This is a genomic window from Methyloversatilis sp. XJ19-49 (assembly GCF_024580145.1).
GTDB lineage: Bacteria > Pseudomonadota > Gammaproteobacteria > Burkholderiales > Rhodocyclaceae > Methyloversatilis.
In genome coordinates this window covers 105,725-159,817 of sequence record NZ_JANINI010000006.1, presented here as the reverse complement: position 1 = coordinate 159,817, position 54,093 = coordinate 105,725, and the positions used below count along the sequence as shown (strand labels likewise).

The 54,093-nt window shown below is 67.0% G+C and carries 60 protein-coding genes (2 of these 60 only partly in view); 34 read left to right on the top strand and 26 right to left on the bottom strand.

From position 1 onward, the window contains the following. Positions 1-599: the 3' end of an FAD-dependent oxidoreductase gene (locus NMQ16_RS09260; RefSeq protein ID WP_257080281.1), read on the top strand. It extends 754 nt beyond the left edge of the window; the window shows 599 of its 1,353 coding nt (coding positions 755-1,353); its start codon lies beyond the left edge, outside the window; it ends in the stop codon at positions 597-599. Positions 600-852: 253 nt separating this feature from the next. Here the strand turns inward: NMQ16_RS09260 and NMQ16_RS09255 are convergent, their stop codons facing one another. The 4 genes from NMQ16_RS09255 to NMQ16_RS09240 form a co-directional block, all read right to left on the bottom strand. Continuing rightward, positions 853-1,638 carry an SDR family oxidoreductase gene (locus tag NMQ16_RS09255; RefSeq protein ID WP_257080280.1) on the bottom strand — a complete coding sequence of 262 codons (786 nt, stop codon included), beginning with the start codon at positions 1,636-1,638 and terminating at the stop codon, positions 853-855. 1 nt (position 1,639) lies between these two features. Further along, entirely contained in the window at positions 1,640-4,738 is a 3,099-nt protein-coding gene (locus tag NMQ16_RS09250; protein ID WP_257080279.1) for an efflux RND transporter permease subunit, read from the bottom strand. Further along, positions 4,735-5,868 (bottom strand): efflux RND transporter periplasmic adaptor subunit, encoded by a 1,134-nt coding sequence (locus NMQ16_RS09245; protein WP_257080278.1) that lies wholly within the window; start codon positions 5,866-5,868, stop codon positions 4,735-4,737. Before NMQ16_RS09245 ends, NMQ16_RS09250 begins: the two co-directional genes overlap by 4 nt. Positions 5,869-5,948: 80 nt before the next feature. Next, a complete protein-coding gene (locus NMQ16_RS09240) occupies positions 5,949-6,581 on the bottom strand; it encodes a TetR/AcrR family transcriptional regulator (protein ID WP_257080277.1) in 633 nt (210 codons plus the stop codon). A gap of 81 nt (positions 6,582-6,662) precedes the next feature. On the opposite strand from NMQ16_RS09240, the gene NMQ16_RS09235 reads away from it, so the two are divergent. Together NMQ16_RS09235 and NMQ16_RS09230 are read left to right on the top strand one after the other, a co-directional pair. Beyond that, the gene (locus tag NMQ16_RS09235) at positions 6,663-8,168 is read left to right on the top strand and encodes an efflux transporter outer membrane subunit (RefSeq protein WP_257080276.1); all 1,506 of its coding nucleotides are present in this window, start codon (positions 6,663-6,665) and stop codon (positions 8,166-8,168) included. 54 nt (positions 8,169-8,222) lie between these two features. Next, positions 8,223-10,301 (top strand): sigma-54-dependent Fis family transcriptional regulator, encoded by a 2,079-nt coding sequence (locus tag NMQ16_RS09230; RefSeq protein ID WP_257080275.1) that lies wholly within the window; start codon positions 8,223-8,225, stop codon positions 10,299-10,301. A gap of 309 nt (positions 10,302-10,610) precedes the next feature. On the opposite strand, the gene NMQ16_RS09225 is transcribed toward NMQ16_RS09230, so the two are convergent. The 11 genes from NMQ16_RS09225 to rsxA all read right to left on the bottom strand — a co-directional run bounded on the left by NMQ16_RS09225 (position 10,611) and on the right by rsxA (position 21,023). After that, positions 10,611-11,864: an Hsp70 family protein gene (locus NMQ16_RS09225; protein WP_257080274.1), complete on the bottom strand. Its 1,254-nt coding sequence runs from the start codon at positions 11,862-11,864 to the stop codon at positions 10,611-10,613. Positions 11,865-12,105: 241 nt separating this feature from the next. Beyond that, a complete protein-coding gene (locus NMQ16_RS09220; RefSeq protein ID WP_257080273.1) occupies positions 12,106-13,047 on the bottom strand; it encodes a VTT domain-containing protein in 942 nt (313 codons plus the stop codon). 135 nt (positions 13,048-13,182) lie between these two features. Further along, positions 13,183-14,004 (bottom strand): ankyrin repeat domain-containing protein, encoded by an 822-nt coding sequence (locus NMQ16_RS09215; RefSeq protein ID WP_257080272.1) that lies wholly within the window; start codon positions 14,002-14,004, stop codon positions 13,183-13,185. Then, on the bottom strand, positions 14,001-15,695 hold the full coding sequence (locus tag NMQ16_RS09210) for a SagB family peptide dehydrogenase (protein ID WP_257080271.1): 1,695 nt from the start codon (positions 15,693-15,695) through the stop codon (positions 14,001-14,003). The genes NMQ16_RS09215 and NMQ16_RS09210 overlap by 4 nt, the downstream gene beginning before the upstream one ends. Next, on the bottom strand, positions 15,682-15,966 hold the full coding sequence (locus NMQ16_RS09205) for an RnfH family protein (RefSeq protein ID WP_257080270.1): 285 nt from the start codon (positions 15,964-15,966) through the stop codon (positions 15,682-15,684). Before NMQ16_RS09205 ends, NMQ16_RS09210 begins: the two co-directional genes overlap by 14 nt. Before the next feature lie 12 nt (positions 15,967-15,978). Further along, the gene (locus NMQ16_RS09200) at positions 15,979-16,662 is read right to left on the bottom strand and encodes an electron transport complex subunit E (RefSeq protein ID WP_257080269.1); all 684 of its coding nucleotides are present in this window, start codon (positions 16,660-16,662) and stop codon (positions 15,979-15,981) included. After that, a complete protein-coding gene (gene rsxG / locus NMQ16_RS09195; RefSeq protein WP_257080268.1) occupies positions 16,659-17,309 on the bottom strand; it encodes an electron transport complex subunit RsxG in 651 nt (216 codons plus the stop codon). The genes NMQ16_RS09200 and rsxG overlap by 4 nt, the downstream gene beginning before the upstream one ends. Next, positions 17,306-18,379 (bottom strand): RnfABCDGE type electron transport complex subunit D, encoded by a 1,074-nt coding sequence (locus NMQ16_RS09190; protein ID WP_257080267.1) that lies wholly within the window; start codon positions 18,377-18,379, stop codon positions 17,306-17,308. The genes rsxG and NMQ16_RS09190 overlap by 4 nt, the downstream gene beginning before the upstream one ends. Continuing rightward, complete coding sequence (gene rsxC / locus NMQ16_RS09185) at positions 18,376-19,890, bottom strand: electron transport complex subunit RsxC (protein ID WP_257080266.1); 1,515 nt, start codon at positions 19,888-19,890, stop codon at positions 18,376-18,378. Before rsxC ends, NMQ16_RS09190 begins: the two co-directional genes overlap by 4 nt. 4 nt (positions 19,891-19,894) lie before the next feature. After that, positions 19,895-20,431, bottom strand: a complete 537-nt coding sequence (locus NMQ16_RS09180; protein WP_257080265.1) for an RnfABCDGE type electron transport complex subunit B — start codon at positions 20,429-20,431, stop codon at positions 19,895-19,897. Between the two features lies 1 nt (position 20,432). Next, positions 20,433-21,023, bottom strand: a complete 591-nt coding sequence (gene rsxA, locus NMQ16_RS09175; protein WP_257080264.1) for an electron transport complex subunit RsxA — start codon at positions 21,021-21,023, stop codon at positions 20,433-20,435. A 332-nt stretch (positions 21,024-21,355) separates the two neighbouring features. Between rsxA and NMQ16_RS09170 the strand changes: the two genes are divergently transcribed. Genes NMQ16_RS09170 through fdx form a run of 6 tightly spaced genes read left to right on the top strand, consistent with a single transcriptional unit; the run spans position 21,356 to position 26,006 of the window. After that, positions 21,356-22,564 (top strand): IscS subfamily cysteine desulfurase, encoded by a 1,209-nt coding sequence (locus NMQ16_RS09170; protein ID WP_257080263.1) that lies wholly within the window; start codon positions 21,356-21,358, stop codon positions 22,562-22,564. Between the two features lie 60 nt (positions 22,565-22,624). After that, positions 22,625-23,032, top strand: coding sequence for a Fe-S cluster assembly scaffold IscU (gene iscU, locus NMQ16_RS09165; protein WP_257080262.1), 408 nt, complete (start codon positions 22,625-22,627; stop codon positions 23,030-23,032). Positions 23,033-23,043: 11 nt separating this feature from the next. Next, complete coding sequence (gene erpA / locus NMQ16_RS09160; protein WP_257080261.1) at positions 23,044-23,421, top strand: iron-sulfur cluster insertion protein ErpA; 378 nt, start codon at positions 23,044-23,046, stop codon at positions 23,419-23,421. A gap of 13 nt (positions 23,422-23,434) precedes the next feature. Continuing rightward, on the top strand, positions 23,435-23,758 hold the full coding sequence (gene iscA / locus NMQ16_RS09155; protein ID WP_257080260.1) for an iron-sulfur cluster assembly protein IscA: 324 nt from the start codon (positions 23,435-23,437) through the stop codon (positions 23,756-23,758). Between the two features lie 44 nt (positions 23,759-23,802). Further along, positions 23,803-25,677, top strand: a complete 1,875-nt coding sequence (gene hscA, locus NMQ16_RS09150; RefSeq protein WP_257080259.1) for a Fe-S protein assembly chaperone HscA — start codon at positions 23,803-23,805, stop codon at positions 25,675-25,677. Continuing rightward, complete coding sequence (fdx, locus tag NMQ16_RS09145) at positions 25,674-26,006, top strand: ISC system 2Fe-2S type ferredoxin (RefSeq protein ID WP_257080258.1); 333 nt, start codon at positions 25,674-25,676, stop codon at positions 26,004-26,006. Before hscA ends, fdx begins: the two co-directional genes overlap by 4 nt. A gap of 94 nt (positions 26,007-26,100) precedes the next feature. Here the strand turns inward: fdx and NMQ16_RS09140 are convergent, their stop codons facing one another. From NMQ16_RS09140 to NMQ16_RS09130, 3 genes are read right to left on the bottom strand one after another with little or no spacing between them, the layout of a single operon-like run. Next, a complete protein-coding gene (locus NMQ16_RS09140) occupies positions 26,101-26,343 on the bottom strand; it encodes a hypothetical protein (RefSeq protein ID WP_257080257.1) in 243 nt (80 codons plus the stop codon). A gap of 16 nt (positions 26,344-26,359) precedes the next feature. Further along, complete coding sequence (locus tag NMQ16_RS09135; RefSeq protein ID WP_257080256.1) at positions 26,360-26,794, bottom strand: Ohr family peroxiredoxin; 435 nt, start codon at positions 26,792-26,794, stop codon at positions 26,360-26,362. A 31-nt stretch (positions 26,795-26,825) separates the two neighbouring features. Further along, the gene (locus NMQ16_RS09130; RefSeq protein ID WP_257080255.1) at positions 26,826-28,337 is read right to left on the bottom strand and encodes a YdiU family protein; all 1,512 of its coding nucleotides are present in this window, start codon (positions 28,335-28,337) and stop codon (positions 26,826-26,828) included. A gap of 219 nt (positions 28,338-28,556) precedes the next feature. Between NMQ16_RS09130 and NMQ16_RS09125 the strand changes: the two genes are divergently transcribed. The 17 genes from NMQ16_RS09125 to NMQ16_RS09045 all read left to right on the top strand — a co-directional run bounded on the left by NMQ16_RS09125 (position 28,557) and on the right by NMQ16_RS09045 (position 39,634). Further along, positions 28,557-30,134, top strand: coding sequence for an FAD-dependent oxidoreductase (locus tag NMQ16_RS09125; RefSeq protein ID WP_257080254.1), 1,578 nt, complete (start codon positions 28,557-28,559; stop codon positions 30,132-30,134). 203 nt (positions 30,135-30,337) lie between these two features. Continuing rightward, entirely contained in the window at positions 30,338-31,912 is a 1,575-nt protein-coding gene (nifB, locus tag NMQ16_RS09120; protein WP_257080253.1) for a nitrogenase cofactor biosynthesis protein NifB, read from the top strand. A gap of 4 nt (positions 31,913-31,916) precedes the next feature. Beyond that, complete coding sequence (locus tag NMQ16_RS09115; protein WP_306441759.1) at positions 31,917-32,171, top strand: 4Fe-4S binding protein; 255 nt, start codon at positions 31,917-31,919, stop codon at positions 32,169-32,171. Between the two features lie 10 nt (positions 32,172-32,181). Then, entirely contained in the window at positions 32,182-32,604 is a 423-nt protein-coding gene (locus NMQ16_RS09110; RefSeq protein ID WP_257080252.1) for an iron-sulfur cluster assembly accessory protein, read from the top strand. Positions 32,605-32,614: 10 nt separating this feature from the next. Beyond that, positions 32,615-33,175 (top strand): M48 family metallopeptidase, encoded by a 561-nt coding sequence (locus tag NMQ16_RS09105; RefSeq protein ID WP_257080251.1) that lies wholly within the window; start codon positions 32,615-32,617, stop codon positions 33,173-33,175. Continuing rightward, positions 33,175-33,972, top strand: a complete 798-nt coding sequence (locus tag NMQ16_RS09100) for a 4Fe4S-binding leucine-rich repeat protein (RefSeq protein WP_257080250.1) — start codon at positions 33,175-33,177, stop codon at positions 33,970-33,972. Before NMQ16_RS09105 ends, NMQ16_RS09100 begins: the two co-directional genes overlap by 1 nt. Next, positions 33,965-34,318 (top strand): nitrogen fixation protein NifZ, encoded by a 354-nt coding sequence (locus tag NMQ16_RS09095; RefSeq protein WP_257080249.1) that lies wholly within the window; start codon positions 33,965-33,967, stop codon positions 34,316-34,318. The genes NMQ16_RS09100 and NMQ16_RS09095 overlap by 8 nt, the downstream gene beginning before the upstream one ends. Continuing rightward, positions 34,311-34,580, top strand: coding sequence for a nitrogen fixation protein NifZ (locus tag NMQ16_RS09090; protein WP_257080248.1), 270 nt, complete (start codon positions 34,311-34,313; stop codon positions 34,578-34,580). The genes NMQ16_RS09095 and NMQ16_RS09090 overlap by 8 nt, the downstream gene beginning before the upstream one ends. A gap of 18 nt (positions 34,581-34,598) precedes the next feature. Beyond that, complete coding sequence (locus NMQ16_RS09085) at positions 34,599-34,967, top strand: hypothetical protein (protein WP_257080247.1); 369 nt, start codon at positions 34,599-34,601, stop codon at positions 34,965-34,967. Next, positions 34,964-36,115, top strand: a complete 1,152-nt coding sequence (locus NMQ16_RS09080) for a cysteine desulfurase family protein (RefSeq protein WP_257080246.1) — start codon at positions 34,964-34,966, stop codon at positions 36,113-36,115. Before NMQ16_RS09085 ends, NMQ16_RS09080 begins: the two co-directional genes overlap by 4 nt. A 32-nt stretch (positions 36,116-36,147) precedes the next feature. After that, entirely contained in the window at positions 36,148-36,363 is a 216-nt protein-coding gene (gene nifT / locus NMQ16_RS09075) for a putative nitrogen fixation protein NifT (protein WP_069038332.1), read from the top strand. A 1-nt stretch (position 36,364) separates the two neighbouring features. Next, positions 36,365-36,628 (top strand): hypothetical protein, encoded by a 264-nt coding sequence (locus tag NMQ16_RS09070; protein ID WP_257080245.1) that lies wholly within the window; start codon positions 36,365-36,367, stop codon positions 36,626-36,628. A gap of 14 nt (positions 36,629-36,642) precedes the next feature. Further along, on the top strand, positions 36,643-37,791 hold the full coding sequence (locus tag NMQ16_RS09065) for a DegT/DnrJ/EryC1/StrS aminotransferase family protein (protein WP_257080244.1): 1,149 nt from the start codon (positions 36,643-36,645) through the stop codon (positions 37,789-37,791). A gap of 27 nt (positions 37,792-37,818) precedes the next feature. Next, positions 37,819-38,661: an SIR2 family protein gene (locus NMQ16_RS09060; protein ID WP_257080243.1), complete on the top strand. Its 843-nt coding sequence runs from the start codon at positions 37,819-37,821 to the stop codon at positions 38,659-38,661. A 35-nt stretch (positions 38,662-38,696) separates the two neighbouring features. Beyond that, the gene (locus tag NMQ16_RS09055; protein WP_257080242.1) at positions 38,697-38,993 is read left to right on the top strand and encodes a (2Fe-2S)-binding protein; all 297 of its coding nucleotides are present in this window, start codon (positions 38,697-38,699) and stop codon (positions 38,991-38,993) included. 32 nt (positions 38,994-39,025) lie between these two features. Next, positions 39,026-39,259, top strand: coding sequence for a hypothetical protein (locus tag NMQ16_RS09050; RefSeq protein ID WP_257080241.1), 234 nt, complete (start codon positions 39,026-39,028; stop codon positions 39,257-39,259). Positions 39,260-39,262: 3 nt separating this feature from the next. Then, a complete protein-coding gene (locus NMQ16_RS09045; RefSeq protein ID WP_257080240.1) occupies positions 39,263-39,634 on the top strand; it encodes a hypothetical protein in 372 nt (123 codons plus the stop codon). Positions 39,635-39,826: 192 nt separating this feature from the next. Here the strand turns inward: NMQ16_RS09045 and NMQ16_RS09040 are convergent, their stop codons facing one another. Next, positions 39,827-40,102, bottom strand: coding sequence for a DUF6156 family protein (locus tag NMQ16_RS09040; protein ID WP_257080239.1), 276 nt, complete (start codon positions 40,100-40,102; stop codon positions 39,827-39,829). A gap of 43 nt (positions 40,103-40,145) precedes the next feature. Between NMQ16_RS09040 and NMQ16_RS09035 the strand changes: the two genes are divergently transcribed. Next, positions 40,146-40,313, top strand: a complete 168-nt coding sequence (locus NMQ16_RS09035; protein ID WP_257080238.1) for a hypothetical protein — start codon at positions 40,146-40,148, stop codon at positions 40,311-40,313. Positions 40,314-40,467: 154 nt separating this feature from the next. On the opposite strand, the gene NMQ16_RS09030 is transcribed toward NMQ16_RS09035, so the two are convergent. From NMQ16_RS09030 to NMQ16_RS09020, 3 genes are read right to left on the bottom strand one after another with little or no spacing between them, the layout of a single operon-like run. Continuing rightward, the gene (locus NMQ16_RS09030) at positions 40,468-40,899 is read right to left on the bottom strand and encodes an ArsC/Spx/MgsR family protein (protein WP_257080237.1); all 432 of its coding nucleotides are present in this window, start codon (positions 40,897-40,899) and stop codon (positions 40,468-40,470) included. A 55-nt stretch (positions 40,900-40,954) separates the two neighbouring features. After that, the gene (locus NMQ16_RS09025; RefSeq protein WP_257080236.1) at positions 40,955-41,548 is read right to left on the bottom strand and encodes a hypothetical protein; all 594 of its coding nucleotides are present in this window, start codon (positions 41,546-41,548) and stop codon (positions 40,955-40,957) included. Next, a complete protein-coding gene (locus NMQ16_RS09020; protein ID WP_257080235.1) occupies positions 41,529-41,996 on the bottom strand; it encodes a group II truncated hemoglobin in 468 nt (155 codons plus the stop codon). The genes NMQ16_RS09025 and NMQ16_RS09020 overlap by 20 nt, the downstream gene beginning before the upstream one ends. A gap of 410 nt (positions 41,997-42,406) precedes the next feature. Between NMQ16_RS09020 and nifH the strand changes: the two genes are divergently transcribed. The 3 genes from nifH (at position 42,407) to nifK (ending at position 46,540) form a co-directional block, all read left to right on the top strand. Further along, complete coding sequence (nifH, locus tag NMQ16_RS09015; protein ID WP_069038340.1) at positions 42,407-43,285, top strand: nitrogenase iron protein; 879 nt, start codon at positions 42,407-42,409, stop codon at positions 43,283-43,285. Between the two features lie 116 nt (positions 43,286-43,401). Further along, positions 43,402-44,859 (top strand): nitrogenase molybdenum-iron protein alpha chain, encoded by a 1,458-nt coding sequence (gene nifD / locus NMQ16_RS09010; RefSeq protein ID WP_257080234.1) that lies wholly within the window; start codon positions 43,402-43,404, stop codon positions 44,857-44,859. A 121-nt stretch (positions 44,860-44,980) separates the two neighbouring features. Further along, entirely contained in the window at positions 44,981-46,540 is a 1,560-nt protein-coding gene (gene nifK, locus NMQ16_RS09005; protein WP_257080233.1) for a nitrogenase molybdenum-iron protein subunit beta, read from the top strand. Between the two features lie 306 nt (positions 46,541-46,846). Here the strand turns inward: nifK and NMQ16_RS09000 are convergent, their stop codons facing one another. The 4 genes from NMQ16_RS09000 to NMQ16_RS08985 all read right to left on the bottom strand — a co-directional run bounded on the left by NMQ16_RS09000 (position 46,847) and on the right by NMQ16_RS08985 (position 50,386). Beyond that, complete coding sequence (locus NMQ16_RS09000) at positions 46,847-47,425, bottom strand: transposase (protein WP_257080232.1); 579 nt, start codon at positions 47,423-47,425, stop codon at positions 46,847-46,849. Positions 47,426-47,671: 246 nt separating this feature from the next. Further along, on the bottom strand, positions 47,672-48,214 hold the full coding sequence (locus tag NMQ16_RS08995; RefSeq protein WP_257080231.1) for a flavodoxin: 543 nt from the start codon (positions 48,212-48,214) through the stop codon (positions 47,672-47,674). Positions 48,215-48,240: 26 nt separating this feature from the next. Beyond that, positions 48,241-49,950, bottom strand: a complete 1,710-nt coding sequence (locus tag NMQ16_RS08990; protein WP_257080230.1) for an ATP-binding protein — start codon at positions 49,948-49,950, stop codon at positions 48,241-48,243. A 10-nt stretch (positions 49,951-49,960) separates the two neighbouring features. Further along, entirely contained in the window at positions 49,961-50,386 is a 426-nt protein-coding gene (locus NMQ16_RS08985; RefSeq protein WP_257080229.1) for a response regulator, read from the bottom strand. A gap of 118 nt (positions 50,387-50,504) precedes the next feature. Between NMQ16_RS08985 and NMQ16_RS08980 the strand changes: the two genes are divergently transcribed. The 4 genes from NMQ16_RS08980 to nifX form a co-directional block, all read left to right on the top strand. Next, positions 50,505-50,819, top strand: a complete 315-nt coding sequence (locus tag NMQ16_RS08980; RefSeq protein WP_257080228.1) for a hypothetical protein — start codon at positions 50,505-50,507, stop codon at positions 50,817-50,819. Between the two features lie 201 nt (positions 50,820-51,020). Continuing rightward, positions 51,021-52,421, top strand: coding sequence for a nitrogenase iron-molybdenum cofactor biosynthesis protein NifE (gene nifE / locus NMQ16_RS08975; RefSeq protein ID WP_257080227.1), 1,401 nt, complete (start codon positions 51,021-51,023; stop codon positions 52,419-52,421). Between the two features lie 17 nt (positions 52,422-52,438). Beyond that, positions 52,439-53,884, top strand: a complete 1,446-nt coding sequence (gene nifN, locus NMQ16_RS08970; RefSeq protein ID WP_257080226.1) for a nitrogenase iron-molybdenum cofactor biosynthesis protein NifN — start codon at positions 52,439-52,441, stop codon at positions 53,882-53,884. Positions 53,885-53,919: 35 nt separating this feature from the next. After that, positions 53,920-54,093, top strand: partial view of a nitrogen fixation protein NifX gene (gene nifX, locus NMQ16_RS08965; RefSeq protein WP_257080225.1) — the 5' end (the start) only. The gene runs 240 nt beyond the window's last position; the window shows 174 of its 414 coding nt (coding positions 1-174); its start codon is at positions 53,920-53,922; its stop codon lies off the right edge, out of view.

The following is a 54,093-nucleotide window of genomic DNA, read 5'->3' as shown; positions in this document are numbered from 1 at the left end:
CCCGGCCGATGGAGGCCGGGCGGCGCATCCACCTGCACTTCCTGCGCGCGCCGGCGGCCCTGCACGGTGACGAACGCGTGCGCAGGATCGCGCTGGCCGGGCAGCAACTGTCCGGCGAGCCGGGTGCGCAGTCCGCCGTGACCACGGGCGAGCAATTCGAGCTGGACGCAGGGCTGGTGTTCCGCAGCGTGGGCTATCGCGGCACCGCACTGCCTGGACTGCCGTTCGATGCCCGCGCGGGCGTGATTCCGAACGCCGGCGGCCGCATCGTCGATGCAGCCGGCCAGCCGCTGCCGGGCTGGTACGTCACCGGCTGGATCAAGCGCGGCCCGACCGGCGTCATCGGCACCAACCGTGCCGACAGCCTGGACACGGTGGCCGGACTGCTGCAGGACGTGTCGGGCTTTGCCTCACCCCGACCTGGTAGGCAGGCGTTGATGGCGCTGCTTGAGGGCCGGTCGCACCGGGTCATCGATTTCGCCGCCTGGCAGGCCATCGAACGTGTCGAACAGGCGCGCGGCCAGGCGCGTGACAAGCCGGCGGAAAAGTTCGTGCGCGTCGACGACATGCTTGCAGCCGCCCACGGCGCGCCGCCGTAGCGCGCTTGGTTGGGGCGGTAATCGACCTGGGCGCGCGGGATGACGGGGTGATGTTGGGCATCGCTGCGCTCACCCCAACCTACGAGTGGTGCAGAGCGGACGTTGCGGCGAGATCTCCTGGTGGGTGACCTTGGGGTGTTGGGCATCGCTGCGCTCACCCCAACCTACGGGTCGTCACGCCGCCGTCGGATGCTTTTGTAGGTTGGGGTGAGCGCAGCGAAGCCCAACAGCGATCGACGCCCAGCGGCGCACTTCAGGCGAGCAGCGCCTGCATGATGCGGCGCTGCACGCTGCGCGGCGCGAGGCGTGCGGACCAGGCGGACAGCTTGTTCGCCAGCCCCGGCACCACGCCGGCGCGGCCCTGCATCAGCGCGCGGATGCCCGCTTCGGCGACCGGGCGCGGCGACATCATCATCAGGTTCAACGTGGCTGACACATGGTGGCCTGAGCCTTTGAAAAACGCCGTCTTCGTGACGCCGGGCGACAGTACGGTGACCGTCACGCCGGCCGGCGCCAGTTCGTCGTGCAGCGCCTCGCCCAGCGCCAGCACATAGTGCTTGGTGCCCGCGTATGCGGCGTAGAGCGGTGCCGGCATGAAGCCGAGCAGGCTGGCCACCAGCAGGATGCGGCCGCGACCGCGGCGCGCCATGTCCTGCCCGTACTGCTGCGTCAGTTCGGTCAGCGTGACCATGTTGAGCTGCAGCATCTGCGCCAGCCGCACCGGATCGGCGTCGAGCAGCGGACCGTGCAGACCGAAGCCGGCGTTGTTGATCAGCGTGTCGATCCGCAGCCCGCGCGCAGCGGTGCGCCGCTTGAGCTCGGCGCCGGCGCCGGGCGCCGACAGGTCGATGCCTTCCACGACCACTTCGAGGCCGTGCGCGCTGCGCAGCGCCTCGGCCAGCCCTTCCATGTCGGCGACGCCGCGCGCGGCGAGCACGAGGTTCATTCGCCGGGCGGCGAGGATGTGGGCGAACTCAACGCCCAGACCGCTGGATGCGCCGGTGATGAGTGCCCAGTTGCCGCTGTTCGATGTCTGCATTTCAGTGCTCCGTCTGCAAGCGAGGGGGACGCGAAGGGGCGTGTCCGGCGGCCGGTGCGCCGATGCGGAACCACAGCGCGAACAGCGCCGGCAGGAACAGCAGCGTCAGCACGGTGCCGACCGCGGTCCCCCCGATCAAGGTATAGGCCAGCGCGCCCCAGAAGGTCGAGGTGGTCAGCGGGATGAACGCCAGCACCGCCGCCACTGCAGTCAGCAGCACCGGCCGGGCACGCTGCACCGTGGCCTCGACGACGGCGTCGTAGCGATCCAGGCCGGCGGCACTGTTGGCTTCGATCTGGCCGACCAGGATGAGCGTGTTGCGCATCAGGATGCCGGCCAGCCCGATCAGGCCGAGGATGGCGTTGAAGCCGAACGGCTGGTCGAACAGCAGCAGCGCGGGCGCCGCACCGATCAGCCCGAGCGGCGCCGTCAGGAACACCATGGTCATCGCGGAAAAGGAACGCACCTGGATCATGATCACCGTCAGCATCAGCAGCAGCATGACCGGGAACACCGCCGCCAGCGCGAGATTGGCCTTGTTGCTTTCCTCGATCGAGCCGCCGGTGTCGATGCGGTAGCCGTCCGGCAGCGCGGCGCGCAGGTCGGTCAGCGCACGGTCGATGCCGGCCGACACGTCCGGCGGCTGCACATGCTCTGCGATGTCGCCGCGCACCACGATGGTCGGGTGGCGGTCGCGCCGGTGCAGCACCGGCTCTTCCTGCTGCACCTCGGTGCGGCCGATCTGGGCCAGCGGAATGCGCCGGCCGTCGGCGGCGATCAGCGACAGGGCGTCGAGCGTGGCCGGATCGCTTCGATCGCGACCGCCGACGCGCGCCACCACCGCCACCGAACGGATGTCTTCGCGCAGCTCCGTCACCGTCACACCGTCGAGCAGGAACTGCAGCTGCTGTGCCGCCTCGGCCGGCGACAGGCCGATCTGACGCAGCCGCGACTGATCGAGCACGAAGCGCAGCGTGGCGGCCGGCCCTGTATTGTCGCGGTGCACCTCGCGCATGTCCGGGTGGGCGCGCATCACCGCCTCGACGTCGCTGGCGATGGCGCGCAGCCGGTCGAGGTCCGGGCCGCTGACGCGGTAGGACACCGGGAACGGCACCGGCGGGCCGAACAGCAGTTGCGTGGCACGCACGCGCGCCTCCGGCGCGAGGCCCTCGGCGACGCGTTCGCGCAGTCGCTGCCTGAGACGGTCGCGTTCCGCGGCGCCGGCGGTCAGCACGATGATCTTGGCGAATGCCGGATCGGGCAGTTCCTGCGACAGCGAAAAGAAGAAGCGCGGCGCGCCCTGCCCGATGTACGCGGTGACGACGCGCGACTCCGGTTGCTGCCTGAGCCAGCCCTCGACCGTTTCGGTCGTGCGCTGCGTGGCGGCGATGTCGCTGCCGGACGGCAGCGTCACCTCGACGATCAGTTCCGGCCGCTCGGACACCGGGAAGAACTGCTTCTTCACGACGACCATCGCCGCCACCGATGCACCGAACATCAGCAGCACGACCAGCGCCACCGTGCCCTTGCGCCGCACGCACCACGCGACCAGCGCGCGCAGCTGCCGGTAGCGCGGCGTATCGTAGATGGCGCGGGCGCCGCCGGGCACGGCGGCCACGGCCGGCAGCAGTTTGACGCCCAGATAGGGCGTGAACACCACGGCGACCAGCCAGGACATCAGCAGCGAAAAGGCGACGATCCAGAAAATGTTGCCCGCGTACTCACCCGCGCTCGACGCGGCGAAGCCGACCGGCATCAGGCCGATCACCGTCACCGCGGTGCCGGACAGCATGGGCGCGGCGGTCACCGTCCACGCGTGTGCGGCCGCTTCGACGCGCGCCATGCCTTCCTGCATCTTCACCACCATCATCTCGATGGCGATGATGGCGTCGTCCACCAGCAGGCCGAGTGACAGGATGAGCGCACCCAGCGTGATGCGGTCGAATTCGCGCCCGGTCATCAGCATGACGATGAAGACGGCCGCCAGCGTCAGCGGCACCGCCGCGGCGACGATCACGCCCTCGCGCCAGCCGAGCGACAGGAAGCTCACGCCGGTCACCACCGCCAGCGCGACGAAGAACTTCAGCATGAATTCGTCCACCGCCTGGGTGATGTTCACCGCCTGGTCGGAAATCTTCGTGAAGCTGAGGCCGAGCGGCAGTTCGGCGGCGAGGGCCGCTTCTTCGGCGGCGAGTGCGCGGTCAAGCTCCAGGCCGTTCCAGCCGGGCCGCATCACCACGCCGACGATCATCGACGGCTCACCGTCGTGGCGGATCAGGAAGGTGGCCGGATCCTCGAAGCCGCGCCGGATGTCGGCGATGTCGCCCAGCCGGAAGGTGCGGTCGCCGGCGCGCACCGGGGTGTCGCGCAGCGTGTCGACACCGGCGTAGGCGCCGTCGAGCCGCAGGAACACGCGCGGGCCGTCGGTGCCGACCGAGCCGGCCGGCGTCACCGCGTTCTGTCGCGCCAGCGCGTCGAAAATGTCGCGCGCATCGATGCCCAGCGTGGTCAGCCGCTCGTACGACAGCTCGACGAACACCCGCTCCGGCCGCTCGCCGATGATGTTCACCTTGTTCACACCGGGCACGCGCAGCAGCCGCTCGCGCAGCCGCTCCGCCTCGCGCACCAGATCGCGTTGCGGCAGGTCGCGCGCCTTGAGCGCATACAGCGCGAAATTCACGTCGGAATATTCGTCATTGATGAACGGCCCGTAGACGCCGGGCGGCAGGCGCCGCGCCTCGTCACCCAACTTCTTGCGCGCCTGGTAGAACTGCTCCGGCACGTCGGCCGGGCGGGTCGAATCCTTCAGCGTCAGCGTGGCGAACACCAGGCCGGGCCGGGTGAAGGTTTCCACCCGGTCGTAGCCGGCCAGTTCCTGCATACGCTTTTCCAGCGGCTCGGCCACCAGATCCTGCATCTGCTGTGCGGTGGCACCGGGCCAGGCGGCGCTGAAGGTCATCACCTTGATGCTGAACACCGGGTCTTCGGCCCGGCCCAGCTTGAAGAAGGCAAACACGCCGGACACCGCCACCGCGATGATCAGGAACAACGTGACCGCGCGTTCGCGCACGGCGAGCGCCGACAGGTTGAGGCGGCTCATGGCGCACGCCCCGCAGCGGCGAGCGTCGTGTCGAGGCCGCGCACGGCGCTGCCTTCGCGCAGCAGGTGGGCGCCGAGCGCGACGATGCGTTCGCCGGCACTCAGGCCGGCGGAAATCGACGCGCTGTCGTGACCCAGACCGGCCAGCGTGACCGGGCGGAAGGTGACTCGGCTGGTGTCGCCGGCCTGTTCGATCACCCACACGCCCGGGCCCTGGCCGGCGTCGTGCAGCGCGGCGATCGGCACCCGCACCCGCTCGCCCGCTGCTTCGCCCGACATGCGGTCGAGCGCAAGGGTCACCGTGCTGCCGATCGGTGCCTGCGCCGCGGCGCCGTCGAGCAGGTAGCGCGCTTCGAAGGTGCGGCTGCGCGGGTCGGCCGCGTCGGACAACTGGCGCAGGCGGGCCGTGAAGGTGGTGTCCGGCAGGCTGTGCAAGGTGGCGGTGGCGCCCGAGCCGACGGCCGGGCGCACCGATTCGGGCAGGTTGACCAGCGCCTCGCGCGCCCCCGAGCGCGCCAGCCGCACGACCGGCTCGCCGGCGCGCACCACCTGGCCCGGCTCGACGAGGGTGTCCACCACCACGCCATCGCTGTCAGCCACCAGCAGCGCGTAGCCGGCCGCATTGCGCGCCACCTGCTGCTGCGCCAGCGCCGCGTCGAGGAGGGCCTGCGCGCTGTCGGCGCCGGCGACCGCCTGGTCGCGCACCTGGGCCGACACGGCGCCCTGCTCCACCATTCCGCGCAGCCGCTGCTCGTCGGCGCGCGCCTGTATCGCGCGCGCCCGCGCCGCCTCGACCGCCGCGGCCTGCGCCGCGAGCGCCAGATCGAGGTCGGCGGCATCGAGGCGCATCAGCGGCTGGCCGCGCCGTACCGTCTGACCGGTATCGACCAGACGCTCGACCACCTTGCCGGCGACCCGGAAACCCAGATCACCGACCACGCGCGACGTCACCACGCCGGTGTAGGACTGCGACGCCGCACGATCCGGCTGCACGACGGCGACGGCCACGCGCGGCACACCGGTGCGCGGATCGGGTTGTGCCGGCTGGGTGCATGCGGCGAGGGCAAGAACGAGAGGGATTGCGAATACGACGCCGATGACGGCGGGGCGGCGAAGCGGGCGGGCATCCATGACCGGGCACTTTCGGAAAGAGAGCGCCCAGTTTCGTAACAAGTTACGAATAAGTCAACTAGTAACCTGAAAACTGTCGCTCAAGGCGAAAGGCTGCGCAGCACCAGGCTGGACACCGCCGCCGCATTCACGGCGATCTCCTCGCGCGGCGTCTGCTCGAGCATCACCGGATGGCAGAACGGCGACGTGGTGACGAAGATGGCGCGGCACACCTCGTCGAGCGGCGTCTTGCGCTCGAATTCGCCTCGCTCGCGGCCATCGGCGACGATGCGGCACAGCGCCTGCAGGATGGCGTCCTTGTGCTGCGCCACCGAGCCCCAGCCCTCTTCGACCGCCGCAACCACGATGTCGTGCAGCCGGCGCTCGTTGAAAAACAGTTCGAAGCCTTCTTCGAAAAGCGCGCGGTAGAAGCGTCTCAGCCGATCGGATGCCGACGTGTCCTCGCTCGCGATGGCCATCAGCCGTTCGTCCAGCGGCTGCAGCGTCATCCTGCAGACCGCTTCGCCGATCGCCTGCTTGGACTCGAAGAAGCGATAGACGTAGGCGCTCGACACGCCGATGGCGCGCGCCAGGTCGGCCACCGTGGTCTTCTGGTAACCGTAGTGACGGAAGTGTTCGTCGGCGGCGGCGATGATCTGCTCGCGCCGTTCGTGTTCGACCGGGCCGCGCTGACCGGTCGCCAAAGGGGTGTCGTGGGCTGCGATGTCATCCATGAAGCAAGGTTACAAGGTCGACCCTGCATTGACAACGAGTAACGAGTATATAAACTTGTAACTCTTTATCAGGAGCGCGCCATGCCGTCATCCCTCCGCCGCCTGCCGACTGCCGCTGTCTGGATGCTGACCGGCCTCACCCTGGGCGGCTGCGCGGTCGGCCCCGACTTCCGCCGCCCCGAGCCAACGACCGGCACGCATTTCGTGTCGGCCAACGCCGTCGACGCGCGCAGCGCACCGGCCGGTGCCGAAGATCCTGCGCGTTGGTGGACCGGCTTCGACGACCCGCTGCTCGACCGCATCGTCGCGCGCGTGCTGGCCGGCAACCTCGATCTGGCGATCGCGGCGGCACGGCTCGAACAGGCGCGCGCCGGACTGGCGGTGCGCACGGCCATCCAGCGACCGTCCGGCCAGTTGGGCGCCGAGGCGGCCACCGGCCGGCTGTCGATGCAGACGCCGCTGGGTCGCCTGCTCGACGCGCGCCCCGGCTTTGACCGCACGGCCGACGAATACGCACTCAATGCGGGGTCCAGCTGGGAACTGGACCTGTTCGGCGGCCTGCAGCGCGGCGAGGACGCCGCCCGCGCCGACTATCTGGCGGCCGGTGCCGGCGAGGCTGGCGCGCGACTGGCCGTCGTCGCGCAGGCGGCCGACACCTATATATATGTGCGGGCGCTGCAGTCGCGGCTGCAGGTGCTGCACGAACAGATCGATACGCAGCGCCGTCTGGTCGGGCTGATTGCGCTGCAGGTGTCGCGCGGTCTGGCCGCCGAACTGCAGCACGATCAGGCACAGGGTGCGCTGGCGGAAGTCGAGGCCGCGCTGCCCGCACTCGAAGCCGGGCGCGATGCCGCGATGTTCGCGCTCGACGTGCTGACCGGCGAAGCCCCCGGCCACTGGCGCGCCGAACTGGAACTGCCCGCTGCGCTGCCGCGTGCGCCGGCGGTCGCCACTGCGGGCGGCCCCGCCAGCCTGATCCGGCGCCGGCCCGACCTGATGGCGGCCGAATACCGGCTGGCAGCCTCGAATGCGCGCATCGGCGAAGCCATCGCCGCGTACTACCCGCGCATGGCGCTGACCGGCCTGCTGGGTTTTGCCACGGCGGGCGGTGGCAGCCTGATCGCGTCGGGCGCCGCGCAGGCGCGTCTGGCCGCCGGCCTGCGCTGGCGCCTGTTCGACTTCGGGCGTGTCGATGCCGAAGTGGCCGCCGCCCGCGGCGGCGAAGCCGAGGCGCTGGCGCTCTACCGGCAGGCCGTGCTGCGTGCCACCGAAGAGGTCGAGAATGCGTTCACCGCGCTGGTCAAGCGCGAGGCGCAGGCCGCGACGCTGAGCACCGGCGAGGCGGCGCTGACCCGGGCACGCACGCGCGCCTTCGCGGCCTGGCAGGGCGGCGTGGTCAGTCTGGTCGAGGTGCTCGACGCCGACAGCCGGCTGCTGCGCGCGCGCGACGCGCGCATCCAGGCCGAAGCCGACGCCGCGCGGGCCGCAGTGGCATCGTTCCGCGCGCTGGGCGGCGGCTGGCAGCCGGCCGTGACCGATGACACACGGCCACGACCGGTCGCGGGCACGCCGGGCACCGAAGGGTAAGGTTGGCGCTGTCGCGCCGGTCTGATCGAGGGTCCAGCGACCCCGTGATGACCGATGCCCGCGATGCCCCTGCCGCCGCCCCCGCACTTTGCTCTTCCCCTTCCACGGCCCGGAAGCGAAGCCGGCCCGGCCGACGCCAGCGTACTGGTGAAACCGCCCGCGCGCGGCCTGGTCATCGCCTTCATCGTTGCGACCGTAATCAGCGTGGTGCTGGCCAGCGCGGTGTATCTGCAGACGCGGGCGCTCGAACGGGCGTCGGAACGGCTGTTCACTATGCGCCTGCCCGCGCTGGAGGCGATCTCGAGCCTGCGCGGACCGATCGCGGCACAGCAGGCCATCCTGTATCGCTATTACGCCAGCCGCGACGTGAATGAATTCCGGCAGCTGTACCGCAGCAATCACGCCATGCTGGTGACGCATCTGGACAAGCTGGAGCACGCGCTCGACGACCAGGACGCGACGATCTGCCGCATCGGTCTGGGCGAAGTGCAGAGCTTGGCGGAACAGCTCGAAAGCACGCTGTCCAGCCCGCGACCGGATGATGGCGCGGCCATGGCGCTGCTGTCGCAGGTGGGCATGCATGCCGACCAGATGGGGGGTGAGCTGGCCAGCATCGTCGACGACATCCGCAGCGAGTTCAGCGCCAGTGTCGAGGAAACCCACGCCGCGACGCGTTTCATCGCCTTCATCGTCTATGGCTATTCGGCCGTCCTGCTGCTGCTTGGCACGCTGGTGGCATTCAACCTGAAGCGATACTTCGAGGCCAGCGGCCACCAGCGCACGATTGCGCTGTTTCCCGAGCGCAACCCGTCGGCCGTGCTGCGGCTGGACAGCAGGGGTGCGATCACCTACGCCAACCCGGGGGCGCGCGACCTGCTGGCGGTGATCGGGCACGCCGGTGGCGAACCGTTGCGGCTGCTGCCCGATGACCTCGCCGAGCGGCTGCAAGCGCTGCGCGAGGCCGCGCCACCGTCGGCCGACTGGGAATACGCGGTCGGCAATCGCATCCTGCACTGCAAGGCGCACTACATCGAACAGGACGACGTGTTTCACGCCTACCCGGTGGACGTGACCGCGCAGCGCGAAGCGGAGCGCGCACTCAATGACGCACTCGGTCAGGTGAGCGAACTGGGCAAGCGGCTGGCCGACGAGAACGTCTATCTGAAGGCGGAAATGCTGACGGCGACACCGTCGTCGGACATCGTCGGCCAGAGCCCGAGGTTGAACGAGGTGCTGGCGCGCATCGACCAGGTCGCCGGCACATCGGCCACCGTGCTCATCCTCGGCGAGAGCGGCGTCGGCAAGGAATCGCTGGCACGCGCGCTGCACGACCGCAGCGACCGCAGGGACAAGCCCTTCATCAAGCTGAATTGCGCGGCCATCCCGTCGAATCTGGTCGAAAGCGAACTGTTCGGCCACGAAAAAGGCGCCTTCACCGGTGCCGCGACACGCCGGCTCGGCCGCTTCGAACTGGCTGACGGCGGCACGCTGTTCCTCGACGAGATCGGCGAGCTGCCGCCGGACACCCAGGCCAAGCTGCTGCGCGTGCTGCAGGAGCACGAGTTCGAGCGCGTCGGCGGGCAGACCACGGTCAAGGTCGACGTGCGCATCGTCGTCGCCACGCACCGCGACCTCAAGGCCATGGTGAAGGACGGCAGCTTCCGCGCCGATCTGTACTACCGCATCAATGTGTTCCCGGTCGAGCTGCCGCCGCTGCGCCAGCGACGCGAAGACATTCCGGCGCTGGTTGCGCACTTCCTGAAGAAATTCTCGACCGACCATGGCAAGGCGATCGACGGCGTATCGGCACGCGCACTGGAGCGGCTGCAGGCCTACGACTGGCCGGGCAACATCCGCGAACTGCAGAACGTGATCGAGCGCGCCACCATCGTTTGCCGCGGCAGCGTGCTCGACGTGCCCCCGCTGGGCGACAACACGGGTCCGCCAGCCGCGACCCCGGCCACCGCGCTCGACCTCGAATCGGTCGAGCGCCGCCACATCACCCAGGTGCTGGGCGACCGCAACTGGGTCATCGAAGGCAAATCCGGCGCCGCCGCCACGCTGGGCCTGGCTGCCGGCACCCTGCGCTCACGCATGAAAAAGCTCGGTATCGAACGGCCACGGGGTGGGTGAGCCGAGGGCTGGCTGCGGGAGCTTGCTGTGGGAGCTTGCTGTGGGAGCTTGCTGTGGGAGCTTGCTGTGGGAGCTTGCTGTGGGAGCTTGCTGTGGGAGCTTGCTGTGGGAGCGGCGGCCTCGCCGCGATCGATACCGCGATGATCGCTGATCAACGCGCCGATCGCGGCGAGGCCGCCGCTCCCACAGGCCGCCGCTCCCACAGGTCGTCGCTCAAACAGGGGGCCACTTGCACAGGGGACCTCGCCCACAGTGCCACCATCGCGTCAAGGATGGCTCCCACAGCCTCTGCGGCCGCGCAACGGCGGATCAACCGTAGCGCTGCCTCGCCACGACGGCCAGGCCGCAGCCGACGCTGCCGTACAGGTCGCCCTCCACCGGGCGGGCTTTCGGGAAGCGCCGCGACAGCGCGTCACGCAGCACCGGCACGGCACTCGATCCGCCGGTGAAGAACAGCGTGTCGAGCGTATCCGCCCGCACACCGGCGTGATCCAGGCAGCGCTGCGCGGCGGCGCACACACGTTCTATCTCGGCTGAGATGGCAGCTTCGAACTGTGGGCGCGTCAGGGTCACCGCCAGGCCGGCTTCGGCCACATCGAGATCGAGCTCGCAGGCGAGTGCCTGCGACAGTTCGATCTTCGCCGCTTCCGAGCGCATGGCGATGCGGTGGCCGCTGCGCTCGCGCACCACGCGCAGCAGGCGGTCGAAGCGCTTCGTGTCGACCACGTCGAGTCGCATGTCCTGCAGGCTGGCGAGCACGGCGCGCGGATAGGCGAGATGGATGGTGTGCCAGGTAGCCAGCTGGAAATAGGTGGTGTTGGGCAGGATGGCGCCGCTGGCCAGCAGACCGCCCATGCCCAGCTCCGGCATGACGCAGGCGAGCGAGAGCCGCTTGTCGAAATCGGTGCCACCGATATGCACGCCGCTGGTGCCCAGCAGATCGGCGCTGCGGTCGGTCGCATTGCGCCGCTCGGGCGACAGGCGGACCAGGGAAAAGTCGGACGTGCCGCCGCCGATGTCGACCACCAGCACCAGCGATTCCCGCTCGACCGTCTGTTCGAACGCATGCGCCGCGGCGATCGGTTCGAACTGGAAACTGACGTCGCGGAAGCCCAGTCCGCGCACGATCTGCGCCAGCGTGTCTTCGGCCAGCTGATCGGCTTCGGGGTCATCGTCGACGAAATACACCGGCCGGCCGATGACCACCTGGTCGAAGCCGCAGCGCGCCGCGGTTTCGGCGCGCTTGCGGATTTCGGCAAGAAAGCCGCCGATGAGGTCGCGGAACGCGAGGTGACGGCCGCCCACATCGGTGCCGGTGTCCATCAGGCCGCTGCCGAGCAGGCTTTTCATCGAGCGCATCAGCCGCCCCTCGTAACCTTCGAGGTATTCGTTGAGCGCGGCGCGACCGAACGACATCGTGTCTTCGTCGAGATTGAAGAACACGGCCGACGGCAGCGTCAGCCGACCCGCTTCCAGCGGCAACAGACGGGCGACCGCACCGTCGTGCACCGCGGCGGTGGAGTTGGAGGTACCGAAATCGATGCCGCAGGCGGTCAGGCTCATGATGCGTTCAACCTGAAAACCTCATTTGATCGACGCCTTGGGCAGGGTTGGCGGTGTACGGCAAGGCGCGATGACGCAGCAGGATGGCTCCCTGCACGGACGAGCAACGCAGCCGGGCGAAAGCAGGAAAGTTGCAAGGGCAATGTCTTCCATCGATGTTTCAAGCGATCAACTGATGAGGTCTTCAGGTTCAGTACATGGACAACAAGGGCGCGCAGCCTACGGCGCTGCGCAAGCCGGGTCAAACGCCGGCGGCCGGCGCGATCGCTTCCAGCCGGTAGCCGGCCGCCTTCCAGCCGTCGATGCCGCCGAGCAGCGGACGCGCGTCGGCGATGCCGGCCGCGCGCAGCTTCAAGGTGGCACGCACCGCCGACACGTCGTTCGGGCACGCGCAATACACGATGACCGGACGGTCGCGCGGCAGCCGGTGCGCCTCGGCATCGATCCGTTCGAGCGCGATCTGCAGCGCACCGGGAATGCGCACCGGTTCGGCGTCGGTGATCAGCCCCGAGCGCACGTCAATCACCGTCACGTCGACGCCGCTGTCGAGCATGTCAAGCAGGTCGGCGGGCGCCAGCCGGACCGCGCGCAGCGCCTTCATCGCGCGCTGGCGGTCGAACCAGCGATACCCGATGTACAACGCGAGCAGCGTGCCGACCACCGCGGCCGCCACCGAACCCAGGCCGGCCAGATAGTCGAGCACGGCGCCGATCTGTTCGTGGAACACCAGCCCGATGGCCAGCGCTGCACCGGCCCACAGCACGGCACCGGCAGTATTGAACAGCATGAAGGCGCTCGGCCGCATGCCCAGCGCACCGGCCAGCGGCGGCGCCAGCGTGGACAGGCCGGGCACGAACTTGGCGATCACCAGCGTCGCCAGACCGTAGCGCGTGAAGGTGGACTCACTGGTGCGCACGCAGGTGTCGGGCGACAGCGAAATGCGGCACAGGAGTTTCAGCACGCGATGGCCGTGCCGGCGCCCGGCGACGTACCAGGCCAGATCACCCAGCGTCGACGCCAGCACCGCCACCAGCAGGGCGATCACCCCGTAGATCGGGTCGTCGGCCACGCGCGCGCCTGCAAGCATGACCAGCGGCATGGCCGGAATCGGCACCCCGAGCTGCTCCGCCAGCACCACTGCAAACAACAGCCACAGGCCGTATTCGGCCGTCAATCCAGTCACCTTTTTCCCCTGCAGGCTCGCGCATCGGTCGACGATGACACATCGTCGCAACGCCATGCGCTCCGTCAGCTGCAGATGGGGGTAAAAACCTGAATTGCGACCCGCATGTCAGACGGTCAACCGCGGTTTCCAGGTTCACTGCACCGTGTGTCGCAGCAGGCGCAGGCATTCCACGGTGGCGGCCAGATCGGCGGCGAGGTAATCGTCGTCGGTGCGGATCATCGGATCCGCACCGCATTCGAGCAGCAGTGCCAGCATGTCGTGCTTGCCGCTGGACGCCGTGTACATCAGTGCGGTGGCGCCGGTGTCGTTGCGGTTGTCGACATGGATGCCTGCCGCGACCAGCGCGCGAACGATGCCGGCCTGACCGGACACGCAGGCCAGCCACAGCGCGTTGTTGCCGTCGCCGTTGCGCCGGTTGACAGCCACCCCGAGCGCCAGCAGCTCATCGACAAGTTCGGCCCGGCCGGACAGTGCCGCGCGCATCAACGGCGTCAGGCCGTGTTCGCGGGAAACATCGAGATCGGCGGCGTCGAAGCCGTGTTCGGCCACGAAGGCCTGCAGCGCGGCCGAACCGCTGCCCGACGAGGGCTGCCCGGCGCCTGCTGCCGCACGCCGGGCCAGCGCCGCGGCGAGCGCATCGTGGCCGCCGTCGACGCTGTAGACCTCGGCGTAGCGGAAGTCGGCGAACATGCCCGCCCAGGTCTTGCTGGCGTTGCCGTGGTAACAGTAGATGAGCACCGGCGTCGCCCGGCCGACCGCCTGCATGGCGTCGCCGAAGCCGGCTTCGGTCAGGTGCTGCGCGCCGTCGATGTGCGCGCGCTCGAAACTGGCGCGGTCGCGCGTGTCGAACAGTGCCAGCGACGCGACGCCGCCGCTGCGATGGCGCAGCAGCAGGTCGGCCGCCTGATCGGCGGGAATGCAGCGATGGCGGGACGCGGTTGCGGTGTCGTTCATGGCGTGGGTTCCGGTTCGGCCGGGGTGCGCTGCGCATAGGCCGGCGATGATTCGATGCGCGCATCGTCGATCGCGCGCCCGAGGGTGAAGTGGTACAGCGTCTGGTGCGCCGTGCCTTCGAGGCCGATCAGTTCGTGCACGGCGTCGTCGAAAAAGCAGCCGATGCCGGTGCCGCGCAGGCCCATCGCCTCCGCTTCGGCATAGAGCACCTGACCAATGAGTCCGGCCTGCCGGTGCAAATCGCGATAGTTGGCGGCGGATGCCGCCAGCGCGGCTTCGAACTCGCACAGCATGCCGAGCGCGAGGCAGGCGTTGGCGGCGATGTCCTGATGGCAGTGTAGGCTGCGGGCAAGACGCGCGAGCGCCATCGGTTCCATCGCCGCCAGCCGGTAGAGCGGCACGGCGACACCGTCCACGGGCACCAGATCGTGCTGGCGGGCCAGCCGCGCCGGCACGCCCTGTTCGACGCGACCGCGCGACAGCAGATAGACCCCGGGTGACAAGCCTTCGACGCGATGCACGAACAGCAGCAGGTCGATGCGCCAGCCGCCGGGCAGCGCGTCCCACGGCATGGCTCCGGACGGCTGCAGCCGTTCCAGCAGACGTTCAAACGCGTCACCCGCCATCACCTCCCGCGCATCGAAACGCTGCGCGCTGCGCCGCCCCAGCAAGACCTCGCCGACCGATCGTCCGCGCTGTGCGAGCACGGCAGCCCCGCGTGTTGCGCGCGCGCCCGTCCGATACTCGTCGGCAACAGTTACTGCGCCCTGCACGGCACCGCGGGTGGCGGCCGCCGCCTCGCCCACCACCGCCCAGCGATACATCGGATGGCGGTCCACCGTGCTCGCCGTGCCGAACCACTGTACGCGTCCGAGTTCGGGCAGTGGCGGACCGTCGCCGCCATCGCAGCCGATGGCGAGAAGCAGTTCGGCCTCCTCGATCTCGGTGTCGATGGCGCGGCGTGCCGGAAAGTCCTGCAGGCGATCGGTGCCGGCGAGCGCCGCCAACGACGCACCGTCGATGTCCGGCTGCGCCTGCAGCGTCCAACCGAGCACGGCCGCCGCATAACGCAACGCGCCGACTGCGTGACCGGTGTCCAGCTGGCAGTAGCGGAAGGCGCGTTCGCCGTATTTCCATGCCTCGCGCCACATGACTGACGTCAGCACGACGTGCACGCCGGCATCCCCGGCGGAACCGGCACCATGGCGGGCGCGGCATTCCAGCTCGTGCGTCTCCGGCAGGTAGTGGTACAGCCCGTCAGCGAGCGTATCGAGCCCGCGTATCACCAGATACGCCTCCACCGGGTGCAGGTTGCCGCTGGACGGATTGGCGCGCACCGCCCAGCGGTCCGGGCCGCTCGATTTCCACGCCGTCAGCCCGAGCGACAGGTGCAGCAGCGCGCCCAGCGTGTGCAGCGACAGCGGCAACGGCGGCAACGGCGCATCGAGTGCGGCGAAATCCTGATCAAGGCGCGGTCGGGCCGGATTGGCGTCGTCGGTCGCCAGCGGCAGCGTGCTGCGCGGCGCACCTTCGAAGTGCCGGAATGGCGAAGGCTGCGCGTCCCAGTCCAGCGTTTCCGGGCCGGCGGCATACGCGACGTAGCGGTGGCGGGTCCGCAGATGATAGGCACGCACGACGTCGGCAGCCGACGCGGTGGCGTCCGCCGCCGGCCACATTTCAGTCGTCGTCATCGTCGTCCGAAACACCGTTCTTGCGCGGCACCGTTTCCGGGTCGCAGATGATCGGCCGATAGATTTCGATGCGGTCGCCCGGGCGCAGCGGTGCGTCCTTCTTCACCACCTTGCCGAACACGCCGACCTTCTGCCGGCTGAGGTCGATGTCCGGACACAGCTTCAGGATGCCCGACAGCTCGATGCCTTCGGCCACCGTGCAGGTGTCCGGCACGTCGATCTTCAGCCAGTGGTTGGCGATACTTCCAGCGTAGGCAACGGCGATCCGCATGGCGCGCCTCCTTCAGTGAGCCGCCTGCGCGCCGGCCAGCGCCGCGGCACGCCGATCGGCGCGTCGCTGCAACCAGCGGCGCCCGGCGATCAGCAGGCCGAGCGCCAGGAATCCGCCCGGCGGCAGGATCATGAACAGTGCGCCGGAATCCGCCGGCAGCACCTTCGTTTCGAGAAACGCGAAATGCGGCCCGAGCAGCAGATGTGCATTCGCGAACAGCGTGCCGGCACCGGTGATTTCGCGCAGCGCTCCCATCACGGTCAGCGCCAGCGTGAAGCCGAGGCCGGTGGCCAGACCGTCGAACGCCGATAGCGCCGCGGACTGGCGCGACGCGAAGGCTTCGGCGCGGCCGAGCACCGCGCAATTGACGACAATCAGCGCGATGAAGATGCCAAGCACCTTGTACAGGTCGTGGAACCAGGCGTTCAGGCACATATCGACCAGCGTCACCATGCCGGCGATCAGCACGATGAAGACCGGGATGCGCACTTCGTCGCTGACCCAGTGACGCAGCGACGAGATGAGCGCATTCGACATGACCAGCACGACCATGGTCGCCAGACCCATGCCCAGACCGTTGGTCGCGCTGCTGGTCACCGCCATGGCCGGGCACAGCCCGAGCATCTGGCCGAGCACCGCGTTGTTGTCCCACAGGCCGTCGCGTGCGACCGCCCTGGCTGTCGGGCTGTCACTCATGGTTTCTCTCCGTTGACCGGCACCGCCTCGCCACCCGCCTCAGCCGTCAGTTCAGCGCGGTGCGCGGCGAGAAATTCGAGGCCTTTCTTCACTGTCGCAACGACCGCGCGCGGCGTGATGGTTGCGCCGGCGAACTGGTCGAAGTCGCCGCCGTCCTTCTTCACCGCCCAGCGCGCCGGTGCCGGCTGCTGCTGCGACTTGCCGTCGAAAGACCGTATCCAGTCGTGCCGAGCGACCTCGATCTTGTCACCCAGGCCCGGTGTTTCGTTGTGCTTCGTCACCCGAACGCCGACGATGCGGCCGTCGACATCGACCGCCATCAGCAGCACGATGCGCCCGCCGTAGCCGTAGCCCGACATTTCGAACAGCAGCGCGCGCAACGCGCCCTGCTTGCGCGCGCGATGCACGGTCAGCGGCGCACCATCCGGCCCGGCCAGCTGCAGCGTGTCGGTCAGCAGGTTGTTGTCGGCATAGCCGGCCGGCAGTATCTGTTCAAGCTGCTGCCGCGTGTCATCGGATTGCGCTTGCGCAATCCGGTCGCGGGTCGCGAACTGACCGAAGGCGAGGAAAGCGGTGGTCACCAGCATCACCACGCCCAGCGAGGCGCCCGGAAACCACAGTGCGTCGGGTGCGCGCGAACCGCTCATCGCGTGACCTCCTGTGCCCGGCGCGCGTCCAGCGGCTTGCCGCCGATGCGCCGGCCGAAGATGCGCGGCCGGGCCCACAGGTCGAGCAGCGGTGTGGCGGCATTCATCAGCAGGATGGCGAAACCGACACCTTCCGGATAGCCACCCCAGGTACGGATCAACCAGGTCAGCAGGCCGGCGCCGAGTGCGAATATCCACTGCCCGAACGGCGCACTGGGCGACGTGACGTAGTCGGTGGCGATGAAGAAGGCGCACAGCAACGCACCACCCGACAGCAGATGGGCGGTCGCCGGCAGGAAGGCCTGCGGCGCGGCGGCGTGCGCGATGGCGGCCGGAATGCACAGTCCGGCGAGAAAGCCGATCGGAATGCGCAGGCCGATGACGCGCTTGAACACCAGGAACAGCCCGCCGGCGCCGATCAGCAGCGCCGACGTTTCGCCCAGACTGCCGGCGCGCAGGCCCAGCATCGACTGTTCCGGCTGAAAGCCTTGCAGCGCATCGACCAGCGTCAGGCCGCGCCCGAGTTCGGTCTTTGCGTGGCCGAGCAGCGAGGCACTGGTCAGCGCATCGGGGATGCCGCCATTCAGGCCGATGGCAATCGCCTGCGCAAGGTCGGTTCCCTGGGCCAGCACCTGCGGGCTGACCCACTGCGTCATGTGAACCGGAAACGACACCAGCAGCACCGTGCGTCCGACCATGGCCGGATTGAACACATTGCAGCCCAGACCGCCGAACACCTGCTTGGCGATGACGATGGAAATGAAGCCGCCGAGCACACCCAGCCACCAGGGAGCCCATGGGGGCAGCGACATGGCGAGCAGCCAGCCGGTCAGCGCGGCCGAGCCGTCGGACAGCACCGGCACGACGCGCCGGCCGGCCCCCTGCAGGCACAGTGCTTCGGCCAGCACGCAGGACAGCACGGTGATCGCCCACAGGCAGAAGGCCGGCCAGCCGAACTGCCAGAAGCCGGCCAGGGTCGCCGGCACCAGAGCCGCCATGACGAGCGCCATGATATGGCCGCTGGTGCGCCGCGACAGCGCGTGCGGCGACGCCTGGACTGGCGAGTTCACGCCGATTCCTCCTGCGTGGCGGACACCTTCGCCGCTGCCTCGGCCGCCTGCGCGGCGGCACGCTCGGCCTTGCGGCGGGCGTGCATCTCGGCCTTTTCACGCGCCTCGCGTTCGTGGCGCGCGGTGCGCGCCTCGGTCAGTTCGCGCACCTCGTCGAGCCGCTTGCGTTCGCGTTCGCGCGCCATCAGTTCGCCGCGGGCGTGCGCGAAGTACTGCACCAGCGGTATGCGCGACGGACACACATAGCCGCAGGCGCCGCAGGTGAGGCAGTCGCGCAGGCCGATGTCCTCGGCCTGCCCCAGTTCGCCGGCATTGATGCGGTTGGCCATCTCCAGCGGCATCAGGCCGACCGGACAGGCGACGACACAGCTGCCGCAGCGGATGCAGGCGCTCGGCTCGCGTTCGCCGACTTCGGCCACGGTCAGCGCGAGCACGCCGCTGGCGCCTTTGCCGACCGGTACATCGAGGTCGGGCACCGCCACGCCCATCATCGGCCCGCCGACCACCAACCGGGCCGGCTCGCGCGTCAGTCCGCCGGCGCGCTCGACCAGCCATGACAGCGGCGTGCCGACACGCACGCGCATGTTGCGCGGCGCCGCAACGGCACCGCCGGCCACCGTGATCACCCGCTCGGTCAGCGCTTCGCCGTGGCGCAGTGCACGCCACACCGCCGCCGCCGTGCCCACGTTGTGCACCACCACGCCGACGTCGGCCGCCCGTCCGCCGGCCGGCGGCTCGACACCGAGAAGCGTGTGGATGAGCTGACGCTCGGCACCCATCGGATACCGGCTCGGAATGCGCACCACCGACACTTCAGGGTAGGGATGTGCCGCCAGCTTCATGGCGTCGATGGCATCCGGCTTGTTGTCCTCGATGCCCACCAGCAGGTGCTGCGCCCCGGTGGCGCGCAGCAGCAGGCGCGCGCCCTCGATGATGTCGCCGGCGCGCTCCTGCATCAGCCGGTCGTCGCACGACAGATAGGGCTCGCATTCGCTGCCGTTGAGGATGACGGTGTGGATGCTGCTGCGCTGGCCCAGTGCGAGCTTGACCGCTGCCGGAAACGCGGCGCCGCCCATGCCGACGATGCCGGCCGCCGCGACGCGACGGGCAATCTCTTCCGGCGCCAGATTGATCGGATACGGTTCGACATCGCGCTGCACCCAGCGGTCGAGACCATCCGGGCGCAGCGTGATGCCCTGCCCGGGCAACCCCGACGGATGCGGCATCGGCGCGTCGCCGATCGCCATCACCGTGCCCGACGTCGACGCGTGCACGTGCGCCGAAACGTGCCCCACCGCTTCGGCCACCAGCTGACCGCGCAGCACGTGGTCGCCAACCTTCACCACCGGCCGCGCCGGTGCGCCGGCCTGCTGCGACAGCGGCAGCACCAGCAGCGGCGGCAGCCCGGCATCGGCGATGTCCAGCCCGGCCGCCGGAAACTTGTGGCTGTCCGGATGGATGCCCCAGCGCGTGAGCAGGCGCCGGATCGGCGGAATGACGACGTGAGCCATGACGTCAGGCCGCCATCACGGGCTTCGGCATCACCCAGGTGCCCGCCGTGGCCGGCAGTGGCTGCATCGTGATGGCGCCGGTCGGACATTTGTCGGCGCACTGGTTGCAGCCGGTGCAGGCTTCGGCGAACACGCCGTGCAGCTGCTTCATCGCGCCGACGATGGCATCGGACGGACACAGGCGGTAGCACTTGGTGCAGCCGATGCAGATCGCATCCTCGATGACCGCGATCTTCGGCGCCTCTTCCATGTCGTCGTCGCCCAGCGTGATGCCGAGATGCCCGGCGATCGCCAGCGCGACCACCTTGCCGCCGGGCGGGCAGCAGGTCGGCGATGCCTCGCCCTCGACGATGGCCTGCGCCGCACCTTCGCATCCGGGGAAGCCGCACTGACCGCAATTGGCGGCCGGCAGCATGGCCACGATCTCTTCGACGCGGCTGTCGCCTTCCACGGCGAACTTGCGCGCCGCCACGCCGAGCACGACGCCCAGACCGGAGCCGATCGCTGCCAGGCTCATCACTGCGGTGATCATCTGTTCCATTTCAGCCTCCTCCCGCCGGTACGAGCCCGGTGAAACCCATGAAAGCCAGCGCCAGCAGGCTGGCCGTGACGAACGCGATCGGCGCGCCCTCGAAAATGTCGGGCACGCGCGCCAGCTGAAGCCGCTCGCGCAGCCCGGCGAACAGCACCATCACCAATGTGAAACCGACACCGGATGCGAAACCGGTCAGCACGCTCATGCCGACGCCGAGTGCCGACTGCGCATTGAGCAGCGGGATGCCGAGCACGGCGCAGTTGGTGGTGATGAGCGGCAGATAGATGCCGAGCACGCGGTGCAGGTCGGGTGTGGATTTGCGCATCGCCATTTCGACGAACTGCACGACCGCGGCGATGACTACGATGTACGACAGGATGCGCAGATAGCCCAGATCGAAGGGCCGCAGCAGCATGTGCTCGAGCACCCAGGCGGCCAGCGCCGACAGTGTCATGACGAAGGTGGTCGCCAGCCCCATGCCGAAGGCGCTGTCGATCTTCTTCGACACGCCCATGAAGGGGCACAGGCCGAGGAAGCGGACCAGCACCACGTTGTTGACCAGCGCTATGCCGATTACTGCAAGCAAGACATCACGCATTGCGACCTCCTTGTTGCAGGCCTCAATGCATGCGGCGTGCCATGCCCGCGCCAACCCGCGTCCGCGCTGTCGGCACAGCAGCGCGAATCCGCCGCAACGGCCGTACCGGCGCGAATTCCGGCTGCCGGCAGCGCAATCCAGAAGTCGAACGAGCGACTCGCCGCCTGTCGTGCTGCAGCGCGTCGGCAACCCTACAAATTCGACATGACTTGTCTGACGGTCGCGGTACGCACGACGAACAAAAAAGCAAGTCTTTGATCCATAGCAAGTTTTCAAACTGGCCCGCAAGTTGCGTATTCCCTGCCAAACCCTTCCATGCAGGAGAGTCCGACATGAACCGCCCGATCTATCTGGACTACGCCGCCACCACACCCGTCGATCCGCGAGTGGTCGGAAAGATGATGCCCTGGCTGTTCGACAACTTCGGCAATCCAGCCAGCCGCTCGCATGCCTACGGCTGGGCCGCGGAAGAAGCGGTGGAACTGGCCCGCGAACAGGTGGCCGCGCTGGTCGGCGCCGATCCGCGCTCCATCGTATGGACCTCCGGCGCCACGGAATCGAACAACCTGGCCATCAAGGGCGCGATGCAGTTCCACGCCGGTCGCGGCAAGCATGTCGTGACCGTGAAGACCGAACACAAGTCGGTGCTCGACACGGTGCGCGAACTGGAACGCGCCGGCTGTGACGTGACGGTGCTCGACGTGCAGGACAACGGCCTGCTCGACCTCGACGTGTTCCGCGCCGCGCTGCGGCCGGACACGGTGATCGCTTCGGTCATGTTCGTGAACAACGAGACCGGCGTCATCCAGGACATCGCCGCACTGGGCGCCATCTGCCGCGAGAAGGGCGTGCTGTTCCACGTCGATGGCGCGCAGGCCACCGGCAAGGTGCCGTTCAGTCTGGACGAGCTGCCGGTCGACCTGATGTCGCTGTCGGCCCACAAGACCTACGGCCCGAAAGGCATCGGCGCGCTCTATGTCAGCCGCAAGCCACGCGTGCGCATCGACGCCATCATCCACGGCGGCGGCCACGAGCGCGGCATGCGTTCCGGCACGCTGGCGACGCACCAGATCGTCGGCATGGGCGAAGCCTACTGGCTGGCGCGCGAAAACATGGGCAGCGAGAACGAACGCATCCGCTCGCTGCGCGATCGCCTGATGAACGGGCTGATGGCGCTCGATCAGGTGTTCGTCAACGGCGACCTCGAACAGCGCGTGCCGCACAACCTCAACCTCAGCTTCAATTTCGTCGAAGGCGAATCGCTGCTGATGGGCATGAAGGACGTCGCCGTATCGTCCGGCTCGGCCTGTACCTCGGCCAGTCTGGAACCGTCCTACGTACTGCGCGCCATGGGCCGCAGCGACGAACTTGCGCACAGCTCGATCCGCTTCTCGATCGGCCGCTTCACGACGCAGCAGGAAGTCGATGCGGTGATCGAGAAGGTCAGCACCGCGGTGAACAAGCTGCGCGAACTGTCGCCACTTTGGGACATGCACAACGAAGGCATCGATCTGGCGACGGTTCAGTGGGCCAGTCACTGAGCGGCGCAGGCAACACCCCCCTCACTTACCCCCACTCACCCCTTTAAGCGGAGAAACACCATGGCATACAGCGACAAGGTGCTTGACCACTACGACAACCCGCGCAACGTGGGCGGCTACTCGAACCAGGACGAAGACGTCGGTACCGGAATGGTCGGCGCACCGGCCTGCGGCGACGTCATGAAGCTGCAGATCAAGGTCGGTGCCGACGGCATCATCGAAGACGCGAAGTTCAAGACCTACGGCTGCGGCTCGGCCATCGCCTCGTCGTCGCTGGTCACCGAATGGGTCAAGGGCAAGACGCTGGACGAGGCCCTGGCGATCAAGAACACCGAAATCGCCGAAGAGCTCGCGCTGCCGCCGGTGAAGATCCACTGCTCCATCCTGGCCGAAGACGCGATCAAGGCCGCCGTCGCCGATTACCGCACCAAGCAGACCGCCGCCAACACGGCCGTCGAAGCCGCCTGAAAGGACCCGTCATGAACACGCTTTCCGATACCCCCGTTGCCCTGGCGAGCTCGCCTGCCCTGTCGCCGATCACCTTCTGCGAAGCGGCTGCCAGCAAGGTGGCCGAAATGATTGCCGAAGAGGGCAATCCGGCGCTGAAGCTGCGCGTCTATGTGACCGGCGGCGGCTGTTCCGGCTTCCAGTACGGCTTCGCCTTCGAAGAGACGGTGAACGAGGACGACACGCACATCGTGCAGTCCGGCGTCACGCTGCTCGCCGACTCGATGAGCCTGCAGTACCTGATGGGCGCCGAGATCGATTTCGAGGACGGCCTCGAAGGATCGCGCTTCATCATCCGCAACCCGAACGCGACTTCGTCGTGCGGCTGCGGCAGTTCGTTCTCGATGTGATCGGAGGCCGGCCATGACCATCACCATCAGTGAAGCCGCGGCGCGGCATGTGCAGAAAAGTCTGGCCAGACGCGGCCAGGGCGTCGGCCTGCGGCTGGCAGTGAAGACCAGCGGCTGTTCCGGGCTGGCATACGCGCTTGAGTTCGCGGACGCCGCCGAAGCGGAGGACGTCAGCTTCGAAAGCCATGGCGTCACCGTGCTGGTCGACCCCAAGAGCCTGCCCTTTCTCGACGGCACCGAACTCGACTTCGTGCGTGAAGGCCTGAACGAAGGCTTCAAGTTCAACAATCCGAACGTCAAGGCAGCCTGCGGCTGCGGCGAAAGCTTCGGCGTCTGAAGCCTGCTGCGCCGGCGTCACCACCGAAACGGGAGTAGCCCATCATGGCCTTGCTGCAGATTGCCGAACCGGGCCTCAGCGCCGCACCGCACCAGCACCGGCTGGCGGTCGGCATCGATCTGGGCACCACCAACTCGCTGGTCGCCACGGTGGCCAGCGGACTGTCGCGCGTGCTGCCCGACGCCGAAGGGCGCCGTCTGCTGCCGTCGGTGGTGCGCTACGCCGAGAGCGACATCGTGGTCGGCCACGCCGCGCAGGCCGCGCAGGTCGACGACCCGGGCAACACCATCGTGTCGGTGAAACGTTTCATGGGACGCACGCTGTCCGATCTCGACGCGTCGGTGCACACGCCCTACACGCTGGTGGATACGCCGGGCATGCTCAGTCTGGCCACCCGCAGCGGCGTGCGCTCGCCGGTCGAAGTGTCGGCCGACATCCTGCGTTCGCTGCGCCAGCGCGCCGAAGAGGGCCTGGGGGGCGATCTGGTCGGCGCCGTCATCACGGTGCCGGCCTATTTCGACGATGCGCAGCGTCAGGCCACCAAGGATGCGGCGCGCCTCGCCGGCCTCAATGTGCTGCGCCTGCTCAACGAACCCACGGCTGCCGCCATCGCCTACGGGCTGGATAACGCAGCGCAGGGCGTGTTCGCCATCTACGACCTGGGCGGCGGCACCTTCGACATTTCGATCCTGAAGCTTTCGCAGGGCATGTTCGAAGTGCTGTCCACCGCCGGCGATGCCGCACTCGGCGGCGACGATTTCGACCATCGCATCGCCGACTGGCTGCGGCAGAACCTGGCACTCGCAGCGACCTCCGCCGGCGAAACGCGCATGATGCTGGCGCGGGCGCGGAGCGCCAAGGAGGCGCTGTCGAGTGCACCGATTACATCGATCGCCGGCCAGCTGGACGATGGACGCAACTTCAGTTTCGAACTGACGCGCGACCAGTTCGAAAGCCTGACCGCCGATCTGGTGGCACGCAGCATGGCGCCGGTACGGCGCGCGCTGCGCGACGCGGGCATCGCCGCCGACGAGGTCGACGGTGTGGTGCTGGTCGGCGGCTCGACCCGCATGCCACAGGTCCGCGACGCGGTCGGGAAGCTGTTCGGCCGCGAGCCGTTGAGCGACCTCGATCCGGACGAAGTGGTGGCGCTGGGCGCTGCCATGCAGGCCAACGTGCTCGCCGGCAACAACCCCGGCGGCGATGGCGACTGGCTGCTGCTCGATGTCTGCCCGCTGTCGCTCGGTCTGGAAACGATGGGCGGTCTGGTCGAGAAGGTCATCCCGCGCAACACCACGCTGCCGGCCGCACGCGCACAGGAATTCACCACCTACAAGGACGGCCAGACCGCGATGGCGATCCACGTCGTGCAGGGCGAACGCGAACTGGTGAGCGACTGCCGTTCGCTGGCGCGCTTCGAACTGCGCGGCATTCCGGCGATGGTGGCCGGCGCGCCACGCATCCGCGTCACCTTCCAGATCGACGCCGACGGCATGCTGTCGGTGTCGGCCCGGGAGCAGACCAGCGGCACCGAGGCGCACATCGAAATCAAGCCGTCCTACGGCCTGAGCGACACGCAGATCGCCGACATGCTGACCGACGCCTGGGGCAAGGCCGACGTCGACATGGCGGCGCGCATGCTGCGCGAGGCGCAGGTCGATGCCCGACGTCTGGTCGATGCGACCGAAGCCGCGCTGGCGGAAGACGGCCATGCGCTGCTGACACACGATGAATTCGTGGCTGTGCAATCGGCGATGTTCGCGCTGGCCGACGAACTGGAAAGCGGCACCGACCTGCCGCGCCTCAAACGCGCCAGCGAGGCGCTCAATGCCGCCACCACCCACTTTGCCGGGCTGCGCATGGATGCCGGCATCCGTCGCGCGCTGTCCGGCACGCGGATATCCGCGCTGCAGTCATGAGCCGGATCACCGTACTGCCTCATCCGCAGCTGTGCCCGACCGGCACCAGCTTCGAAGCAACGGCCGGCACGACCGTGTGCGACGCGCTTCTGGCGCACGACATTGCGATCGAGCACGCGTGCGAAAAGGTCGCTGCCTGCGCCACCTGCCACATCTACGTACGTCAGGGCGCGTCGTCGGTCAATGTCCCGGACGACGACGAAGAGGATCAGCTCGATGATGCCTGGGGCCTGGAAGCCGCATCGCGACTCGCCTGCTGCGTGCGCCTCGGCCAGGCGGACCTGACGATAGAACTGCCGATGCACACGCGCAATCTTGCGCGCGAGTGATGCGCCCGAACATTCGGGCACGGTGAAACGGGGCATGTTCGTTGCGCGGCGGAAGCGCCTTCCGGGCGCTCTCGCCGCGCACCCTTTTTTCGGACTACCACTCCTTCTGCAGGCCCCACGGATGCGAACCGGGCACCAGCTCGACCTTGAGCCCCTTGGTCGCGATGTCTTCCAGCGTCCGGTAGAAGGTTGCCTCGTGCATCAGCGTGCCCTTGGTCGTGTACAGCGCGACGTACTTCGACGGCAGGTCGACCTCGATGACGAAATCGCCGCCCGGGTCCTGCACGCTGCGCGCCTTGCCGTTCCAGTCGATGAAATAGCCGTTTTCACTGGTCATCGCAGGTCTCCCGGTTTCAAGCCGTCGCCGGTGCTTCGAGCACCGCGACCGCACTGACCGTGACGTTGTTCTTCGTCGCATCGGTATACGGACACACCTTCAGCGCGCGCTCGACCAGCGAGTCGGCGGTCGGCTGGTCGATGCCGTGCAGCACCGTGGTGAAGCGGATCGCCATCCGGTAGGCCTCTTCGAAGTTCTTGAACAGCGATATTTCCGCTTCGACCATGCAGCCCTTCACCGGCAGCCGGTCGGCGCGCACGATGTGCCGCACCGAGTTCTCGAAACAGGCGGCCCAGGCGGCCGCGAACAGCTGCTCCGGATTGCTGCCGGGTTTCTTGCCGCCCATTTCGGCGGGCGCGGCGAGGTCGAGCTTCAATGTGCCGTCTTCGCTCTGCACGCGGCCGTTGCGGCCGCCCTGGCTGAAGACGCGGGTTTTGTAGATGAGGTCCATGGCCGTTCCCGGTGAGTGATGAAGAAAGGTGTCAGCTCGAACAGCTGACCGACATGCCGGCCGCCCAGTCCGGCGGTGGTGCGGCGTAGCGGGCACAGTCCGGCTGGTCGTCGAAAGGCCGGCGCAGGCAGTCGAACACGGCGCGCACTTCGCCGAAATCGCCCTCGCGCGCGCGGCGGAGCGCCGCCTCGGCCATCCAGTTGCGCAGCACGTAGCGCGGATTGACCGCGCGCATCGCCGGCTTGCGCACCGCATCGCGACTGCCTTCGCGAGCGAGTCGCGCGCGCCAGCCGAGCAGCCAGGCATCGCACGCCTCGCGGTCGGCGAACAGGTCACGCAGCGGCGCGTCAATGACGGCGCGCGCGTCGCGCAGAACCGCTCCGGGCAGGCCTGAGAGCGCGCGGAAGAACAGCGTGTAGTCGATGCGCTGCAGTTGCAGCAGGCCGAGGGTGGCGCCGATGAAGTCGGCATCGCCGGGCTGCGCCGTCGCCAGGCCGAGGCGGGCCCGCATCCGTTGCGCGAAGTACGCGTCGAAGGCCGGCGTGTAGTGATCGTCGACCAGCGTACGCGTGACGTCGGGATGGCCGATCAGCGGCCCCAGCGCGTCGGCCAGCACATACAGGTTCCACAGGCCGATGCGCGGCTGCGCACGGAAGGCGTAGCGCCCGTACGTGTCGGAGTGATTGCAGATATGCCCGGCGTCGAAGGCTTCCATGAAGCCGAACGGACCGTAGTCCAGCGTCAGCCCGAGGATGGACATGTTGTCGGTGTTCATCACGCCATGCATGAAGCCGATCGCCTGCCAGTGCGCGATCAGCTCGCCGGTGCGGCGCGCGACGTCGGCCAGCAGCGCTTCGAACGGCTTCGGCGCATCGCGCAGATGCGGCAGGAAATCGTCGATCACGTGATCGGCCAGCGTGCGCAGGCTGGCGACATCGTCCTTGTCGGCGAAGTACTCGAAACTGCCGAAGCGCACGAAGGTCGGCGCGATGCGCGTCACCACCGCAGCCGTTTCCATCGTTTCACGCTGCACCGGCAGCGACGAGCCGATGACGCACAGCGCGCGCGTGGTCGGTATGCCGAGCGCGGCCATCGCCTCGGAACAGAGGAATTCGCGGATCGACGAACGCAGCACCGCACGCCCGTCGGCGAAGCGCGAATACGGTGTCGGTCCCGCCCCCTTGAGTTGCAGCTCAAGGGGACCCGACGGCGTGCGCACGCCACCGAGCAGGTGGGCGCGACCATCGCCCAGGCGCCCCGACCAGCTGCCGAACTGGTGCCCGCCATAGACCGCCGCCAGCGGTTCGCTACCGCGCAGCAGCGCGTTGCCGGCGAAGGCGTCGACGAATTCCGGCCGCATCCTCTGCGCGACGTCGAGGCCGATCAGCGCCGCCGCATCGTCGCTCGCCGCCACCAGATGCGGCGACGGCAGCGGCGACGGCGCCAGCCGCGAATGAAAGGCGGCTGGCAACCTTGCGTAGCGGTTGTCGAAGGCGAGCGCTTCCAGTGCAAGGCCGGGCGGATGGGTGAGGGGTGCGTTCATGTCGTGCCTGCTGTCATCGCAGTGACCTAGCAAGAATCGCGCACGCTGGGGAAGCGGACGATTGCATTGCGAATGCGCGGTGGCGATGCGCCAAACGCGACAAAGTCGACGTCGCGTCCTTCGGTCGCCCCCGCAGCGCCGCCATGCGGCGCGACAAGGCGCCGTGGAACGATGCTTGCTGAACCCGATGCATCTGATTGCTACCCGGAGGACCGCACCATGCTGGATACCCTGATCGTCGGCGCCGGACTGTGCGGCCTGAGCATCGCCGGCCGGCTGCAATCGGCCGGACGCGACTTTCTGCTGATCGATGCGCGGCCCCGCGCGGGCGGGCGCATCGAAACCGTGCCGGGCGCGGCCGGCACGGCAGCACTCGATCTTGGACCCGGCTGGTACTGGCCGCAGACGCAGCCGCGCATGGTGAAGCTTCTCGCCGAACTCGGGCTCGACGGCCATGCGCAGCACGACAGCGGCGTCATCCTGCATCTGGCCAGCACGGATTCGAGCCCTGAACCGCTGGCCCAGGATGGCGTGCACAACGGCGCGCACCGCGTCTCCGGCGGCATGGGCGCCATTGTCTCCGCGCTGGTGCATGGGCTTGCGCCGGACCGCCTGCGCACCGGCTGCAGGCTGCTGCGACTGGTCGACCGCGGCGACTTCGTCGAGGCGCACTGCCGCAGCCCGCAGGAGGACTTCGTCATTGCTGCGCGACACGTGGTGCTGGCGATGCCGCCGCGGCTGGTGGCCGAGCACATCGCCTTCGAACCCGTGCTCGACGCGCCGCTGATGCAGGCGCTGCAGGACACGCCGACCTGGATGTCCGCCCAGGCCAAGGCCGCGATGCGCTACCGCCATGCCTTCTGGCGTGATACCGGTCTGTCGGGCAACGCCTTCGTGTCGCATCCGCAGGCGGTGCTGGCTGAAATCTTCGACGCCTGCGACGAACGCAGCGACGCCGCGGCGCTCGGCGGCTTCGTCGCGCTGTCGCCCGCGCAGCGCAGGACCTACGCCGCTTCGCTGGAACTGCTGGTGCGCAGTCAGCTGGCGCAGCTGTTCGGTCCGCCTGCCGACGAAGGTGAGCTGCACCTGCGCGACTGGGCGAACGAACCGCTGACCTGCAGCGCGCGCGACGCGGCCGCCCCGAGTCAGCACCCGGAGGACGGTTGCGAGGCGCTGGCCGCCGACCGCTGGGAGGGTCGATTGCTGCTGGGTGGCAGCGAAACCGCGGCGCGCGGCGCAGGTTATCTGGAAGGCGCACTCGACGCCGCGACGCGCATCGCCAACCGCCTGCTGGCGCGCGCGGCGACCTCGCACGCGCTCCTGTCACCGGCCAACGAAGGCAGCGTGCGCCACTTCACCGACTGGGTGGCCGGGCAGCGCAGGCTGTGCGCCAATCTGTACCGGCAGCGCATAGCGCGCGCACTGGCGGCGCAGCAGAGCGAGGACCTGACGCGCAACGTGCTGCTCGACGTGATCGATCAGCTGTATGCCGACGCACTGGCCGAACTCGTCACCCTGTCCTTCGACACGCGTGGCGTCGCCGTCGAACAGGGCCGCTCCGTCTTGACACCTGCCGTGCTGGCGCCCTTCTCCGGCCTCAGCGACGCATTGCTGGGCGAAGCGCTGAAGCACAACGGCACCTCCTGTGCGCTCTCGAACTTCCCGGACGAGGCCCAGCCGTCGGCGCGTTACCGGCATGAAATCCGGCGCGATCTCGCACTTGCCTGGCGCGCCTTCGCGCAATCGGTCAATGCACTGCTGCTCGACAAGGCGGACAACCCCAGGGCGCTGCATTGATGGGCGTGTCGCACCCGCACCGCGCAAGTGTGGGGTTTGTCGCAAGCGTAAGGTTCCAGCCACGCCGCGCTAAGCAGGCCAAGCAGTTGAATAAAAAGGAAAACCGTCGGTGGCACGGAAATGGCTAAAAGAAACCTGCCAGCCCCATTCGCCCGGATCGCCCTGATTGCCCATTGGCGCGTCAGCAGAACAAGGAGTTCGTCATGCAAAGTGCAGCAGCGAGTTACGTCAGTCTGGATGCCCTGAAATCCAACCGCAATGCGCTGGCCGAGCCGGTCGAGGCGCCCGCCCACGCCGGCTGCGGTACCTCCGGCGGCGAGGGAAAGGCCAGTTGCGGTACCTCCGACGGTCCGGACGACATGCCGGCCGACGTCTGGAACAAGGTCAAGAATCACCCCTGTTATTCGGAAGAAGCGCATCACCACTACGCCCGCATGCATGTAGCGGTGGCGCCGGCCTGCAACATCCAGTGCAACTACTGCAACCGCAAGTACGACTGTTCGAACGAATCGCGCCCGGGCGTCGTGTCGCAGAAGCTTACGCCGGAGCAGGCGGTGAAGAAGGTGGTCGCGGTCGCCAGCGAAATCCCGCAGATGACGGTGCTCGGCATCGCCGGCCCGGGCGATTCACTGGCCAGCCCGAAGAAGACCTTCGAAACCTTCCGCATGCTTCAGGAACAGGCGCCGGACATCAAGCTGTGCCTGTCCACCAACGGCCTCGCGCTGCCCGGTCTGGTCGATGAAATCTGCAAGTACAACATCGACCACGTGACCATCACGATCAACATGGTCGATCCCGAAGTGGGCGCCAAGATCTATCCGTGGATCTTCTGGGACCACCGCCGCGTCACCGGCGTAGAGGCGGCGACCATCCTGCACCAGCAGCAGATGCTCGGACTGGAAATGCTGACCGCGCGCGGCGTGCTGACCAAGATCAATTCGGTGCTGATCCCCGGCATCAACGACGAACACCTGATCGAGGTGAACCGCGAGGTGAAGAAGCGCGGCGCCTTCCTGCACAACATCATGCCGCTGATTTCGGAAGCCGAGCACGGCACGGTGTTCGGCCTGACCGGCCAGCGCGGCCCGACGGCGCAGGAACTGAAGGCAGTGCAGGACGCCTGCATGGGCGGCGCCAACCTGATGCGGCATTGCCGGCAGTGCCGCGCCGACGCGGTCGGCCTGCTCGGCGAAGACCGCAGCGAGGAATTCACGCTCGACAAGATCGAAGAGATGGAAGTGGTGTACGACCTCGATCGCCGCCGCAGCTACCAGGATCGCGTCGAGGCTGAACGCCAGGCTCAGCATGCCGCCAAGGTCGAGGCGCTCGCCGCGACGCAGGACGCCGGTGCCGCCGACGGCATCAAGGTGCTGGTCGCTGTGGCCACCACCGGTGGTGGCCGGGTGAACCAGCACTTCGGCCACGCCGACGAATTCCAGATCTTCGAAGTGTCGGCCGGTGAGGCGCTGTTCGTCGGTCACCGCCGGGTGGACCTGTTCTGCCAGGGCGGCTACGGCGAAGACGAAAAGCTGCCGTCCATCGTCACCGCGATCAACGACTGCCACGCCGTGCTGGTGTCGAAGATCGGCGCCTGCCCGCGCGACGAGCTGAAGACCGCCGGCATCGAACCGGTCGACAACTACGTCGATGAATTCATCGAGAAGGCCGCGCTGTCGTGGTTCGCTGACTACACCGGGCGCGTCGCACGCGGCGAGACGGTGCATGTGGCGCGCGGCGACGCATCGATCCGCCAGGGCGCATTCACGGCCGCCGCATGACCCGATGACCCACGCGACCGCGGCAGCGTGCCGCGGTCACTTCCGAAGGGAGATCACCATGTCGCTCAAGATCATCGCCGACCTCTGTACCGGCTGTTCGGCCTGCGAGCCGGAATGTCCGAACGAAGCCATCAGCGAAAAAAAGAACATCTTCATCATCGACCCCGATAAATGCACGGAATGCGAAGGCGACTACGACACATCGCAATGTGTGGCGGTGTGTCCGGTCGACCATTGCATTCTTCCCCTTGCAGCGTAAGGAAAGACCCATGACAAACGTAACCCTGACACCCGCAGCAGCAAAGTTCATGTCGCGCATGGTGCGCTTCTCCGGCGAGCCCGAAGGCGCCGGCTTCCGCCTGCAGGTCAGCGCGGGCGGCTGCTCCGGCTTCAATTCGGAGTTCACCGTCGAGGCCCAGCTGCAGGCGGGCGATGCGCTGGTCGAGACCTCCGGCGTACGCCTCTTCCTGCCGGCCGAATCGCGCCTGCTGCTCGAAGGCGTGACGATCGATTTCTCGGACACCCCGACCAAGAGCGGCTTGACCTTCATCAACCCGAATCAGGCCCCGTGCGCGTGCAGCAGCAGTTCGACCGGTGCGCAGGCGACGCACAGCCACGCCAGCGGTCATGGCGACAGCCACGCGATGCCCGGCGTCGTGTCGGTCGGCATCGACGCGATCCGGCGCGGCTGAGGGCACTGCGATGTGGTCGGAGAGGCAAACGGATGACATCGCCGACTTCGATCTGGCGGTGCTCGGCGGCGGCCTGCCCGCCGAAGCCGAGCGCCTGATCGGTCGTGCCGGCCTCATCCGGGGCCAGGTCGAAGAAGCGCTCGCGCTGCTCGATCAGGCCCACGCACTGGCGCCGCACCATCCGGCCACGCTGATCGCGCTGTACCGCTTCCACTTCTACGGCAACCGGCTGGACGAGGCACTTGCCGTTTCGCTGCGCGCACTCGCCATGGCGTCGGCCGCTCTCGGGCTGCCGTCCGACTGGCGGCAGGTGGGCGCGGACGCGCGCTTCGGCGCACTCGAGCCGCTGCCGCGCTTCTATCTGTTTTCGCTGAAGGGCTTTGCCTATCTGAACCTGCGTCTGGGCGACCACGACACCGGTCGCGCCGCACTCGCCCGACTGGCCGAACTGGACCCGGCCAACCGGGTCGGTCACCGCGTGCTTGACGACGTGCTCGCCCGCATGGGACGCGACGACATCGGCTACGAGGACTGCCCGGACGTGGCCAAGGCAAGCCGGGTGGAGGCGTGATGATCACCGGACCCACGGATCCGGTCGGCGTCGAGGACGACATTCCGCCGGTCGACTGGCACGGCGTACCGCTCGACTGCACGACCTGTGGCACGCGCAGCGAACTGATCCGCTGCGAGCGCGGCCACGCCTGCGTGCAGGACCGCTATGCCAAGCGCATCGATCGCTTCTTCCGCTGGAATCCGGAGGTCAGCAACGACTACCTGGCGCACCCGTATTTCGAAGTGCGCGCCATCGCCTGCCGGCAGGCCGACGTATTCCACCTGCAGCCGCTGATCGACGACGAGGACGAAACGGTGCGCCTGTCGGTGGCCGTGCGCCTGCCGCTGACGCAGGCGGTGCGCCTGCGCAACGACCCGCATCGCGAAGTGCGCATCCGCGTGGCGATGCGCCTGGAAGGACGCGAACTGCTGGCGATGGCCAACGACGACGACTACTACGTGCGCAAGCTGGTGGCGCGCCGGCTGCCCGAAGCGCTGGTCCCGCGGATGCTCGATGACCGTGAGTGGGAGGTGCGGCTCGAAGCGGTCAAGCGGGTCGGCATGCCGGCGCTGCTGCGCATGTGCGACGACCGCGAGATCGCGGTGCGGCGCGAGGTGGTGGCGCGGCTGCCGGTGGCGCAGCTGTACCGCATGGCGCACGACCCGGCGTGGGAAGTGCGCTGGGAAGTGGCGCAGCGCGCCGGCCGCGAGCTTGCTCGCCTGATGGCGCAAGGCGACGAGGAGGCGGAGGTGCGCGAAGAAGCGCTCGCGCGCCTGAAGACACTGGACCAGCAGACGGGAGCACAGCATGAGTGACATCAGCCGCGACAGCGACACGGTCGAACTGACCGCCGACCCGATCTTCCAGTACGGCGAAAAAGTGGTCAGCCGGTTCACGATCCGCAACGACGGAACGTATTGCGGCAAGGACATCGGCGAGGTGCTGGCCAAGAAGGGGGACGTCGGATTCGTCACCTCGATCGGCACCTTCCTGCAGCAGTACTACATCTATGCGGTCGAGTTCCTCGGTACCGGCCATCGCGTCGGCATGCGCGGTCGCGAACTGGTATCGCTCGACAACCTGCCGCCGCACGTGATCGAGATACTCGGCGATCGTGTCACGCAATTGGCGGCCATCAAGGCGGGAGACGAACGTGTTTGAACTGCGCGAACCGAAATTCGAATGGGGTCAGCGCGTCACGGCGCTGACCGATCTGTTCAACGATGGCTCGCACCCGGAGGTGCCGCTCGACGCCCTGCTGGTGGCCGAAGGTTCGACCGGCGAAATCGTACAGATCGGGCATCACGAAGAAGCCAACCTGCCGGTCTACATGGTCGAATTCGCCGACGGTCCGGTGGGCACCGACGACAAGCCGCGACCCTGTGTGGTCGGTGTGCTCGAAGAGGAAATCGCGCCGGCCTGACCGCCGCGCGTCCGCCCAATGAACCCGCGCACCCGCCCGCCCGCCCGGCAGCCGCAGCACGCACCGCACGCCGTGGTCGCCGAGAGCGAACTGCTGCGCCGACGCGTGCTGCGTGCACTGGAGCGGCGCGAGCGCTACCGCTACGTGCGGCCCGACGTGCAGGCTTCGGACGACGGCTGGGTGGTCACCAGTCCGTGCTGTTCGCGCAATGTCGATCCGGACGGCGGCGTCATCGACATTGCGCTGCTGCAACGCACGGGCGGCGGCTGGACGCTGAGCCGGCGCGACCATGCCAGCGCGAGCTGGGTCAGGCACTCGAAGGGCGTCCGGCTGGACGCCCTGCTCGACGTGCTGTGCGAGGACCCGCAACGGGTGTTCTGGCCATGATCTATCTCGACCACAACGCCACCACGCCGCCACTGCCGGAAGTGATCGAAGCGGTGACCGACTGCCTGCGCAGCGGCTGGGGCAACCCTTCGTCGAAGCATGGATTCGGTCAGCAGGCGCGCGGCGCACTGGCGCAGGCACGCGCCGAAGTGGCCGCGCTGGCAGGTGCGCAGCCGGTCGAGGTGGTGTTCACCAGCGGCGCCACCGAAGCCAATCACCACGCGCTCAGCGGTGCACTGTCCCGTGCCGGCGCAGCACCGCGCGTGCTGCTGTCGGCGACTGAACACAGCGGCTTCATGAAGGCCGCGCTGCGGCTGCGTGAAGTCGGCATTGCAGTCGAACTGCTGCCGGTGGATGGCCAGGGTCGGCTGCAGCTGGATGCACTGGCGACGGCGCTGACCCAGCCCGCGGCGCTGTTGTCGGTGATGACTGCCAACAATGAAACCGGCGTGCTGCAGCCGGTGACCGACATCGCCGCACAGGCGCGCGCCGCCGGCGTGCCCTTCCATGTCGACGCCACACAGATGGCCGGCAAGTTGCCGCTCGACTTCGCCGCCTGGGGTGCCGACCTGATGTCGATGTCGGCGCACAAGTTCGGCGGTCCGAAGGGCTGCGGCGCGCTCATCGTGCGCAAGGGACTGAGCTGGCCGCCGCTGCTGTCCGGCCAGCAGGAACGCGGCCGGCGCGGCGGCACCGAAAACATGCCGGGTATCGCCGGCTTTGCGGTGGCAGCAAGGGCAGCCCGCGCAACGATGCAGCCGGACGGGCTGCGCCTGGGCGCGCTGCGCGACACGCTCGAAGCCGCCCTGCGCGAAATGCTGCCCGGTCTGACCGTGTTCGGCGCCGCATCTCCTCGGCTGCCGAACACGCTGATGCTGGCCATCGCCGGTCTGTCGGCCGACCGCGTACTCGACTGTTTGGAGCGACAGGGCATCTTCGCCTCTTCCGGCGCGGCCTGTTCGTCCGGCGGCACCGAAGCATCTCACGTGCTGCGCGCGATGGGCGTATCGGCCGCCGATGCGCTCGGCGCCGTGCGGCTGTCGCTCGGCCGTGGCAACGACGCGGAACAGATCGCCCGCGTCATCCAGGCGCTGTCCTCGCTCGCACCGCAACAGCCGTCGGCCGCCGCTGCCGCGACCACCCACTGACCATCGATGAACCATCCTGAACGGAGCCGGCAATGAAAGTGATGATCCGCAAGAGCAGCAAGGGAGAACTGTCGCTCTACGTGCCGAAGAAGGACCTCGAAGAGCCGATCGTGCAGATGGAACGGCCCGACATGTGGGGCGGCCAGATCACGCTGGCCAACGGCTGGACGCTGGATCTGCCGGAGATGGCGGCCGACACGCGGCTGCCGATCACCGTCGAGGCCCGGCTCACCGGGGGGCGCGACTGACATGGGACTCGACGCCGAACAACTGACGCAGGTGGCGCGCATCACGCTTGCCGCCGCCAGCCTGCGCGAGGCAGTCGACGGCGTGCGCCGGGTGATTCCCGGCCTGCGCGCGTCGACCGTCGACGCCTTCGACATGCGTGGCGAAACACCGGCGCTGCGCATCGGCGATCGCGACCTCTTCCTGATGCACACGGACGGCCACTGCTGGTCGGTGACCAGCGATCCGCTGGTCGCCGACGGCATCGTGCTGACGCAGAACCCCTGACGCCGGAGACGCCCATGGACAGCGACTGGATTCCTCTTTCGATTGCCGACCTCGGCGCGCGCGAAGCGCAGCTGGTGGCGCAGGTCATGGATTCGGGCCGGCTGTCCGGCGGTCCGATGGTGGAGGCCTTCGAATCGGTGTTCGCCGACCTGCACGCGCGCAAGTACGCGGTGGCCGTGTCGAGCGGCATGATGGGCGCGTGGCTGGCGCTGCGCGCGCTCGGCATCGGCCCGGGCGACGAGGTGATCGCCAGCGCCTACAGCTGGCACCACGTGGCCAACGCCATCGTGCATGCCGGCGCGACGCCGGTGCTGGCCGACATCGACTACTGGTCGGGCGCTGTCGCGCCGCAGGCCGTGGCCGATGCGATCACGCCGCGCACGCGCGCCATCCTGGCCAACAACTGCAACGGTCATCCGGCTGCTTGGGCCGAACTGCGCGCACTGGCCGACCGGCACGCCATCGCGCTGATCGAGGATTCGACCGAAGCCATCGGCTCGCGCTACATGGGCCAGCTGGTCGGTACGTTCGGCGACATGTCCATCTTCGACTTTTCGCAGCCGCTGGCGCTGAACTGCGGCGAAGGCGGCATGGTGCTCACCGACGATGCGAAGCTCGCCAGCGAACTGCGCTACCTGCGCTCGCATGCGTTGGCCGACCGTAACTCGGTGTCGGTCGGCAGCCGCGTGCCGCTGGCCGCCAACATGAGCGACATCGCGGCCGCCATCGGCATCGCGCAGGCCGAACGCATCGACGAAATCCATGCCCGGCGCAAGCAGGTCGAAGTCTGGTACCACCAGCAGATGCAGACCTTCGAAGGCATCAAGCCGCCCTACCTGGCGCAGGATGTCGACGAGGTGCACTGGATGCTCTACGTCGTGCATCTGGGCAAGCGCTTCACGCTGAGCGCGCGCGCGCAGCTGGTCGAGGACCTCGACACCGAAGCGATCGAGGTGGCCGCCTACTGCCGGCCGCTGCACCACCAGTTCCACTACCAGCAGTACGGCTACAAACGCGGCCAGCTGAAGAACACCGACCGCATCGGCGACCGCTCGCTGGCGCTGCCCTTCCACGGCTTCATCGAAGAGGACGAAGTTCGCTTCGTGGTGAAGACGCTGAAGGACGCGGCGACCAATGTCGGCGCCGGCGCCGCCATCTACTGAACCCGACGCATCGCTCGAGGACCCATCATGACCCGCACTCTCACCGATCTGCCCGCCGAACTCGAACATGGCCTGCGCGCAGGCCGCATCGTGCCCTACCTGGGCCAGCACGTGCTGTCGCTGGTGCCCGACTACGCCGTGCCGGGCTCACCCGAAGCGCTGGTTGCGCTGCTCACGGCGAAGGTGTCGGTGCCGCACAAGATCCGCGGCCGGCTGACCCAGGCGGCGCAGTTCATCGAAAACTTCAAGCACCGCAAGACGCTGGTCGACCAGATGAATACCGCATTCGCCGCGGCGCCGCACTACTCGGCCATGCACAGCTGGCTGGCATCGCTCGGCGTACCGCTGATCGTCGACACCTGGTACGACGAAGCGATGGCGGCGGCGCTGCAGGCGGCCGGCGTAAAGTGGGGCGAGGTGCAGGGTCTGTCGCAGTCCGAACACTTCGGCACCTGGACCGGCTGGTACGACAGCGACGGCAATCCGCTGCCCGACCGCACACCGGACTGGCAGACCATCCTGTACAAGCCGATCGGCAGCAGCAACCCGGCCGGCAACTACCTGGTGTCGGACTCCGACTATGTCGAAGTGCTGACGGAGATCGACATCCAGACACCGATCCCGGCCGAGATCCAGGCGCTGCGCACCGGCCGCCACTTCCTGTTCATCGGCTGCCGCTTCAACGACCAGCTCACGCGCACCTTCGCACGCCAGATCATGAAGCGTTCGAGCGACACGCACTGGGCGCTGCTGTCCGAGGAGCCGACGCGCATGGAAGCGAAATTTCTGGCCGAACAGAACATCACCCGCATCGACATGTCGCTGGCTGAATTTGCGGCCCGCATGGCACCGCTCAGCGAAGCGGCCTGATTTCCCACCCCCTCACAGAAAAGGAGAAGCACACCATGGCCACCCTCACCATCATGCCGTCCGGACGCACCCGTGAAGTCGCCGCCGGCACCACGCTGCTGGCTGCCATCCTGGCCGCCGGCGAAAAGCTGGTCAGCAAGTGCGACGGTGAAGCGAAATGCGGCGAATGCCACGTCGCCATCAATGAAGGACGCAAGAGCCTGTCGAAGATCCAGCGCGCCGAAAACGCGAAGCTCGACGAGATCGTCGGCGTCAGTTCCAAGTCGCGCCTGGCCTGTCAGGCCCAGATGGGCGAAGAGAACGTGACGGTGGAAATCCTCAGCTTCGTCTGAACCTCTCAAGAACCGATTACAGGAAGAACACCATGAGCTATGACCTCATCAAGGCCGAACGCGGCCTGTGCCTCGGCAACCGCACCGGCCTGAACGGCAAGTGCAACGGCCAGACCTTTCGCTGCGAATGCGGACAGGTCGGCTGCCGCCAGACCTACGACGATGCCTGTACCGGCCAGGCCTTTTCGGCTGCCTGGCGCTGCGTGAAGTGCGGCGCAGTCGGCAAGGTCGAAGCGCTGAACTTCGAGAACCGCATCGGCGCCTGAGCCTTGGCCGATACGCTGTTCGGTGCCGCATCGCTGGCCATCCTCGAAGAGGCCTGCAGCGACGTGCTCATCCTTGGCGAAGGGCTCGCACGCGAGGACTTCGAACGTTCGCGCCTGACCCGCAGTGCGCTGTGCGGGCGCTTGAAAATCATCGCCGACTGCCTGCACGGGCTGCCCGCCGAGGCGCGCAGCCGGATGCCGGAACTGGGCTGGGATGGCTGGGACGTCACGCGCCGGGTGCTGGAAGGAGCGGCCGATCAAGACGGCACGCTGTGGTTCGCGGTCAGCTCGCTCGCGCCCGCCACGCTGATGTGGCTGCGCGTGTACCGCGAAGAGCAGCCCGCGCTGTTCGCGTTCACCGCCTGCGCCGATTGACGGCACGGCGGGAGCAGGCCGTTGTTGGGCATCGCTGCGCTCACCCCAACCTACGAACCGGTGCATGCCTTGCATGTTGGGCATCGCTGCGCTCACCCCAACCTACTGGGGTGCGGTGACCGGCACGGACTCCATACACCCGCCCCGAACAGTAGGTTGGGGTGAGCGCAGCGATGCCCAACAATCCGAACGTCAGAAATGCATCCACTGCGCTTCATCGTCACCTACGGTGATGCAGGCGCTCACCAGCCGGCCGTCGTCGCCGTAGGCATATACATGGCTCATTTCGACTTCGCCGTAAACCCGCTTCTCGCAACGCAACATGCGCCCGGCGTCATCGTAGGACGCGATGAAATAGGTGTTGCGGTTGCTCAGCGCGTCGGCTGCCAGTTCTTCGGCGAACTGCAGCGGCAGCTTCACACCGCGATAGGTCAGGAAGTAGCGCTGCCGGCTGATCGTTGCATTCATGTCGCGAGCTCAGGATGGTCGTGAGGAGAAGGAGGTGCCCGCAATGAATGTCGGACAGCTGATGGAGAAACTGCGCGCCCTGCCGCCGGATGCGACGGTACTGATCGAGGGCGATGAAGGGTATTCGCCGCTGGGCGGCATCGACGTGCAGCACAACGACAACGGGCTGCCGGATGAGGTGATCCTGCAGCCTGACATGACGCCGGATTGAGCGGGCAGTACTTCTTTCGAGAGGGGATTGTTGGGCATCGCTGCGCTCACCCCAACCTACGGAATGCGCCGATCTGCAGTTTGTAGGTTGGGGTGAGCGCAGCGATGCCCAACATCGGTGGTCGAACCGGCTTGCTCCGCTCGCACCGCCCCGATCACGGTGCTGCACAACCGCCTTCGTTCATGCCGGCCGCGCACCCTTCGGACTGTGCGCGGGAGCGCTGTGCCGCGTGACTGTCGAGGCCGATCCAGGTGTCGATAGCTGCCGGGTCAAAGCCGACCCGGCGTTCGTCGCCGACCTGCAGCAGCGGCCGGCGGATCAGCAGCGGATCGGCCAGCAGCAGAGCGAGCGCGGTGTCGCGATCGACGTCTTCCGGCACGACTCTGCCCGACTTCACGCGCGGCGATGCGCGATTGAACCAGTCGGCCACCGGCAGCGCGTCGACGAACGCCAGCAGTGCGGCCTCCGTCCACTGTGTGGCGAGCAGGCTGCGCACGTCGAGCGTATGGCCGGCGTCGAGCAGCCACTGCTTCTGCTTCGCATTGCCGCCGCACCCGGGTTTTTCGAAGAAGACGATGTGACTCATCGCAGTGCCGCACGGGGCGGGCCGGCGCCCGGCGTTTCCGCCGGGCGCAGCCGCGTCAGACTGGACGGTTCTCGTACAGGTTGCGGATCGGGCCCATCAGCTTCAGGCCCTCTTCGAACGTGACTTCCGGGAACTTGCCGGTGAACTTGAGTGCGGCGTCGGCCACGGCATCCACCTTGCCAGCTGTATCGAGCCGCTTCAGTTCGGTCTTTTCCAGATACAGCAGTTCGAGCAGTTCGTTGTACACCGTCGCCTCGTCGATCGGCAGGATGTAGAAGGTCGCGCCGCCATACTGCACCTGGTACTTCTTCGACAGGTCGATGTTGTCGCAGAACAGGAAGTACTTGCCGGTCGGCGACAGCGCGTCGCCGAGCACGTCGGCCAGCAGCTTCAGGTATTCGAACGACAGCAGGAAACCGGTCAGGAAGGGAATCTGCTGCTCGCCCTCGTGCGCGGCGGCAATCACCTGGTCCATGCTGATTTCCGGCGGACGCGCCTCGTCGGCGAACTGCTGCGCGAACTTCAGCGCGATGTCGCCGCGGAAGCCGACACGATCGGCCTTGTGGGTCGGCCCCTTGAAGACGGCGTTGAGCATCCGCTTCTCGTTTTCCAGCGTGGCAAATGCAGAGCTAGCTATGGTGATGCTCATGGTGGTTCCCCTGATCATTGCGGATGAAATCCGCGGTCTTGAAAAAAGCCTGCTCAAGCTGCTGCCGCAACGCGGCATCGTCTACGACTTCCTGCAGCGCCTGTCGCATGCAGTCCATCCACGCATCCCGTTCGGCGGTGCCGATCGGAAATGCCAGGTGTTTGCGGCGCAGCCGAGGATGGCCGCGCTCGGTCGAATAGCGCTGCGGACCGCCGGTCCACTCGACCAGATAGTTCACCAGTATCTGGCGCACAGACCGCAGGTCGGCCGAGTGCATCGCGCGAATGCCGGCCGCCGCCGGCTGCGTACTCATGTGGTGATAGAAGCGCTGGACCAGACGTTCGATCGCAGCTTCGCCACCGATGCGCTCGAAGTGGGGATTGCCGCCGGAAGAAGCTGAGCTGACGGAGGGAGCGACAGGCTTGTATGCAGGCGGGCGGGTTTCCATGGTATCGGGTACGCGTGTTGATGCAGGCATACAGCAAGCGCCGTACCCGCTCGCTGTCCGGGATGAGCAACGCCCACCTGCAGGCCGTTTGCGCCATTCGCGACAGACCTTGCGCCGAGCCGGCCATTCCGCACAGCGCTGCGATGAATGTCGCGTTTGTCACATCCGTCCGTCGGCCCGTCAGATGCCGCGCTTGCGTTGAGAACTGGCGTCCGGAATGGCTTCTGGCGATGTTGAACGCGAGTGGCACGGCAGTTGCTGAAGTGACCTCGCACCGACCATGACTCGCCGCAGTGGCAACCACGAAGACCAATAAAGGCACGAGGGGCTGCATCCGGTGGCACGGTAAGCGCCAAGGACCATACGGTCGGCGGCATCCAACTGTTCATCGACTCAGGAGTGACATCGAAATGGCAAAACTTCGGCAAATCGCCTTTTATGGCAAGGGTGGGATCGGCAAATCGACGACCTCGCAAAACACACTGGCCGCGCTGTCGGATCTGGGCCAGAAGATCCTCATCGTCGGCTGCGATCCCAAGGCCGACTCGACCCGCCTGATCCTGCACGCAAAGGCACAGGACACCATCCTGTCGCTGGCCGCCGAAGCCGGTTCGGTGGAAGACCTCGAGCTCGAGGACGTCATGAAGATCGGCTACAAGGACATCCGCTGCGTCGAGTCCGGCGGCCCGGAACCCGGCGTCGGCTGCGCCGGCCGTGGCGTGATCACCTCGATCAACTTCCTCGAGGAAAACGGTGCCTATGACGGCGTCGACTACGTCAGCTACGACGTGCTGGGCGACGTGGTGTGCGGCGGCTTCGCCATGCCCATCCGCGAGAACAAGGCGCAGGAAATCTACATCGTGATGTCGGGCGAAATGATGGCCATGTACGCGGCCAACAACATTTCCAAGGGCATTCTGAAGTACGCCAATTCGGGCGGCGTGCGCCTCGGCGGCCTGGTGTGCAACGAGCGCCAGACCGACAAGGAACTGGAACTGGCCGAGTCGCTGGCCAAGATGCTCGGTTCGCGTCTGATCCACTTCGTACCGCGCGACAACATCGTGCAGCACGCCGAACTGCGTCGCATGACGGTGCTCGAATACGCACCGGATTCGAAGCAGGCAGGCGAGTACCGCACGCTGGCCGAGAAGATCCACGCCAACGCCGGCAACGGCACGATCCCGACGCCGATCACGATGGACCAGCTCGAAGACCTGCTGATGGAGCACGGCATCATGAAGCAGATCGACGAGTCGCAGGTCGGCAAGAAGGCCACCGAAGTCGCCTGAGAAACCGAGAGTCGAGGGTCGGGAGCCGCGGGTCGCAAAGCCCGCAGGCTCCCGGCCTCCGCCGGCGACCCCACGGTTCTCCTCCCTCCGCTCTCGATACGTACAGGAGTACTCAAATGAGCATGACGATTGACGAAAAGAAGGCCCAGAACGCAGCTCTCATCGAAGAGGTGCTGAAGGCCTACCCGGAAAAGACCGCCAAGAAGCGGGCCAAGCACCTCAATGTTCACGAGGAAGGCAAGCCTGACTGCGGCGTCAAGTCGAACATCAAGTCGCTGCCCGGCGTGATGACCATCCGCGGCTGCGCCTACGCAGGTTCAAAGGGCGTGGTGTGGGGTCCGATCAAGGACATGATCCACATTTCGCACGGCCCGGTCGGCTGTGGCCAGTATTCGTGGGCGGCGCGACGCAATTACTACATCGGCGTGACCGGTGTGGACACCTTCGTGACGATGCAATTCACCTCCGACTTCCAGGAGAAGGACATCGTTTTCGGCGGCGACAAGAAGCTGGAAGTCATCATGGATGAAATCCAGAACCTGTTCCCGCTGAACAAGGGCATCACTGTGCAGTCGGAGTGCCCGATCGGCCTGATCGGCGACGACATCGAAGCGGTGTCCAAGAAGAAGTCGAAGCAGTACGACGGCCACACGATCGTGCCGGTGCGTTGCGAAGGTTTCCGCGGCGTGTCGCAGTCGCTCGGCCACCACATCGCCAATGACGCGATCCGTGACTGGGTGTTCGACAAGACCGAAGACAAGCGCCCCGACTTCGTGTCGACGCCGTACGACGTGGCCATCATCGGCGACTACAACATCGGCGGCGATGCCTGGTCGAGCCGCATCCTTCTCGAAGAGATGGGTCTGCGCGTGATCGCCCAGTGGTCCGGCGACGGCACCATCGCAGAGCTGGAGAACACCCCGAAAGCCAAGCTCAATGTGCTGCACTGCTACCGCTCGATGAACTACATCAGCCGGCACATGGAAGAGAAGTACGGGGTGCCCTGGGTCGAGTACAACTTCTTCGGCCCGACCAAGATCGAGGAGTCACTGCGCGAAATCGCTGCGCACTTCGACGACACGATCAAGGCCAACGCCGAAAAGGTGATCGCCAAGTACAAGCCGCTGATGCAGGCCGTCATCGACAAGTACCGTCCGCGTCTCGAAGGCAAGAAGGTGATGCTGTTCGTCGGCGGCCTGCGCCCGCGTCACGTCATCGGCGCCTACGAGGATCTGGGCATGGAAGTTGTCGGCACCGGCTACGAGTTCGGCCACAACGACGACTACCAGCGCACCACGCACTACGTCAAGGACGGCACGCTGATCTATGACGACGTCACGGGTCACGAGTTCGAGAAGTTCGTCGAGAAGGTGAAGCCCGATCTGGTTGGCTCCGGCATCAAGGAAAAGTACGTGTTCCAGAAGATGGGCGTGCCGTTCCGCCAGATGCACAGCTGGGACTACTCGGGTCCGTATCACGGCTATGACGGCTTTGCCATCTTCGCCCGCGACATGGACATGGCGATCAGCTCGCCGATCTGGGGCCTGTCGAAGACGCCCTGGAAGACGAAGTAAGCATCTGCAGTGAAACGTAGGGTGGGTTGAGGGCACCGAAACCCACCACGAACGACCCGCGTGTCGACGGGCCGGGTGGCTTGATGCTGCCGGCCCACCCTACATCAAGGAGCTATCAACCATGCCTCAATCCGCCGAAAAGATTCTCGATCACGAGTTGCTGTTCCGTGAGCCCGAGTACCAGAAGATGCTCGCCGACAAGAAGTCCGAGTTCGAATTCAACCACGCCGACAGCAAGATCCAGGAAATCGTCGAATGGACGAAGACCGAGGATTACAAGCAGAAGAACTTTGCCCGCGAGGCGCTGACCGTCAATCCGGCCAAGGCCTGCCAGCCGCTGGGCGCCGTGTATGTCGCCAACGGCTTCGCCAAGACGCTGTCTTTCGTGCATGGCTCACAGGGTTGCGTGGCCTACTACCGTTCGCACTTCTCGCGCCACTTCAAGGAGCCGACCTCGTGCGTGTCGTCGTCGATGACGGAAGACGCAGCCGTGTTCGGCGGCCTGAACAACATGATCGACGGCCTCGCCAACACGCTGAACCTGTACAAGCCGGAAATGATCGCGGTATCGACCACATGCATGGCGGAAGTCATCGGTGACGACCTGAACGCCTTCATCAAGACCTCGAAGGAAAAGGGCAGCGTGCCGGCCGACTTCGACGTGCCGTTCGCCCACACCCCGGCCTTCGTCGGCAGCCACATCACCGGCTACGACAACGCGCTGCTGGGCATCCTGCGTCACTTCTGGGACGGCAAGGCGGATACCGCACCGAAACTCGAGCGCGTACCGGACGAGTCGGTCAACTTCATCTTCGGCTTCGATGGCTTCGTTGTCGGCAACATGAAGGAAATGAAGCGCATCCTCGGTCTGTTCGGCATCGACTACAACATCATCTGCGATCCTTCGGAAGTGTGGAACACGCCGACCGACGGTGAATTCAGGATGTACGAGGGCGGCACGACGAAGGCCACCGTCGAGCGCGCGCTGAACGCCAAGGCCACCATCATCTTCCAGGGCTACTGCTGCGAGAAGACCAGCAAGTTCATCGCCGAGCACGGCCAGGAGGTCGTCGTGCTGCACAGCCCGATCGGCGTCGCCGGCACCGACAAGTTCCTGATGGAACTGTCGCGCATCACCGGCAAGCCGATCCCGGCCGAGCTCGAGCTGGAGCGCGGCCAGCTGGTCGACGCGATGGCCGACAGCCAGGCTCACCTGCACGGCAAGCGCTACGCCATGTACGGCGATCCGGACATGATGCTCGGCATGACCGAGTTCCTGCTCGAACTCGGTGCCGAGCCGGCACACATCCTGGCCACCAACGGCGAGAAGGAGTGGGCCGCCAAGGTTCAGGACGTACTCGACGCCTCGCCCTACGGTGCCGGCTGCAAGGTGTATCCGAAGCGCGACCTGTGGCACATGCGCTCGCTGCTCTACACGGAGCCGGTCGATTTCCTGATCGGCAACACCTACGGCAAGTACCTGGAACGCGACACCGGCACGCCGCTGATCCGCATGGTGTTCCCGATCTTCGATCGCCACCACTACCATCGCTACCCGATCTGGGGTTACGAGGGCGGCCTGCGCGTACTGGTCATGCTGCTCGACGAGTTCTTCGAGTCCATCGATGTGAACACAATCGTCCCGGGCAAGACCGACTACTCGTACGACATCATCCGCTGAGCACGGGCACCGGGGGCAACCCCGGTCCGAACAGAGCAGTCCCGACGGGCTGCCCGGTTTTCCGGGCAGCCCGTTTTTTTGCATCACGACGAGGCCAAGACCTGCGTTGGGCATCGCCTTCGGCTCACCCCAACCTACGGGCTCCCGCGCGCTTGATCCATCGTAGGTTGGGCTGAGCGCAGCGATGCCCAACGCCGGACATCCCCTTCGGTTCGACCCAACCCACGTGATGTTCCGTAGTTCCGTAGGTTGGGGTGAGCGCAGCGATGCCCAACATCGACATGTGATCCCGCGGGACTCCCCGCCTCATTCCCCGAACCGACCTTCGATCGCCGCACCACGGCCGCCCCAGTCGGCGGGCAGGACGCCCCGCTCGACATAACGGTGGAAGGACGAGTGTGGCCAGTCGGCGACGCGTTCGACCAGTCCGTGTTGCACCGGGTTGAAGTGGATGTAGTCGACGTGGCGCGCGAAATCGCCGTCATCACGAACGAGGTGCTCCCAGTATCGCCGCTGCCACACGCCACGCTCACCCTTACTGAGGCGGCTGGCGTTCATCGTTTCATCACGCGGCAGCGCGCGCGAGAAGGCCGCCTTGACCAGCATCCAGCGCGTCGCATAGTCGGCATCGCCGGCCGGGAGCGTCCACACCATGTGCAGATGGTCCGGCAGGACGACCGCCGCATCGATGTGGAAGGGGTGATGCAGCGCCGTGACGCGAACAGCCTCGCGCAGCGACCCGATATGACTTTGCAGCAGACCGGATGACCGGTCGGCCAACACGAGCGTAAAGAAGAAGGTCGCGCCGGGGGCGGACGAGCGGCGGTAGCGCATCCGGCAATGATGAATGCATTGCGCGTGCATGAGGCTCGGGATGTTGGGCATCGCCTCCGGCTCACCCCAACCTACGGAGACGGGGTGGGAATACTGGGCGCCGATGTGGCGTTGGGCATCGCCTTTGGCTCGCCCCGACCTACATGTGTTCCTGTAGGTTGGGGTGAGCGCAGCGATGCCCAACGCTCGGCCACGATCAGAGCGGAAGGCCGAAGTCCGGGGCGATCAGCTTGAGCCAGGCGTCCAGGCGCTCGGCGGTGANGGGTGCGCGCTGCTTGCCCCAACGCTCGGCCACGATCAGAGCGGAAGGCCGAAGTCCGGGGCGATCAGCTTGAGCCAGGCGTCCAGGCGCTCGGCGGTGAGGTCGGGCTGGATGTCCTGGTCGATGGCCAGACCGACGAACTTGCCGTCGATGATCGACTGCGACACATCGAACTTGTAACCGTCGGTCGGCCAGGCGCCGACGATCTTGGCGCCGGCGTCCTTGAAGAAGTCGTACAGCAGGATCAGGCCGTCGACAAACTCGTGAGCGTAGGTGTCCTGGTCGCCGAGGCCGTACAGCGCCACCGTCTTGCCGGCGAAGCTTGTGCCCTTGAGTTTGTCGAGCGCCTCGGCCCAACTCTCGTCGTCGCACTCGGCTTCCAGCCCGGGCAGCAGGCCGTCGCCCAGCGTAGGCGTGCCGAGGATCAGGAAGTCGTAGGCGGCGAGGTCGGCCGGCGTCGCCTTGTTGATGTTGACCGGCTCGGCCATCGTGTCGTCGTCGAAGCGCTTCTTGATCTGCTTGGCGATCTTGCGCGTACTGCCGCTGTTGGTGCCGAAGAAAAGTCCGATGCGTGCCATGGTGGTTTCCATTCAGATGAGGTGGGTCAGGAAGCGGTTTCAATTTCGTGCGCCTGGTCCATGCCGCGGAAGATCGCGCAGCGCTTGAACACGTCGAGCGTCGGCAGGCAGGCCTTGTGCTGGCAGTACTTGGCAGCGAGCTTCGACAGGCCCTTGATGTCGCGTCCGGTGGCGGCGGGGAACAGCACGGTCAGTTGCGCGATCAGCGCGTCGTCGATGTCGAGCGCGAACTGCGCCGCCATCACCTGCCAGATGCGAGCACGCGCCGCATGGTCGGGCGGCACGTACTTGATCAGCGCGATGCAGCGCGACACGATGGCTTCGTCGATGTCGTCGACGCGGTTGGTGGTCAGGAACAGCAGGCCGTTGAAGTACTCGAGCACGCGCAGGAATACGCCGACCACGGCGTTCATCGTGATGTTGTCGTCGCGCCGCTTGATATAGACGTCGGCCTCGTCGATCAGCATCACCGCGCCCCAGCGCTGGGCGCGGGTGAGCACGTCCTTCAGCGCGGTTTCCATCTGCGCCACATTCAGGCCGAGCTGGCCCGAATGCACGCGGTACAGCGGACGGCGGATGATCTCCGAATACACCTCGGCGGTCAGCGTCTTGCCGACGCCGGCCGGGCCGGCGCACAGCACGGTCGTGCCGCCCGACTTGCCGGCGATGATGTCGTCCATCAGCACGTCCATCTCGGCGGTCAGGATATCGATCAGATCGGTCTGTTCCGGCGGCAGCACCAGCTTCTGCTTCAGCGCCGGCTGGTAGGCGTAGGGCGAGATGTCGTCGACGTGCACCCACAGATAGTGGTGCAGGTCGAGGTGGAACATCAGGATGTAAGGGTGCACCGGCAACTGCGAAAAAAGGCCTTCTGGCATCGCGTCGCGCGAGGCGCCGACCTCTTCTTCGGCGTCGTAGCGGTTGCTCTTCGCCGCCTTGCGCAGATACGGACCGAGGATGTCGCCCGGCGCGTCGAGCAGCAGCGTGCGCGCCGGCAGGATGCCTTCGTCGTTGACCAGACGCGCCGCGCCGCCGCAGGCCGACAGCACGACGACGTCCTTGCGCGTCCAGTCGGTGTCGCGGTGGCTGGCGCCCGGATCTTCGGCGTGGAAGCCGGTGCCGGTGCCGGAGAACTGTTCGCCGTAGCGGCCGCGCCAGTCGAAGTAGCGGCCGATGGTGTCGTCGTAGGCGTCGATCAGTTCCGGCGTCTCTTTCAGGAAGCCCTTGGCGGCCAGTATTTCGCCCACGGTGCGGTCGACCACGTCGGCGCCGTAGATGCGGATGACGGCAGTCGCAAGCGTGGCTTTCACATTGGCCTTCAGCTCGATGAACACCTTGCCGGTTTCATCGCTTCCGGCCGGCGTGTAGTCGAGCCGGCTGACCACCCAGGGCAGTGGCCGGGTCATCAGATTGGCTGTGAACAGCCAGCCGCGGATGGCATCTGTCGCCAGGTGGCGCGCCAGCGCCGGCACCAGCGATTCGAGGTCGCCGGCGGCGAAGCGCCGGCCGTCACCTTCCAGCGCACGCTGCAGCGTGGCCAGGTGCGCGGCGCGCGCCTGCATGGCCGGCCCCGCCTCGCTGTAGAGCTTGCCGAGGAAGCGCATGGCGTCGATGGACAGCCGCGACACCGGCACTTCAACCCGATTGCCGAAGCGAAGCTGCTCGCGCAGCGTCGCCAGGTCGGGGAAGGCGTCGATCATGCTCTCGACGTGCGGGGCGTCGATCAGGACTTTCATCGCCGGGCGCTCAGCGCAGCACCACCGGGATTTCGAGCGGCGTGCGACGGCCCAGCTGGGTGTCGACCTTGCGCCGCACGTTCTCTACCTTGAGCGGACGCAGCAAGGTGCTTTCCGCACCCAGTGCCAGAGCCGCCCTGACGTCGTCGTCGTCGGCATCGCTGCACACCACGAGCATCTTCACGCCGCCCAGCCCTTCCTTCAGGCGCGTCACCACGTCAACGCCTTCGCTCGCCAGCACGCCGGCACCGAGCAGCAGCAGGTCGGGCGGCGCGCTGCGGCCCTTGGCAAGCGCCTCGGCGCTGTCGGCCAGCACATGGGTTTCCATTTCGTCGGCCAGCATGAACTGCAGCGCCATGCTGACGACGTCGTCGTTGTCGACCACGAATACGCGCTTGTTTTCCACCGCGCGCTGGCTGTCTACGCCGATCTGCATGCTGGTTGCCTCCGTGTCGATGGGTGTCTGCCGACACATGAGCAAGCTTCGTTCCCGTCGCGGCACGTCTCCTGCTTCACGCCCCCTGTGTGCAACCCATCCTGACGGGAGAAGCGAAATGACGATCCATGTAAAGACGACGGAAGACGGCCGCAAGGTCGAAGTGATCGACGATGCCGTATGCCTTGACGGGAGGCCGGAAGCCACGAAGCTGGTGCCGCTGATCGAGCACCCGAACCGCCAGGCCATCCTGCGTGCGGTGCCGCAGGCCACGCACATGGCCGGGCGCATCGCGCTCACCCTGCCCGAGTCGGCCATCGCGCAGGACGCCCTGAACGCGGCAAGCCGTGACTTCGACGCCAGTCCTGGCGGCATTGCACGGCGCCTGCAGGCGGCCATCTATCAGAAGGCAAAAATGGACGGCATCGAGTGATGCCGCCGGCGCGACACCTGCCAAACCCGACAAAGCCGTGTCGCAAACCGCTCACGGTTTGTCGGACTGAAGGGCGTCGTGACGCTACTGCGCTGATTCGATGGCTGCTTTGTGCGCTGCAGCGGCTTGGCATCATTCCTGCTGAAGTGGCTGCAGGGCCGTCGCGAGCGACGGATGCCATGACCGAATCGGAGGTGTGCAATGGATGCCCGTGTATCCGCCAAGATCCAGGACGTGTTCGAAGAACCCGCCTGCGAGCACAACCAGAACAAGTCGGCCAAGGAAAAGAAGAAGGGCTGCACCAAGCAGCTTTCTCCCGGCGCGGCGGCCGGCGGCTGTGCCTTCGACGGCGCCAAGGTCGCGCTGCAGCCCATCGTCGATGTCGCCCATCTGGTGCACGGCCCGATCGCCTGCGAGGGCAACTCGTGGGACAACCGCAATTCCTCGTCCAGCACCTCGCAGCTCTACCGCACCGGCTTCACCACCGACATCAATGAACTGGACGTGATCTACGGCGGCGAGAAGCGGCTGTTCAGGTCGGTGAAGGAAATCATCGAGAAGTACGACCCGCCGGCGGTGTTCGTCTATCAGACCTGTGTCACCGCGCTGATCGGCGACGACATCGAGGCGGTGTGCAAGCGGGCCACCGAAAAATTCGGCAAGCCGGTGATTCCGGTTAACGCCCCTGGCTTCGTCGGCCCGAAGAACCTCGGCAACAAGCTCGGCGCCGAGGCGCTGCTCGACTACGTGATCGGCACCGAAGAGCCGGACTTCGTCACGCCCTACGACATCAACATCATCGGCGAATACAACCTGGCCGGCGAACTGTGGCAGATCAAGCCGCTGCTCGACGCGCTCGGCGTGCGCATCCTGTCCTGTATCTCGGGCGACGGCCGCTATCGCGAAGTCGCGTACAGCCACCGCGCCAAGGCGGCGATGATGGTGTGCTCGAAGTCGATGATCAACATCGCGCGCAAGATGGAAGAGCGCTACGACATCCCGTTCTTCGAAGGCTCGTTCTACGGCATCGGCGACATGTCGGAAACACTGCGCGAAATCGCCCGCCTGCTGGTTCAGAAGGGCGCACCGGAAGAGCTCAAGGCACGCACCGAAGCATTGATCGCGGTCGAGGAAAAGCGTGCCTTCGAACGCATCGCCGCCTATCGCCCGCGGCTCGAAGGCAAGAAGGTGCTGCTGATCACCGGCGGCGTGAAGAGCTGGTCGGTGGTCGCCGCGCTGCAGGAAGCCGGTCTGGAAATCGTCGGCACCAGCGTCAAGAAGTCGACCAAGGAAGACAAGGAAAAGATCAAGGAACTGATGGGTCAGGACGCCCACATGATCGACGACATGACGCCGCGCGAAATGTACGCGATGCTCAAGGACGCCAAGGCCGACATCATGTTGTCGGGCGGTCGCAGCCAGTTCATCGCGCTGAAGGCGAAGATGCCCTGGCTGGACATCAACCAGGAACGCCACCACGCCTACGCCGGCTACGAAGGCATGGTCGATCTGGTGCGCGAGATCGACAAGGCGCTCCACAACCCGATCTGGGAGCAGGTGCGCAAGCCCGCCCCGTGGGACATCGCGGTCGACGCCGCCTGAACCGGAGGACGTGAACCATGGCCACCGTCGTCGATTCGAAAAAGGCGTGCACAGTCAATCCGCTGAAGATGAGCCAGCCGCTCGGTGCGTGCTACGCCTTCATGGGCCTGGACAACTGCATGCCGATGATGCATGGCTCGCAGGGCTGCACCTCGTTCGGACTGGTGCTGCTGGTGCGCCACTTCAAGGAAGCGATCCCGATGCAGACCACGGCGATGAACGAGGTGAGCACCATCCTCGGCGGCCTGGAAAACATCGAGCAGGCCATCCTCAACATCAAGAAGCGGGCCAATCCGTCGCTGATCGCCATCGCCTCGACCGGGCTCACCGAAACCAAGGGTGACGACGTCGACGGCTACCTGAACCTGATTCGCGCAAAGCACGGTGAAACGCTGGCCGGCACCGACATCGTCTATGTATCGACCCCCGATTACGTCGGCGCCTTCGAGGACGGCTGGGGCAAGGCCGTGCTGGCCGTGGTCGATGCCTTCGCGCAGCCGTGCGAGGTGCGCGACGACCACTTGGTGAACCTGCTGCCGGGCGCCCACCTGACGCCGGCCGACATCGACGAACTGCGCGAAATGATCGAGGCCTTCGGCCTGCAGGCGCGCGTGATGCCTGACATATCGGGCTCGATGGACGGCCACATTCCGGAGAACTTCACGCCGACCACGCTCGGCGGCACCACGCCCGACGCACTGCGCCAGCTCGGCGCGGCCAAGGCCACGCTGGCCGTCGGCGCGCGCATGGACGCCGCCGCCGCCGCGATCGAAGAACGCTGCGGCGTGCCGTTCCGCGTGTTCGACCGCCTGACGGGGCTGAGCGCAGTCGACGACTTCCTGCAGCACCTGTCGGCGCTGTCGGGCCGGCCGGTGCCGCACAAGTACCGGCGCCAGCGCAGCCAGCTGCAGGACGTGATGCTCGACGCCCACTTCTGGGTCGGCAGCAAGAACATGGCCTTCGCAGCCGAGCCCGACCTGCTGTACGCACTGACGACCACCGCAACCGAAATGGGTGCGCACGTGGTGGCCGCGGTCACCACGACGCACTCGCGCGTGCTTGAAGACGTGCCCTGCGCCGAAGTGCTGATGGGCGACCTCGAAGACCTCGAAATCCGCGCCAAGGCGGGCGGCGCGCAACTGCTGATCACCCACTCGCACGGCCGCCAGGCGGCCGAGCGGCTCGGCGTGCCGCTGGCGCGCGTCGGCATCCCGATGTTCGACCGCCTGGGCGCCGCCCACATGCTGATGGTGGGCTATCGCGGCACGCGCGAACTGATCAACGGCTGGGCCAACACCTTCCTCGCCGACGAGCACCAGAACACACCGCAGGACTGGCCGCTGCCGGAAGAGAGCCGTCGCGCGGCGAGCGGCGCGGAAGCCGCATCGTGCAGTACCGGCGGCTGTGGCTGCAGCAGTTCCATCCCGGCAGTCGATGTCGTACCCGATGCGGTCGGCGCCTGAAGCCGACCATCGATCGAAACCATGAGGAGCAGATGATGAAAATCGCCTTCGCCACCCAGGACAAGCAGTGCGTCGACGCGCACTTCGGCTGGGCCAAACACCTCGCGGTGTACGAAATCGACCGCGACGGCTACCACTTTCTCGAAAGTTTCGACTTCGGCGGCAAGCTCGACGAGGACGGCGATGAAGACAAGCTCGCACCCAAGCTC

Bases quoted from the DNA above. Each gene is read 5' to 3' on its own strand.
- NMQ16_RS09255 (WP_257080280.1), bottom strand. From the start codon at position 1,638: ATGCAGACATCGAACAGCGGCAACTGGGCACTCATCACCGGCGCATCC.
- NMQ16_RS09250 (WP_257080279.1), bottom strand. From the start codon at position 4,738: ATGAGCCGCCTCAACCTGTCGGCGCTCGCCGTGCGCGAACGCGCGGTC.
- NMQ16_RS09245 (WP_257080278.1), bottom strand. From the start codon at position 5,868: ATGGATGCCCGCCCGCTTCGCCGCCCCGCCGTCATCGGCGTCGTATTC.
- NMQ16_RS09240 (WP_257080277.1), bottom strand. From the start codon at position 6,581: ATGGATGACATCGCAGCCCACGACACCCCTTTGGCGACCGGTCAGCGC.
- NMQ16_RS09235 (WP_257080276.1), top strand. From the start codon at position 6,663: ATGCCGTCATCCCTCCGCCGCCTGCCGACTGCCGCTGTCTGGATGCTG.
- NMQ16_RS09230 (WP_257080275.1), top strand. From the start codon at position 8,223: ATGCCCGCGATGCCCCTGCCGCCGCCCCCGCACTTTGCTCTTCCCCTT.
- NMQ16_RS09225 (WP_257080274.1), bottom strand. From the start codon at position 11,864: ATGAGCCTGACCGCCTGCGGCATCGATTTCGGTACCTCCAACTCCACC.
- NMQ16_RS09215 (WP_257080272.1), bottom strand. From the start codon at position 14,004: ATGAACGACACCGCAACCGCGTCCCGCCATCGCTGCATTCCCGCCGAT.
- NMQ16_RS09210 (WP_257080271.1), bottom strand. From the start codon at position 15,695: ATGACGACGACTGAAATGTGGCCGGCGGCGGACGCCACCGCGTCGGCT.
- NMQ16_RS09205 (WP_257080270.1), bottom strand. From the start codon at position 15,966: ATGCGGATCGCCGTTGCCTACGCTGGAAGTATCGCCAACCACTGGCTG.
- NMQ16_RS09200 (WP_257080269.1), bottom strand. From the start codon at position 16,662: ATGAGTGACAGCCCGACAGCCAGGGCGGTCGCACGCGACGGCCTGTGG.
- rsxG (WP_257080268.1), bottom strand. From the start codon at position 17,309: ATGAGCGGTTCGCGCGCACCCGACGCACTGTGGTTTCCGGGCGCCTCG.
- rsxC (WP_257080266.1), bottom strand. From the start codon at position 19,890: ATGGCTCACGTCGTCATTCCGCCGATCCGGCGCCTGCTCACGCGCTGG.
- NMQ16_RS09180 (WP_257080265.1), bottom strand. From the start codon at position 20,431: ATGGAACAGATGATCACCGCAGTGATGAGCCTGGCAGCGATCGGCTCC.
- rsxA (WP_257080264.1), bottom strand. From the start codon at position 21,023: ATGCGTGATGTCTTGCTTGCAGTAATCGGCATAGCGCTGGTCAACAAC.
- NMQ16_RS09170 (WP_257080263.1), top strand. From the start codon at position 21,356: ATGAACCGCCCGATCTATCTGGACTACGCCGCCACCACACCCGTCGAT.
- iscU (WP_257080262.1), top strand. From the start codon at position 22,625: ATGGCATACAGCGACAAGGTGCTTGACCACTACGACAACCCGCGCAAC.
- erpA (WP_257080261.1), top strand. From the start codon at position 23,044: ATGAACACGCTTTCCGATACCCCCGTTGCCCTGGCGAGCTCGCCTGCC.
- iscA (WP_257080260.1), top strand. From the start codon at position 23,435: ATGACCATCACCATCAGTGAAGCCGCGGCGCGGCATGTGCAGAAAAGT.
- hscA (WP_257080259.1), top strand. From the start codon at position 23,803: ATGGCCTTGCTGCAGATTGCCGAACCGGGCCTCAGCGCCGCACCGCAC.
- fdx (WP_257080258.1), top strand. From the start codon at position 25,674: ATGAGCCGGATCACCGTACTGCCTCATCCGCAGCTGTGCCCGACCGGC.
- NMQ16_RS09140 (WP_257080257.1), bottom strand. From the start codon at position 26,343: ATGACCAGTGAAAACGGCTATTTCATCGACTGGAACGGCAAGGCGCGC.
- NMQ16_RS09135 (WP_257080256.1), bottom strand. From the start codon at position 26,794: ATGGACCTCATCTACAAAACCCGCGTCTTCAGCCAGGGCGGCCGCAAC.
- NMQ16_RS09130 (WP_257080255.1), bottom strand. From the start codon at position 28,337: ATGAACGCACCCCTCACCCATCCGCCCGGCCTTGCACTGGAAGCGCTC.
- NMQ16_RS09125 (WP_257080254.1), top strand. From the start codon at position 28,557: ATGCTGGATACCCTGATCGTCGGCGCCGGACTGTGCGGCCTGAGCATC.
- nifB (WP_257080253.1), top strand. From the start codon at position 30,338: ATGCAAAGTGCAGCAGCGAGTTACGTCAGTCTGGATGCCCTGAAATCC.
- NMQ16_RS09115 (WP_306441759.1), top strand. From the start codon at position 31,917: ATGACCCACGCGACCGCGGCAGCGTGCCGCGGTCACTTCCGAAGGGAG.
- NMQ16_RS09110 (WP_257080252.1), top strand. From the start codon at position 32,182: ATGACAAACGTAACCCTGACACCCGCAGCAGCAAAGTTCATGTCGCGC.
- NMQ16_RS09105 (WP_257080251.1), top strand. From the start codon at position 32,615: ATGTGGTCGGAGAGGCAAACGGATGACATCGCCGACTTCGATCTGGCG.
- NMQ16_RS09100 (WP_257080250.1), top strand. From the start codon at position 33,175: ATGATCACCGGACCCACGGATCCGGTCGGCGTCGAGGACGACATTCCG.
- NMQ16_RS09095 (WP_257080249.1), top strand. From the start codon at position 33,965: ATGAGTGACATCAGCCGCGACAGCGACACGGTCGAACTGACCGCCGAC.
- NMQ16_RS09085 (WP_257080247.1), top strand. From the start codon at position 34,599: ATGAACCCGCGCACCCGCCCGCCCGCCCGGCAGCCGCAGCACGCACCG.
- NMQ16_RS09080 (WP_257080246.1), top strand. From the start codon at position 34,964: ATGATCTATCTCGACCACAACGCCACCACGCCGCCACTGCCGGAAGTG.
- nifT (WP_069038332.1), top strand. From the start codon at position 36,148: ATGAAAGTGATGATCCGCAAGAGCAGCAAGGGAGAACTGTCGCTCTAC.
- NMQ16_RS09070 (WP_257080245.1), top strand. From the start codon at position 36,365: ATGGGACTCGACGCCGAACAACTGACGCAGGTGGCGCGCATCACGCTT.
- NMQ16_RS09065 (WP_257080244.1), top strand. From the start codon at position 36,643: ATGGACAGCGACTGGATTCCTCTTTCGATTGCCGACCTCGGCGCGCGC.
- NMQ16_RS09060 (WP_257080243.1), top strand. From the start codon at position 37,819: ATGACCCGCACTCTCACCGATCTGCCCGCCGAACTCGAACATGGCCTG.
- NMQ16_RS09055 (WP_257080242.1), top strand. From the start codon at position 38,697: ATGGCCACCCTCACCATCATGCCGTCCGGACGCACCCGTGAAGTCGCC.
- NMQ16_RS09050 (WP_257080241.1), top strand. From the start codon at position 39,026: ATGAGCTATGACCTCATCAAGGCCGAACGCGGCCTGTGCCTCGGCAAC.
- NMQ16_RS09040 (WP_257080239.1), bottom strand. From the start codon at position 40,102: ATGAATGCAACGATCAGCCGGCAGCGCTACTTCCTGACCTATCGCGGT.
- NMQ16_RS09035 (WP_257080238.1), top strand. From the start codon at position 40,146: ATGAATGTCGGACAGCTGATGGAGAAACTGCGCGCCCTGCCGCCGGAT.
- NMQ16_RS09030 (WP_257080237.1), bottom strand. From the start codon at position 40,899: ATGAGTCACATCGTCTTCTTCGAAAAACCCGGGTGCGGCGGCAATGCG.
- NMQ16_RS09025 (WP_257080236.1), bottom strand. From the start codon at position 41,548: ATGAGCATCACCATAGCTAGCTCTGCATTTGCCACGCTGGAAAACGAG.
- NMQ16_RS09020 (WP_257080235.1), bottom strand. From the start codon at position 41,996: ATGGAAACCCGCCCGCCTGCATACAAGCCTGTCGCTCCCTCCGTCAGC.
- nifH (WP_069038340.1), top strand. From the start codon at position 42,407: ATGGCAAAACTTCGGCAAATCGCCTTTTATGGCAAGGGTGGGATCGGC.
- nifD (WP_257080234.1), top strand. From the start codon at position 43,402: ATGAGCATGACGATTGACGAAAAGAAGGCCCAGAACGCAGCTCTCATC.
- nifK (WP_257080233.1), top strand. From the start codon at position 44,981: ATGCCTCAATCCGCCGAAAAGATTCTCGATCACGAGTTGCTGTTCCGT.
- NMQ16_RS09000 (WP_257080232.1), bottom strand. From the start codon at position 47,425: ATGCCCAACATCCCGAGCCTCATGCACGCGCAATGCATTCATCATTGC.
- NMQ16_RS08995 (WP_257080231.1), bottom strand. From the start codon at position 48,214: ATGGCACGCATCGGACTTTTCTTCGGCACCAACAGCGGCAGTACGCGC.
- NMQ16_RS08990 (WP_257080230.1), bottom strand. From the start codon at position 49,950: ATGAAAGTCCTGATCGACGCCCCGCACGTCGAGAGCATGATCGACGCC.
- NMQ16_RS08985 (WP_257080229.1), bottom strand. From the start codon at position 50,386: ATGCAGATCGGCGTAGACAGCCAGCGCGCGGTGGAAAACAAGCGCGTA.
- NMQ16_RS08980 (WP_257080228.1), top strand. From the start codon at position 50,505: ATGACGATCCATGTAAAGACGACGGAAGACGGCCGCAAGGTCGAAGTG.
- nifE (WP_257080227.1), top strand. From the start codon at position 51,021: ATGGATGCCCGTGTATCCGCCAAGATCCAGGACGTGTTCGAAGAACCC.
- nifN (WP_257080226.1), top strand. From the start codon at position 52,439: ATGGCCACCGTCGTCGATTCGAAAAAGGCGTGCACAGTCAATCCGCTG.